This is a genomic window from Laspinema palackyanum D2c (genome assembly GCF_025370875.1).
Taxonomy (GTDB): domain Bacteria; phylum Cyanobacteriota; class Cyanobacteriia; order Cyanobacteriales; family Laspinemataceae; genus Laspinema; species Laspinema palackyanum.
Window position 1 is genome coordinate 1 of the sequence record NZ_JAMXFD010000032.1, and the last position, 57,671, is coordinate 57,671.

The 57,671-nt window shown below is 47.7% G+C and carries 40 protein-coding genes and 1 tRNA gene (1 of these 41 running past the window's edge); 18 read left to right on the top strand and 23 right to left on the bottom strand.

The genetic code is table 11. The features are described 5' to 3' along the window. Positions 1-624 precede the first annotated feature (624 nt). On the top strand, positions 625-2,370 hold the full coding sequence (locus NG795_RS24695) for a DUF262 domain-containing protein (RefSeq protein WP_367291274.1): 1,746 nt from the start codon (positions 625-627) through the stop codon (positions 2,368-2,370). 256 nt (positions 2,371-2,626) lie between these two features. On the opposite strand, the gene NG795_RS24700 is transcribed toward NG795_RS24695, so the two are convergent. The 4 genes from NG795_RS24700 to NG795_RS28470 all read right to left on the bottom strand — a co-directional run bounded on the left by NG795_RS24700 (position 2,627) and on the right by NG795_RS28470 (position 6,536). Continuing rightward, positions 2,627-3,961 (bottom strand): DUF2254 domain-containing protein, encoded by a 1,335-nt coding sequence (locus NG795_RS24700; RefSeq protein ID WP_367291275.1) that lies wholly within the window; start codon positions 3,959-3,961, stop codon positions 2,627-2,629. A 158-nt stretch (positions 3,962-4,119) separates the two neighbouring features. Further along, positions 4,120-5,037 (bottom strand): polyphosphate kinase 2 family protein, encoded by a 918-nt coding sequence (locus NG795_RS24705; RefSeq protein WP_367291276.1) that lies wholly within the window; start codon positions 5,035-5,037, stop codon positions 4,120-4,122. Between the two features lie 48 nt (positions 5,038-5,085). Then, a complete protein-coding gene (locus NG795_RS24710) occupies positions 5,086-6,282 on the bottom strand; it encodes a fatty acid desaturase family protein (protein WP_367291277.1) in 1,197 nt (398 codons plus the stop codon). A gap of 68 nt (positions 6,283-6,350) precedes the next feature. After that, positions 6,351-6,536, bottom strand: coding sequence for a hypothetical protein (locus NG795_RS28470; RefSeq protein ID WP_436836087.1), 186 nt, complete (start codon positions 6,534-6,536; stop codon positions 6,351-6,353). Positions 6,537-7,614: 1,078 nt separating this feature from the next. On the opposite strand from NG795_RS28470, the gene NG795_RS24720 reads away from it, so the two are divergent. The 11 genes from NG795_RS24720 to ilvB all read left to right on the top strand — a co-directional run bounded on the left by NG795_RS24720 (position 7,615) and on the right by ilvB (position 23,832). After that, complete coding sequence (locus NG795_RS24720) at positions 7,615-9,057, top strand: SLC13 family permease (RefSeq protein WP_367291278.1); 1,443 nt, start codon at positions 7,615-7,617, stop codon at positions 9,055-9,057. Position 9,058: 1 nt separating this feature from the next. After that, on the top strand, positions 9,059-9,490 hold the full coding sequence (locus tag NG795_RS24725) for a hypothetical protein (protein ID WP_367291279.1): 432 nt from the start codon (positions 9,059-9,061) through the stop codon (positions 9,488-9,490). Positions 9,491-9,633: 143 nt separating this feature from the next. Next, positions 9,634-10,170, top strand: a complete 537-nt coding sequence (gene cysC / locus NG795_RS24730; RefSeq protein WP_367291280.1) for an adenylyl-sulfate kinase — start codon at positions 9,634-9,636, stop codon at positions 10,168-10,170. A gap of 647 nt (positions 10,171-10,817) precedes the next feature. Next, on the top strand, positions 10,818-11,282 hold the full coding sequence (locus NG795_RS24735; RefSeq protein WP_367291281.1) for a chemotaxis protein CheW: 465 nt from the start codon (positions 10,818-10,820) through the stop codon (positions 11,280-11,282). Positions 11,283-11,284: 2 nt separating this feature from the next. Further along, positions 11,285-12,610: a CheR family methyltransferase gene (locus NG795_RS24740; protein ID WP_367291282.1), complete on the top strand. Its 1,326-nt coding sequence runs from the start codon at positions 11,285-11,287 to the stop codon at positions 12,608-12,610. A gap of 69 nt (positions 12,611-12,679) precedes the next feature. Then, on the top strand, positions 12,680-14,431 hold the full coding sequence (locus NG795_RS24745; RefSeq protein WP_367291283.1) for a methyl-accepting chemotaxis protein: 1,752 nt from the start codon (positions 12,680-12,682) through the stop codon (positions 14,429-14,431). 452 nt (positions 14,432-14,883) lie between these two features. After that, the gene (locus tag NG795_RS24750; protein ID WP_367291284.1) at positions 14,884-15,606 is read left to right on the top strand and encodes a chemotaxis protein CheW; all 723 of its coding nucleotides are present in this window, start codon (positions 14,884-14,886) and stop codon (positions 15,604-15,606) included. Continuing rightward, positions 15,603-17,957: a hybrid sensor histidine kinase/response regulator gene (locus NG795_RS24755; protein ID WP_367291285.1), complete on the top strand. Its 2,355-nt coding sequence runs from the start codon at positions 15,603-15,605 to the stop codon at positions 17,955-17,957. The genes NG795_RS24750 and NG795_RS24755 overlap by 4 nt, the downstream gene beginning before the upstream one ends. Before the next feature lie 330 nt (positions 17,958-18,287). Further along, positions 18,288-19,298, top strand: coding sequence for a chemotaxis response regulator protein-glutamate methylesterase (locus tag NG795_RS24760; protein ID WP_367291286.1), 1,011 nt, complete (start codon positions 18,288-18,290; stop codon positions 19,296-19,298). Between the two features lie 793 nt (positions 19,299-20,091). Next, positions 20,092-21,549 carry a hybrid sensor histidine kinase/response regulator gene (locus tag NG795_RS24765; RefSeq protein WP_367291287.1) on the top strand — a complete coding sequence of 486 codons (1,458 nt, stop codon included), beginning with the start codon at positions 20,092-20,094 and terminating at the stop codon, positions 21,547-21,549. 420 nt (positions 21,550-21,969) lie between these two features. Continuing rightward, entirely contained in the window at positions 21,970-23,832 is a 1,863-nt protein-coding gene (gene ilvB, locus NG795_RS24770; RefSeq protein ID WP_367291288.1) for a biosynthetic-type acetolactate synthase large subunit, read from the top strand. Between the two features lie 295 nt (positions 23,833-24,127). On the opposite strand, the gene NG795_RS24775 is transcribed toward ilvB, so the two are convergent. The 9 genes from NG795_RS24775 to NG795_RS24815 form a co-directional block, all read right to left on the bottom strand. Next, positions 24,128-25,405: a tetratricopeptide repeat protein gene (locus NG795_RS24775; protein WP_367291289.1), complete on the bottom strand. Its 1,278-nt coding sequence runs from the start codon at positions 25,403-25,405 to the stop codon at positions 24,128-24,130. A gap of 56 nt (positions 25,406-25,461) precedes the next feature. Beyond that, positions 25,462-25,689, bottom strand: coding sequence for a ferredoxin family protein (locus tag NG795_RS24780; RefSeq protein ID WP_207089244.1), 228 nt, complete (start codon positions 25,687-25,689; stop codon positions 25,462-25,464). Between the two features lie 105 nt (positions 25,690-25,794). After that, positions 25,795-28,932 carry a PAS domain S-box protein gene (locus NG795_RS24785; protein ID WP_367291290.1) on the bottom strand — a complete coding sequence of 1,046 codons (3,138 nt, stop codon included), beginning with the start codon at positions 28,930-28,932 and terminating at the stop codon, positions 25,795-25,797. An 82-nt stretch (positions 28,933-29,014) separates the two neighbouring features. Continuing rightward, positions 29,015-30,250 carry an ATP phosphoribosyltransferase regulatory subunit gene (locus tag NG795_RS24790; RefSeq protein WP_367291291.1) on the bottom strand — a complete coding sequence of 412 codons (1,236 nt, stop codon included), beginning with the start codon at positions 30,248-30,250 and terminating at the stop codon, positions 29,015-29,017. Then, positions 30,247-31,200: a J domain-containing protein gene (locus tag NG795_RS24795; RefSeq protein ID WP_367291292.1), complete on the bottom strand. Its 954-nt coding sequence runs from the start codon at positions 31,198-31,200 to the stop codon at positions 30,247-30,249. Before NG795_RS24795 ends, NG795_RS24790 begins: the two co-directional genes overlap by 4 nt. Further along, positions 31,163-31,438 (bottom strand): hypothetical protein, encoded by a 276-nt coding sequence (locus NG795_RS24800; RefSeq protein WP_367291293.1) that lies wholly within the window; start codon positions 31,436-31,438, stop codon positions 31,163-31,165. Before NG795_RS24800 ends, NG795_RS24795 begins: the two co-directional genes overlap by 38 nt. Beyond that, on the bottom strand, positions 31,423-32,250 hold the full coding sequence (locus NG795_RS24805) for an inositol monophosphatase family protein (protein WP_367291294.1): 828 nt from the start codon (positions 32,248-32,250) through the stop codon (positions 31,423-31,425). The genes NG795_RS24800 and NG795_RS24805 overlap by 16 nt, the downstream gene beginning before the upstream one ends. 61 nt (positions 32,251-32,311) lie before the next feature. Continuing rightward, a complete protein-coding gene (locus NG795_RS24810; protein WP_367291295.1) occupies positions 32,312-32,830 on the bottom strand; it encodes a thermonuclease family protein in 519 nt (172 codons plus the stop codon). 21 nt (positions 32,831-32,851) lie between these two features. Beyond that, positions 32,852-33,220, bottom strand: a complete 369-nt coding sequence (locus tag NG795_RS24815) for a 2Fe-2S iron-sulfur cluster-binding protein (protein WP_261199638.1) — start codon at positions 33,218-33,220, stop codon at positions 32,852-32,854. Between the two features lie 266 nt (positions 33,221-33,486). Between NG795_RS24815 and NG795_RS24820 the strand changes: the two genes are divergently transcribed. Beyond that, positions 33,487-33,573: transfer RNA gene (locus tag NG795_RS24820), tRNA-Ser, on the top strand. A 104-nt stretch (positions 33,574-33,677) separates the two neighbouring features. Here NG795_RS24820 and NG795_RS24825 read toward each other — a convergent pair. The 6 genes from NG795_RS24825 to tig all read right to left on the bottom strand — a co-directional run bounded on the left by NG795_RS24825 (position 33,678) and on the right by tig (position 42,464). Then, positions 33,678-35,513, bottom strand: coding sequence for an EamA family transporter (locus tag NG795_RS24825; RefSeq protein ID WP_367291296.1), 1,836 nt, complete (start codon positions 35,511-35,513; stop codon positions 33,678-33,680). Between the two features lie 470 nt (positions 35,514-35,983). Continuing rightward, positions 35,984-37,327, bottom strand: a complete 1,344-nt coding sequence (locus NG795_RS24830) for an inorganic phosphate transporter (protein ID WP_367291297.1) — start codon at positions 37,325-37,327, stop codon at positions 35,984-35,986. 412 nt (positions 37,328-37,739) lie between these two features. Then, on the bottom strand, positions 37,740-38,600 hold the full coding sequence (locus NG795_RS24835; RefSeq protein WP_367291298.1) for an alpha/beta fold hydrolase: 861 nt from the start codon (positions 38,598-38,600) through the stop codon (positions 37,740-37,742). Between the two features lie 123 nt (positions 38,601-38,723). Further along, positions 38,724-40,064 (bottom strand): ATP-dependent protease ATP-binding subunit ClpX, encoded by a 1,341-nt coding sequence (clpX, locus tag NG795_RS24840; protein WP_367291299.1) that lies wholly within the window; start codon positions 40,062-40,064, stop codon positions 38,724-38,726. A 10-nt stretch (positions 40,065-40,074) separates the two neighbouring features. Then, on the bottom strand, positions 40,075-40,764 hold the full coding sequence (gene clpP, locus NG795_RS24845; protein ID WP_367291300.1) for an ATP-dependent Clp endopeptidase proteolytic subunit ClpP: 690 nt from the start codon (positions 40,762-40,764) through the stop codon (positions 40,075-40,077). 266 nt (positions 40,765-41,030) lie between these two features. Continuing rightward, on the bottom strand, positions 41,031-42,464 hold the full coding sequence (gene tig, locus NG795_RS24850) for a trigger factor (protein ID WP_367291301.1): 1,434 nt from the start codon (positions 42,462-42,464) through the stop codon (positions 41,031-41,033). An 886-nt stretch (positions 42,465-43,350) separates the two neighbouring features. Here tig and NG795_RS24855 point away from each other — a divergent pair. The 4 genes from NG795_RS24855 to NG795_RS24870 all read left to right on the top strand — a co-directional run bounded on the left by NG795_RS24855 (position 43,351) and on the right by NG795_RS24870 (position 50,162). Then, complete coding sequence (locus NG795_RS24855; protein WP_367291302.1) at positions 43,351-44,391, top strand: aspartate-semialdehyde dehydrogenase; 1,041 nt, start codon at positions 43,351-43,353, stop codon at positions 44,389-44,391. Positions 44,392-44,798: 407 nt separating this feature from the next. Further along, positions 44,799-45,683 (top strand): 4-hydroxy-tetrahydrodipicolinate synthase, encoded by an 885-nt coding sequence (gene dapA / locus NG795_RS24860; RefSeq protein ID WP_367291313.1) that lies wholly within the window; start codon positions 44,799-44,801, stop codon positions 45,681-45,683. Between the two features lie 120 nt (positions 45,684-45,803). Then, positions 45,804-47,639, top strand: a complete 1,836-nt coding sequence (locus NG795_RS24865; protein WP_367291303.1) for a ribonuclease J — start codon at positions 45,804-45,806, stop codon at positions 47,637-47,639. A gap of 390 nt (positions 47,640-48,029) precedes the next feature. Then, positions 48,030-50,162 (top strand): WD40 domain-containing protein, encoded by a 2,133-nt coding sequence (locus NG795_RS24870; protein WP_367291304.1) that lies wholly within the window; start codon positions 48,030-48,032, stop codon positions 50,160-50,162. Positions 50,163-50,440: 278 nt separating this feature from the next. Here NG795_RS24870 and NG795_RS24875 read toward each other — a convergent pair whose 3' ends face one another. From NG795_RS24875 to NG795_RS24890, 4 genes are all read right to left on the bottom strand, one after another. After that, a complete protein-coding gene (locus NG795_RS24875; protein WP_367291305.1) occupies positions 50,441-50,653 on the bottom strand; it encodes a type II toxin-antitoxin system HicB family antitoxin in 213 nt (70 codons plus the stop codon). 189 nt (positions 50,654-50,842) lie between these two features. Beyond that, complete coding sequence (locus NG795_RS24880) at positions 50,843-51,334, bottom strand: PIN domain-containing protein (protein ID WP_367291306.1); 492 nt, start codon at positions 51,332-51,334, stop codon at positions 50,843-50,845. Next, entirely contained in the window at positions 51,331-51,630 is a 300-nt protein-coding gene (locus NG795_RS24885; protein ID WP_367291307.1) for a hypothetical protein, read from the bottom strand. Before NG795_RS24885 ends, NG795_RS24880 begins: the two co-directional genes overlap by 4 nt. 88 nt (positions 51,631-51,718) lie before the next feature. Beyond that, positions 51,719-55,702: a magnesium chelatase subunit H gene (locus NG795_RS24890; RefSeq protein WP_367291308.1), complete on the bottom strand. Its 3,984-nt coding sequence runs from the start codon at positions 55,700-55,702 to the stop codon at positions 51,719-51,721. 606 nt (positions 55,703-56,308) lie between these two features. Here NG795_RS24890 and NG795_RS24895 point away from each other — a divergent pair. Then, positions 56,309-57,671, top strand: the 5' portion of a protein-coding gene (locus NG795_RS24895) for a hypothetical protein (RefSeq protein ID WP_367291309.1). Its footprint extends 239 nt past the window's final position; 1,363 of the gene's 1,602 nt are visible here — the first part of the coding sequence; the start codon lies at positions 56,309-56,311; its stop codon lies beyond the right edge, outside the window.

Genomic DNA, 57,671 nt, shown 5'->3' on the forward strand with positions numbered 1-57,671 from the left:
TTGCCGCTAATCCCCCAATCTATTGCTAGTATTGGTTTCTAGCGAACGAGTCGCACCCGCGTCTTAAGACCGGGGAGTAGTCAATAATGGTTTGCTTCGTTGTTGAGTACCGAGAAGTTATTGGCAATTCCTTTCAGAATGTGTCCCGATGCAAAGACAAATAATCGTTAAGCGATCGCCCCAAAAATCAAGACTCACAATAATAGCGATCGCATACCGCAAACCCTTTAGCAGATAGATAATTGAGGATATTGTGCTTCATCAGAACAAGTAATCGTGGTGACTTGACAATTAGCCAAAAACAGAGTTATAATTTTCCTACCAGATCGGTGATAAAACTTGAGTCGGTACGCAGTAACCCACAGTGAGGTTATCATTTTCTCTCGTTGGGTTGCGTTCCTTAACCCAAGCTAAAAGATCGGCGATCGCACTTTATGGAGATGAATGTTGATGCGATCGCCTAGATATTACGAATTATGGTAATGGTGATCGCCTTTAATAGATGATTTTTGAGGTGATCAGTGCATAACACATCATTGGTGTGGGCAAAAGCGTAGTCTTCTGGTGAAGAGTAAAATTTCTCTGGAACTCAATTAGTCCGTTAGCCGAAAACAGAGGACATAAATGTCGAAACTCAATGTTGATCAAAAGTCCATATTTGACTTATTGTCGCACAAAAAATCTGACTTCCTCATCCCTGATTACCAAAGACCATATGCTTGGGATGATCAACAATGTCAAACTCTTTGGGATGACTTATTTTTATTTTCTTTTCCCAATAATAATTGTGATGAATTCAACCGTGACGAAGAAGAATATTTTCTTGGATCAATAGTTACATTTAAAAATGAAAATGGGAAGTCAGAGGTGATTGACGGGCAACAGCGACTTACTACACTATTATTAATCCTTCGTGCCTTTTATGACAAATTTTCAAATATGCAGGACATAAATTCTAGGCGTACTAGGGAACGAATTGAGAAGTGTATATGGAAAACTGACACCTTTGGTAGCGCAGACAAATCACTATTAAAAATAGACTCCGAAGTAGCTACCGACAACGACAAAGATGAATTTCTTGACCTGCTAAGGACTGGCGATATAAAGGCTGGCGCCAAGAGTCAATACGTTCAAAATTACAAATTCTTTCAAAATAAAATAGAAGATTTTTTACAAGGTTTTGCTAGTTATTTCCCATATTTTCCTACTCGAATTTTAGACAACTGTATTCTTTTACCTATTGAGGCAGAGTCCCAAGATACGGCATTACGAATTTTTTCGACACTAAACGATCGGGGTCTTCCACTTTCAGATGCTGATATTTTTAAAGCCCAGTTTTATAAATACTTTAGCGACTCCAATAAGAAAGATGAATTTATCAAGGACTGGAAAGAACTTGAGGAATTATCAAATACAGTGTTTCATCCAATAAGTGGTACACCAATGGATGATCTATTTTCTCGATATATGTATTTTCTGCGAGCAAAAGAAGGAAATAAAAGTTCAACTACGGAATCACTGCGAAAGTTTTATGAACGGAATAAATATCAATACTTAAAGAAAGAAAATACTATAGGTGATCTAAAAACACTGGCTATTTTTTGGAAAAGTATCATCCTTCAAGACAAAGGACGATTCTCGGATAGCATTCTTAAAAAACTGTTTGTACTACATTTTGCTCCAAATGGAATGTGGCAAAATATTACATCTGTCTATTTTTTGCAAAACAAGAACAGCGAAGGTCTTCTGGAGGAAAGCGCTTTTGGCACTTTCCTTGATCGAATTACGGCTTTTATATTTGCATACGCAATAACTAATCCTGGAGTAAATGCCCTTCGTACTCCTGTGTACGATGAAATGATTACCATTGTTAATGGGTCAATCGCTACTTTTTCAAAGTATAAGTTTAATGAGACTCAATCTCGCGCTCAATTTGAAAATTATACATTTACGAACAAAAGGTCAATTACACGCTCCATGATAACTTGGTATGCCCATTCTTTCCCAGAACAAAAACTCCTTGATTTGAAGCAAGGATTCGATATCGAACATATCTATTCGAGAAAGCGACAAGATATCGAAGGTGGTTTAAAAAACGAGAGCAATCTTGAATCCTTGGGGAATAAAATACTTCTGGAAGAAAGTATAAATATAAGAGCATCTGATTACCGATTTGAAGATAAGAAGAAAATATATAGTGGTATACAGCGTCGTGGGAAATGTAAAGACCCAAGCCAAATTCATGAAATTAACAATATTATTGAGTTGAAGGAGTTTGACGAAAACCAGGTGATTACAAGAAGTAAAAATATTCATGATCGTTTTTTTCAATTTTTAAATGAACAAGACCTGATTGAGGTTCAGCAGTGAATCGGCAATAAATATTCGCCTAACAAAGCGTTCACCTCACGGGGAAGTCGCGCACATGAATGCCGACATTATACCGAAGCAGATACGCTTATTAAAATTGTCTGTTTTTAGCCCAGATTAGGCAATCAAAAATGATTTATTTGCTTCGTTGATGAGTTCCGAGAAGCTATAGGCGACCGCTAAAGATTAATAATCAATAAGCGATCGCCTCCTTCAATCTCATCCCCACAACAAGCGATCGCCTTCTTCTTCTTGATTAAACTTGACCGATCGCTTTCACCGCAGCCAGATACCGCTCCTTCACATTTTCGTAGTCTAACTCCTCCGCAATTCCTTCCTGGCTACCGCGTTCAATCATATCGGCATGACGCTGTAGTGTGGTTCGGTCTGGTATTCGGTGAGTAAAAGGCGCGATCGCCGAGATCGCCTCTAACAAACGCATCGTCACCGCAACACTCGACTTTCCATACTGCCGAATCTGGTTGAAAGCCGCATCCGTCGCATCCGCAAACGAGATCGGTTCAGCGATGATCCGAAGCTGATTGTGGTCATCGTAGCGATAGGGAGAAGGAATTTCTCTTTGGGCTAAATGACAAAGAGCCGCGCTCAGTTGATCGATGCAGCGGATGGCAGTAAACGGATCATTAATACCTGGAGAAAGGGCGCGTACTGCAATCTCAACCAGTTGGTCGATGGGAAACTCCACATCTTGCTGCTCTGTGCGCTGTGAACCGAGAACAAAAGCCTCGTTGATCTGGACTGCAAGCTTTTTGTTTACCTTTTCTTCAGGAAAGACCCGTACAATTTCACTTCCTTTTACCACAAAGCGACCAGGACGCTGCTGAACCCGCAATAACAGATTATTCTCTGTCGCAATCTGCATCAGTTGCTTGTCATTAATCGTTTGAATGTAGCCACTGGCGATAGTCTTAATAGGACAGGCAACTCGATCGAAGTCAGCAGGAATAGCGGCTAGGCTCTCCTCCTCTAGATGCTTTGATGTATTCCGTCCAATTCTGTCAGGAAAGAGCCGATCGATCGCAACATCAAGATCAGACCCCACTTGTTTTATGATCTGATCGACCTGAATTGATGAGGCTGAATGATGAATAAAGTAAATCAATACGCCAACACTGGCGATCGCCAAGCCAAGGCCGATGGTCACTGCCAGGTGAGGGACAAACTCATCTTTTTCCACCCCATTGATCGTTCGCAGCACCATCAAGCTATACACAAACGTGGAAATGAAAGTTCCCAGTACAATTTGGTTGCCCGTGTCTTGCATAAAGGTCCGCAGCAAGCGCGGCCCAAACTGGGAAGAGGCAAGCTGAAGTGCCACGATTGTAATAGAAAAGGCAGTGGTAGCAACAGTCACCATTGAACCCGCGATCGCAGAAAGAATGGCCCGTGAACCATTAGGCCCTAGAGAATAAGCCCAGTCTATGTTTTCGATGATAGTGGCTTCTTGCCTGTGGTCAATCCAGATGGTAATAAAGGAAAGGGCGATCGCCAGCAACACCATCAGGGTTGGCACAAACCAGAAACTGGAATTTAATGAGTCCCACAGTTTAGCTAACTTAGCGTATTTCATCGATAGTATAGCAACCGCTTTCAGCGGTTAGGGGCTAGGGGCTAGGGCGTCGGGAAAGAAGGGGAAGAAGGGAATAGAATAAACTGGGTGTCAATGATGCCAGCTACTACAAGGCGAGTAAACCATTGGCGATCGCTAAAATCAACCAATTCTCATCCTTATTTCTGGCTCTCCAGAATTTTCTTCGCATTCAAAAGCTCTTGATGTTGCTCTTTACTAAGCGTAGGATATTTGAGATTCAGTTCCTTCAACTGGGTGTAAATGATCCCCGCCACAACCAGACGAGTAAACCATTTATGATCGGCGGGGATAATGTACCAAGGGGCATATTTTGTACTGGTGTGATTGAACATATCCTCATAGACAGCCATATAGTCATCCCAAAAGCTACGCTCATTTGCATCATTTTCAGAGAATTTCCAATTCTTTTCAGGGCGATTAATCCGTTCTAAAAAACGGTCTTTCTGCTCCTCTTTAGATACATTTAGAAAAAACTTGAGGATGATCGTTCCATTATTGACCAGATGCTTCTCAAAGTTGTTGATTTCCTGAAAGCGGCGCTTCCAAATATCATTATCAGTTATGCTAACCGGGAGAGATCGCTGCTCTAGGATTTCTGGATGTACTCTTGTTACTAAAATTTCTTCGTAATAAGAACGATTAAAAATGCCAATTCGTCCTCTTTCGGGTAAAGCCTTAGAACATCGCCACAAATAGTCATGGTTTAACTCTTGCGTAGATGGAGCTTTAAAGCTATGCACTTGACATCCTTGAGGATTAATCCCAGACATAACGTGCTTGATGGTACTATCTTTTCCCGCCGCATCCATAGCCTGAAAGATGATTAGCACAGCATGGGTGTTTTCGGCATAGAGAACATCCTGATATTCAGCTAACGCATCAATACCTTCCTTTAATTGACCTTTAGCTTTCGACTTTTTGAGGTGATCGGCTTTATAGCCTGGATCGTAGTCTTTGGCAAGAGAAATTTTTCGTTCTGGTGGCACAATAAAAGGACGAATCAAATCGTCAAGTTTTTCGATTGGGAATAAATTATCAGATTGATGATCTGTCATGTTTTTAACTCTCAAATATTAGTAAAAAACAAAAAGTTGCAGACGAAATTATTCACTGCAATCATTTAAGATTGTGCCTGGGGCATCGGAACCATTATCGATCGCTCTTGCCGAAAAAGGCTCAAAAAATCTAAAAGTAGTTCCCATTTTTCGTAGCCAACGATAATGGGATGATAATCCTGACCAAAAAGAAATATGTTGGTTATATCTCACTCCATATTCTCGACAAGTATGCTCCACGATTTTAGATATTTCAGGATAGTTAATATGGCAGATATTGGGAAATAAATGATGCTCAATTTGAAAATTCAATCCACCCATAAACCATGTCATAAAATGGTTATTCCGAGAGAAGTTTATCGTTGTTTCGAGCTGATGCACCGCCCAATCTTTCTCAATGAGACTCAACTCGGCAATTGGTAATGGGAAATCGGCTTCTTCGACCACATGAGCTAATTGAAATACTACGCTCAACACTACTCCCAAGGTGAAAGCTACTAATCCATAGCTCGCTAAAACTTGCCATAGCCCATGAAATTGTAAGGGAATCACAAAGGCAAGCGCGAAAAATACCAGTTTGCCACCAAAAAATATCACTAGATTACTAGACTTAGGACGTGGATAGCGGCGATCGCCAATTTTGCCAGCGATCAGACAATAAAAATCATCATAAAAATGCCACTTAATCGCTAAAAATCCATACAACAACCACAAATAATAATGTTGCCAACGATGGAAGGCTAAGTGCGGATGAGAAGGAGAAAGTCGCCCAAAAATTCCCACATCCAAATCCTTGTCATAACCAGCAATATTGGTATAAGTATGATGGAGAACATCGTGCTTCCAATGCCAAAGATAAGAACTGCCGCCAATCAAATCTAAACTCATCGCCATGAGCTTATTAACCCATAGCGAATCGGAATATGCGTGATGTGCGCCATCATGTTGAATACCAAAACCAATGCCTGCGGTAACGACACCGAGCATAATGCACAAGGGAATTACCTGCCACCATGTCTGAGCTACCAAAACTAATAGAGAATATAATCCGAAAAAGCTAAACAACAAGATAATAGTTTTCGCATACATTTGTGGACAATCACGAGCCTTGCGATCAGGATTTTGAAAAAGTTCGTCAACCCTTCGTTTTAGTTCTGTCTTAAACCCACTATTCTTGCCAAATTTCAATTTTTTTGCGGCCTCTTTTTCAAGAACCACAGACTGATGAGATTTGTTGACTTGCATTTTGTTGTACCGTATTTAACTCTCAAATATTAATATCTTGGGTAAGCGATTCACAATCTCTTCTATACCTAATCATGCAAACGCACGCGCCGTAACAACATGGCATTAATTGAAACAATAACCGTCGAAATGCTCATCAGGACTGCACCCACAGCAGGCGATAAGATAATGCCGAACGGTGCTGCAATTCCTGCCGCCAAGGGAATGCCAATGACGTTTTCTGGATTAAAATGGACCTGGCTTTTTTTAAACAAGTTGAAATCATGGCAATGGCCCGGTCCAAAATTTAGGCAAATAATCTCTTTAGTTTCTTGATTCGATGACCACTTGCATTTTTATGCTGTGGTATTTTTTCTTTCCTGCCTGAGTAGTATTTTTTCTGCATTTTCGGCAATGACTAAACGCTCTATCCCTTGTACAGCAATCGGTCTAGCTGTCTTGTCCCCCTCTCAGATTAACAAGTTGCGAGGCGCGATTGCATCTTCCTAACGGTATAAATAATATTTCTGTCTAATTCTGTCTAATTCGGTTGGTCGATTTCATCCTGATTTCATTTTTTCGGGAAAAGCTTAGAAGTGAGTGCTGCCGGGAAGTTGCGAGAAACTTGCCGGGTAAGTCCAAAAGCCCGCATCCGCACGCCGCAAATTAGGGCTTGACTCTCCAGTTAACTAGAGAATTTAGACTATAAAAAAGAAACTAAATGGAGATAAAGCCTACGCAACTGATTTCTTTAAAAACTGGCTTTTTGGCGTTTAGCCTTGTGGCGATCGCCTCCATAATATGTAGCAGATTTTTAAGTCAAAATATGCTTATGTCTCCGTAAAAATAGCCTTCTTATCCGATAGGTATAGCACTCTAATCTATAACCCGCAAAGCTTACATCTGCCGCTGGATTTGGCTGGCGGCATCGGTCCCACTGGATTTTTCGATTTCGGCACGGAGAATATCAAACGCGCGCTCGCTCAAACGAACCATAAACAGCACCTGGGTAATGGGTTCTGGTCTGCTGGGATGGCCTGGGCGCAGCCTCTGCTCAGGAGTCCGGAAAGCCCTTAATTAAAGACAGTACGGACCTTTTTTTCCATTCTGTAATTATCTCATAACCAGATTGAGGCCAATCTAAATCCATCCTAAAATCCATTGACACCGAATCCGAGCAGGAGTCCCCCGCGAAAAATGTTTAGAACCGGGAAAGCGATCGCCTATAATAGCCGGAATGTGTCGGAAATCCCCCACTCGTTCTCGTCCAGCCTTCTGTATTCTCCTGGCCGATCGCCAGCGACTTCAACCGACTCCCATCAACACCGCGCTTCACCCCTTTGAATACCAAATATGGGCCTAAAACAGTATTTTGGGTTTATCTCCAAGCGCATCAGCGCCTTATTGCAACGCTCGCAACTCTTTCAACATCGCTGGATCGGCTACTTAATCGCCGTGGCGATTTATGTCACCCTCTTACTCATCCCCCTTCCCGGGTTTGAACCCAGTGCCCAACGCGCCTTTGCCGTCTTTGGTTTAGCCGCCTTTTCCTGGGGGACCACCCTGCTGCCTCTGCCGGTTACGGCGATCGTCATCCTGTTCTTGCTGCCCTTTAGTGGAGCAATTTCCGCCCAGGAAACCTACGCCTATTTTGGCAACCGGGCGGTGTTTTTCATTCTCGGGGCTTTCATTCTCGCCAGTCCCATCATGCGATCGGGACTCAGTACCCGGATTGCCTTAGCGGTAGTCACCCGATATGGAAACAGCCAGCGCCAGATTCTCGCGGCCATTTTAGGACTCTCGGCCCTGATGTCTTGTTTTATTAGTGCTCATGCCGTGGCAGCCATGTTATTTCCCATTATTTTAGAGGTGGTGCGGGCGGCTGGAGCCAAACCGGGCAAAGGCTTTGGGGTCGCGGCCTTTTTATCCCTCGCCTGGGGCGTCGTGATTGGCTCAAATACTACCCTCCTTGGGGGGGCTAGGGGACCACTAGCCTTGGGAATTCTCCAAAATACCACAGGTCAAACCATTTCCTTTGCCCAATGGACCCTGTTTGTGGCTCCAGTGGTGCTGGTACTGTTACCGATCGCCTTTTTCGTCCTCCAGGGAGTGGGACAAACCGAACAAGTCTCCCTCTCCACAGCGCGCCGGTTCCTAGAAAAGCGCAATCAGCAACTTGGGGAGATTTCTCGCCGGGAAATTATGACCGCAGGAATCTTAATCGTGACCATTTTGTTATGGATCACCCTAGGCGATCGCTGGGGTTTAGATGTGATTGCCTTGTTGGGAGTCATCTTAACGTTTATTCTGGGAGTGGCACATTGGGGTGAGGTCGAAGAAGATGTCAACTGGGGGATTTTTATCATGTATGGCAGTGCGATCGCCCTGTCGGCGGCCCTCAATGATACCGGGGCCGCTTCCGCACTCACCCAACTCCTCTTGGGTTTTGGAATTGAGTCCCCGTTGCTAATCTTCGCTGCCGTCACCATGATCGCCTTGGCAATGACTGAATTTATGAGCAATTCTGCTGCTGTAGCGGTGATTCTACCCGTGGCCCTGGCCCTGGCCCAAAAATATGGGATTGAACCCCGTGCCATGACCCTGGGGGTCGTGATTCCCGCTGGGTTGGGGTTTATGCTGCCCGTGAGTACCCCGGCCTTGGCGATCGCCGTGAGTAGTGGCTATGTTCGTCCTCTGGCGGTCCTGCGCTGGGGAGTCTGGCTGGATATTATTTCGATTGTGGTATTTCTGGGCATTAGCCAATTCTATTGGCCCTTAGTCGGATTGAGGGGTTGACATGAAGGAAATTTTACTCGTATTGACCAACCCGTATGGTTATGAAAAAGCGCTCCATCTTGCCTTTGAGGAAGCCAAACAAGCCGATTGCTTCTTAAGCATTACCTTTGTCATTGATCCCGAGGCGATCGATGACCTGATGCGGGACTTGGGAGAAAATGGTTGGTTGGGAATTGGGTCCCGTCGGACCTTGCAGATCTCGATGATGGAAGGATATCGCGCCTTAGCCACAGACATTTTAGAGGAAGTCTCTCGTCGTGCCGTTTCTATGGGAATCGCGGCGAAAACTGCCCTCAACGAGCAGGGAATCCGCAGTTATCTGAGTGGGTTGGGGACCCCAGGACCGGAGAAAATTTTCGTCAGTGGTTCCCATGCTCTGGGTCCTCTGATTCAAACCCTGGACTGCCCCTTAGAATGGGTCCCCGAAGATTGAATCCTTAAAAGCGGTGGCAATCAAATCACTGACCCCCGGAATTAGCGATTTAACAGGGGGGACAAATTTCTGTACAATCGAAAAGCCTTGAAGGGTGGTTGAGAAACAATCGTTTATTGCACAATATCTGGAGTTAAGTCAAAATGCAACAGCGTGGTGTCACGGTGTGGTTTACAGGTTTGAGCGGTGCAGGCAAGACTACCATTAGCCAGGGAGTGGAGAAAGAACTGCGATCGCAAGGATATCAACTCGAAATTCTCGATGGAGATATCGTTCGCCAAAACCTGACGAAGGGACTGGGTTTTAGTAAAGAAGACCGCGACGAAAATATTCGCCGCATCGGTTTTGTCTCTCATTTATTAACCCGCAATGGGGTGATTGTTTTGGTGTCAGCGATCGCCCCTTACCGTGAAATCCGCGAAGAAGTCCGCCATCGGATTGGTGACTTCGTTCAGGTTTATGTAAATGCGCCTCTGGAAGTCTGCGAAGAACGCGATGTCAAGGGGCTTTACAAAAAAGCTCGCGCTGGGGAAATTAAAAACTTTACCGGCATTGATGACCCTTATGAGGCTCCCCTCAATCCGGATATTGTATGTTCTACTAAAGACGAAACCGAGGCAGAAAGTATCGCCAAGGTGCTGCAATATCTCAAAGATAAGGGGTATATCACCACCGCTTAAATTCCCGAGGGATTAGAAACCGGGTTTCTTCAGAAACACTGTAGCAACTAGCAGATTTCTGTAGGCAAGAAACCCGTTTTCTGCTGCCTGCTAGGGGGAAGAGAACGGGGTTTTTTCCAGAACTTACGCGGCCTTTGGAGACCCAACCCTAGAATGTAGGGGCATCCTTCCCGAATCGCCCCTACATTGAGCAAAAACCCGCACCCGATCGGGTGGGTTCGAGAAAAAACCGACTATTGACCCTCAGATTGGGGATGATACTCCATTTCGCAATACTGATAAGTCTATAAAAACGAGCCGCGTCAATCTGTATCTGTAGGGGCGCAATGCGCCCCTACAATCCGTTTTTATAAACCTTTAAATACCGTATGGAGGATGAGTATTAAATCCCAGTGTGCGGATTAGACCGCTTTAAGGGCGCTAACACCGCAGAGGTCGTTACACAATTGAGCGCGTAACCAAACTAAACGGTTTATCGGGAAAATAGGAATTTTTGAATTGCCCTTCAGGCACCGAAGTCGGGTTACTCTCTTGTTACTTGAGGAGGGATTCGAGGATTCAGTCTGAAAGGGGGAACGCTACAATTGATGAGATCCGGATCTTCTATCCCCTATTCCTCTGTTGCCGGTTGAGGCTCAAATTCAACAATGTTAATGTTACTGTTTTATGTCGGGCCTGATCGGTATGCCCTAGGCTGTTCCCAGGTCGTAGAAGTCATTCCCCTGGTGGAGTTGAGAAAACTATACCACGCCCCAGAATATATGGCGGGATTGTTTAATTACCGAGGGAGCATTGTTCCAGTTCTCGATTTATGTCATTTGATTCAAGGGAGTTCTTCTCGCTCTTGCTTAAGCACTCGGATTATTCTGGTTAAGTATCAGCAAAACCACCAGAATGAGCAACTGATTGGATTAATGGCCGAGCGAGTGACTGATACGGTGAATGTCCCGGAATCTCAATTTAAGGGAGAGGGGATTCACTTAGAAAATGCAGCCTATTTGGGCAAAATCATCATGGACGAAGAAAAAGGGACAATCCAGCAGTTGCGCCTAGATTATTTACTTTCACAGCAAGCACAAGCATTCCTATCGCCAATTGGGGAGACTGAATAGCAATGGTTTGGGACGAAATTGAGCGAAAACTCAGCAATACGAGCGGATTAGACCCGAAAACCCTAGGCTCTCAGGCGATCGTCAAAGCCGTTCGAGACCGGATGCAGGTTTGTGGGGTTGAGAATGTAACCACCTATCTCGATGTATGGCTCTGTTCTCCCCAGGAATTACAGGCCCTAATTGAGGAGACCGTTGTGCCTGAAACCTGGTTTTTTCGGGAGCCTGAATCTTTTGAGTTTCTCCGGCGTTACGTCCTGTTCGAGTGGTTACCCCACCACCGAGAAGGTATTCTCCGCCTGTTAAGCGTTCCCTGCTCAACGGGAGAAGAACCTTATTCCCTCGCGATGATGCTCCTAGATGCAGGGTTACCTCCGAATAGGTTTGCGATTGACGCCGTTGATATCAGTCAAAAAGCCCAAGCTAAAGCTAAACAAGGTCTCTATCGAGAGCATTCCTTTCGGAGTAAAAATTTAGGCTTTCGCCACCGCTATTTTGAGGAAACCGCGCCGGGATATCAACTTTCAGCGGCAGTTAAGGAGACCGTAAATTTTATCCAGGGCAATCTTTTAGAACCCCTTTTTTTGTATGGAAAACCGCTTTATGATATTATATTTTTTCGGAATTTATTAATTTATCTGGAACCTGCGGCTCGCGATCGCGCCTTGCAAGTGTTAAATCGGTTATTATCTCCCTCTGGACTGCTGTTTGTTGGCTCTGCTGAAGCCGGACCGATGATTGAGCAGCGATTCATCTCCCTGCGCCATTCCATGACTTTTGCCTACCGCAAGCGACAAAAAAGCGATGGAACCGCTCGCTTCTATGTCCCAGGGGATGAGCCTGAATACTCTTCCTTCCAGGTTCCCCCGCCAACTCCCCCGCGCTCTGACTCTCCTGGATTTCCACCCCAATCCTCACTCCCTTCTTCTGCGGAACTCCCCCCAGAAGCCAGAAGAGAACATCCTCCAAGCTCCGAGGCGATCGCCGCGAACACCCCTTCCTCACCCCAGCCAATCCCTGAGTCCCTTCTGATGCAGGCTAGACATCTAGCGGATGTCGGACAATTGTATGAAGCCGCCCAGCTATGCGAAACTTACCTCAGTCAACATCGCACCGATGCCAATGCCTATGTCTTATTAGGTGAAATCCGCCAAGGCGCAGGACAGTCTGAGCGTGCCGAACAATGTTGGGAAAAAGCCGTTTACCTCCAACCCTATCACTATGAAGCCTTGACACATCTGCTCTTGCTCAAAGAATCTCAAGGAGATCTCACCCATGCCAGTACCCTTAGACAGCGGATTCAAAGACTGCTCAACTCTCAGGAGAAATAGCACACTCTCATTCCGGGGTAAAGATTAATAGACCCATCCAAACCCTTTCAACACCAAAGGAAAAACAGAATGTTTCGGAATCTCTCTTTGCAAGCTCGAATGCTGGCGGCTTTTATATTTATGGGCTTAATTGTATTAATTGTAGCCCTAGTCGGTTGGGGGGGAAATCATCGGTTAAGTAATCGCCTCGACACCATTACAGGTAACGCCATGCCGAGCGCGATCGCCTTATGGAAAATCAAAGAAGGTCAGACCCAAATTCAGGCCGCAGAACGATTACTCCTCAATCCCCGCAGTACCAGCGATCGCCGAACTATTGCCAAACAAAGAATCAATCGAGCATGGCAACAAATTAATCAAGGATTTGCTGAATATAGCAATATCCTCAATAAAGACCCAGAAGAAGACCGCCTTTATAACCAGTTTATGCAGGCATGGAATCAGTGGAAAGGACTCCATGAAAACTTCCTTCAACTCAATCAAGAGTTTGAAGCATACGGGATTTTCCAGCCCTGGGAAACTCAAATCCAGTTATGGGAAGCCCGACAAAGTAATAGCCCCCAAATGGCAACGGCTAGAGCCGCCGCTGAGGTTCTTGAAAGCATGAATGCCCAACGCGCTCGCATCAATATTCCGGCCTATCAAGCGGCAGAAGAAACCCTGCAAGAGGTCGTAGCATACAATCAAGAGGTGGCTGCCCAAGTGGTCACACAGGCCGAACAAGATGTGGCTCAAAGTAGTTTTTGGGTCATGCTGGGAATGCTCCTCGGTCCCTTGACTGCCATCATTTTTGGCCTGTATTTTAGCAACACGATCGCCAAACCCCTCGGGGCCAAAATTGTCGGGGTGGTTCGAGTCGCGGAAAAGATTTCCTCCGGAGACTTGACCACCCAGGTGAAGGTGACGGAAACTCAGGATGAAATTGGCCGGTTAACGGTTGCTTTTGCTCAGATGACCCAAAAGTTAAATTCCTTAATTCGTCAGGTCCAACATTCGGGAATTCAAATCACCAGTTCCACTACAGAAATTGCAGCATCGGGCAAACAATTAGAAGCGACGGTGACAGAACAAGTGGCTTCGACGAACCAAGTCGTCGCCACGGCTAAAGAAATTGCGGCCACCTCTGGCGAATTAGTTAAAACAATGGATCAAGTCGGGGAACTCGCCGGACAAACGGCAATTGCTGCCGGAACCGGGCAACAAGAAATTGTTCGCATGGAAACGACGATGCGCCAATTAGCTAATGCTACCGCTTCGATTTCTGCCAAATTGGGGGTGATTAGCGAAAAAGCAAATAACATTAATAGTGTGGTGACTACCATTACCAAAGTGGCGGATCAGACTAATTTGCTCTCTCTCAATGCGGCGATTGAAGCTGAAAAAGCGGGGGAATATGGCACAGGTTTTGCGGTGGTTGCCCGGGAAATTCGGCGACTGGCGGACCAAACGGCGATCGCCACGTTGGATATTGAAAGTATGGTCAAAGATATGCAATCGGCTGTTTCCACTGGGGTGATGGAAATGGATAAATTCACCACAGAAGTCAGCCGAGGGGTTGAGGATGTTCGCACCATCAGCGGCCAAATTGGTAAGATTATTGAGCGGGTTCAAAGTCTGACTCCCCGATTTGATGCGGTGACTAAAGGTATGGAGGATCAATCGGAAGGGGCTCAACAAATTAGTGATGCAATGGTTCAACTGAGTGAAGCCTCCCGACAAACGGCCCAATCTCTGCGGGATACCAATCGGGCGATCGAGCAATTAAATGAAGCCGCTCAAGGATTGCAACGAGAAATCTCGTTTTTCAAGGTGCAAATCTAAGGGGCGATCGGCGCTATTTCTGCTCCCCTCCCTGACCCCAGGAGGTTGTTGAGGCCGAACCCCAACTCTCACTCACACAGAGGGGAGAGCGATGGAAACCCAACACCTGTCAAGTTGACGGAGTAAGGTTGACCGCATTTTTGTAAAAACCCGAAAGTCTGGGTATTGCTGATGATAAAACCCGGGTTTTTGGAGAAAATTATTGCCAATTCTTAACCCAGAAAGGGCAATGAAACCCGGTTTCTCGTCCCGGGGTCATCCGACTCCTTATGATACTCCATACGGTATTTAAAGGTCTATAAAAACGGATTGTAGAGGCGCAATGCGCAGGCCCCTAAAAATACCGCTTGACGCGGCTCGTTTTTATAGACTTATCAGTACCGTATGGAGTATGACCGAGCATCTGACTATTACTCCTGTGCAAAATTATCCCCCTCATGGAGAGTTGCTCTATGACTGAAAAGTGCTGGAACCAAATCGGAATAGAGGGCGATCGCTCTTGTCCCGAACTCAATACAGTCATCCATTGCCGAAACTGCCCTGTTTATACCAGTGCCGGTCGCAGTTTATTGGAACGGGACGCCCCAGAAAACTACCGGGCTGAATGGACGGATTTACTCGCTCAAACCCCCTCAACCCTAACGAGCGATCGCCAGACCCTTCCCCAACTACAACGAGCGACAGCGGAATTCTTTGACCCACTTTCTCTGCTGATCTTTCGCCTCGGGGTAGAATGGTTAGCCCTGGCCGCCTCTACCTTCCAAGAAATCACTCAGCCTTGCACCATTCATACCTTACCCCACCGAACTAACGAAATTCTCCTGGGCTTAGTGAATATTCGAGGGGAACTTTTGCCCTGCATTTCTCTGAGAAATCTCCTAGGGTTGGAACCCCCAGGCACTTATCCGAAACCGTTAAACGGTCCAGGGAATTTGACGCGGACGGTTTATTCCCGTATGGTCGTTGTGAATATTCAAGGAGATATCTGGGTCTTTTCCGTAGATGAAATTGAGGGAATTCACCGATGCGATCGCCATTTGATTGAAGAAGTCCCAGCGGTGGTTTCCAAAGCCCCGATTACTTATACTCAATACATTGTAAACTGGCAAGACAAAAAAGTAAATTACCTGGATGAAGAATTTGTATTTTCTACTCTGAAACGGAGGATTTTGTGAAACACCATGAACAAGATTTAAGTCAATTATCCATGCTCGATTTATTCGGGATGGAGGTTGAAACCCAATCGGCTCTATTAAATGAAAATTTATTAAGCCTAGAAAATCACAGTCAGTCCGGCCAAGAACTCGAAGCGTTAATGCGGGGTGCTCATTCGATTAAAGGGGCGGCCCGGATTGTTCAAATTGAGGAAGCGGTCCAGATTGCTCATCGGATGGAGGACTATTTTGTAGCCGCCAAGGAAGGTCGAATCGTGGTTTCAGAAAACCATATTGATGTGCTACTTTCCGCCGTGGACCTGCTCTTGAGTATGAGCAAGGTGAGGGAACCGGAGTTAAAAGGCTGGATGCAGCACCATCAGCCGGAAATTGACCTGATCGCCAGCCAAATCCAGGAGATTGCCTCCCCAGCTCCCCTAGCTCCCCCAGCTCCCCCAGCTCCCCCAGAATTGGGCGCTCACGAGCCGGAACCCCCATCCCCACCTGAACCGCAGGATAACCCCGTTGACCCCCCCCCTTCCCCGCTCCTGGTTCCTTTTCCAGACACTGCACCGCCTCCAACGGTGAGGGCGCAATCCCCTTCCTCCTCTGGTTCCAGTGGCGATCGCGTCGTCCGCTTAAGTGCAGACAACTTAAATCGATTAATGGGTCTAGCCGGGGAGTCCCTGATTGAAGCCAATTGGTTACAACCCTTTGCCGATTCCCTACTCAAACTCAAAAAACACCAGACCGAATTATCAAAAACCCTAGAAAAATTAGAAAGTTCATTGAGCGACCCTCAAAGGAGTCAATTGGCAAAAACTCACATAGAAAGCGCTCAAATTCATCAAAAAGAATGCTTAGAAATTCTCACGAATCGCATCAACGAACTCGAACTTTTTTCCCGTCGTTTTGCTAACCTTTCCGACCGTCTCTATCGGGAAGTAATTGACAGTCACATGAGACCTTTTGCTGAAGGGATTGCGGGGTTTCCGCGCATGATGCGAGACTTAGCTAAACAACTAGGGAAGTCCGTAAATTTTGAAATCATGGGCAAATCTACCAAGGTTGACCGCGATATTTTAGAGAAGCTAGAAGCTCCCCTGACTCAAATTTTGCGAAATGCGATCGCCCACGGGATCGAATCACCCCGGGAACGGATTGAGAAAGGAAAACCCCCGGAAGGAACTGTGCGCCTCGAAGCGGTTCATCGCGGTGGAATGCTGTTGATTACAATTTCTGATGATGGTCGAGGCATCAATTTAGCCGAGGTCCGGCAACAGGTGATTGCTAATCAATTGGTCAATCCTGAGTTTGCCCATCAGCTCACCGATACGGAACTGATGGAATTTTTATTTTTACCCAGCTTTTCCACGGTTACGGAGGTGACTGAAATTTCTGGACGCGGTGTCGGGTTAGATATTGCCAAGGGCATGATGCAAGAAGTCGGGGGGTTATTGCGTGCTCAGTCTGAACTGGGAAAAGGGACCCGTTTTCATCTGCAATTGCCCTTAACGCTCTCGGTGATTCGCACCCTGTTAGTGGAAATTTCGGCAGAACCCTACGGGGTTCCTCTCGCCCGAATTGATCGGATTGTTCAGATTAAGCGGGGGGAACTCTTTGTTGTGGAAAACCGGCAATATTTTAGCCTTAATGGTCAAAATGTTAGTCTGGTGAGTGCTCATCAAGTTCTGGAATTAGAAAAGAGTGAACTGAATGAGGAGTTGTTATCGGTGATTGTGATGAGCGATCGCAGCAACTATTATGGCTTAGTGGTCGATCGCTTCCTCGGTGAGCGAGATTTGGTGGTCCGCCCCCTAGACTCCCGTCTGGGCAAGGTCCGAGATATTAGTGCGGCAGCATTAATGGAAGATGGGTCTCCCGTTTTAATTATTGATGTGGAAGATTTAGTGCGATCGCTGGATCTGCTTCTCAGTAGTGGCCGGTTAAGTCAAATTACCCAGGATACCCAAGTCAAAGAGTCCAAACATCATAAAAAAATTCTGGTGGTTGATGATTCGATTACGGTCCGAGAAATGGAGCGTAAATTGTTGCAAAATAAAGGCTATAAAGTCGATATCGCGGTCAATGGTATTGATGCTTGGAATGCCGCCAGAACCGGGGAATATGACCTAATTATTACCGATGTTGATATGCCCAGAATGAATGGCATTGAGCTGGTTAACCACCTGAAAAGCCATGCAAAATTGAAGTCTACTCCGGTGATTATTGTGTCCTACAAGGACCGGGAAGAAGACCGGCTTTTAGGGTTAGAAGCGGGGGCAAATTATTACTTGACAAAAAGTAGTTTTCATGATGATACCTTTTTAAATGCGGTCATGGATATGATCGGGACGGCGGATGAGAGTTGATCGCTCCGGGATCGAGGCGATCGCTGGGATCAGCGCACTGGAGGACTGAATCTCGGAGCAGCATTGCCGGAAAACCTCTTTCCTGTCGCCCAGACAGGGGGCTTTGTGGATGACTGTAGTACCACCATGCCAACATCTACCGGAGAAACTATCGGCAATTTAGTCACGCTTGTTGAGTCCGAGGTGAGCGGATTATTTTAAATTGACCCTAAAAATCATGCTTAGCCTGAGTTATTTATTAAAAAAATAATTTAAGGAAAAAGAGGGGAATTTAGATATAATAGGAGAAATTTCAAAATTTGTTCATTACAATACCTTAAACTCTCTTATATGAAAATTGCTATTGTTAATGATATGCTGTTGGCAATAGAAGCCTTACGGCGCGTCTTAACATCAGTGCCGGATTATGAACTGCTTTGGGTGGCCCGGAATGGGGCGGAAGCCCTGGATAAATGTACCTCGGTGCGACCGGATCTCATTTTAATGGATGTCTTCATGCCGGTGATGGATGGGGTAGAGGCAACTCGCCAAATTATGGGTCGTTGTCCCTGTGCCATATTGCTGGTCACCTCTAGTATTAACACTCACTTACCTAAAGTATTTGAAGCCCTCGGATATGGCGCGCTAGATGTAGTGATTACTCCAATTCTGGGACACTACGGCAATGCCGAAGGGGGAGAAACCCTCCTGGAAAAAATTAGGACGGTTCATAAATTGCTGGGTAAACCCCTCAGCAAAAAGCCCAGAACTCCGATTCCTGCCAAGTGGTCTTATCCGACTCAACCCTATCCCTCCCTGGTGGCGATCGGCGCTTCTACGGGAGGTCCCACGGCGATCTCCAAGATTTTGTCTCAGTTACCCCAGGATTTTAGAATAGCCGTGGCGATCGTCCAGCATATCGATGTCCAGTTTTCCGCCAGTTTTGTCCAGTGGTTATCCCAGCAAACCCGCTTGAAAATCGATTTGGCTCAAGAGGGAATGACCCCGCAACCCGGTAAAATCATCGTCGCCGCAACCAACGATCATCTCCTCATGCGCCCCGATCGCACCCTGGGCTATACTAAACATCCCCGGAGTAATCCCTATCGTCCCTCGGTGGATGTTTTTTTTACAAGTTTGGCTGAAAACTGGCCAGGGCAAGGATTAGGGGTGTTGCTCACCGGCATGGGACGAGATGGAGCAATAGGATTAAGTCTCTTGCGATCGGCCGGTTGGCAAACGATCGCCCAAGATGCCAGCAGTTGTATCGTCTATGGAATGCCCAAAGCTGCGGTCGAATTGGGAGCAGTGCAAGAAAGTTTGACTCCCGAGGCGATCGGGCTAAAACTCCTGAGTCTCTAATCAGTCATCCAGTTTCTGAGTTAGGTTTGGGAGTGATTTACCCTCGGGCCTGGATACGGTTTTGCAATCTCCCGGACAAGAATCCGGGTTGCACTGGAAACAGCCACTTATACCAAATTCGGCTATTTCCAGTGGTTTTTTTGTCTTAAACTCCAAGAAGAAAGGCGTCCGGTTGGGAGTCTGAACCCTTGAGGGGTGCTGAGGTTGGGCCAACCGACAAGTACCCCCTGGGCTCGGAGAAAGGGGTAACATTTTGTACAGAACCCCGGTTGGTTTTCCCTGTACTTTACCCCTGGATCAGATTGCTCAACAGGGGAATAGAGGGAATGGACTGGAAACTTTTTCAGCTGTGCCCTGTCCACCGAATAAAAGTTACCTCTGGACTCCATTCTATGATAAGTTTACAAAATTCAGTAGTCATTGTTACTACTGTTCTCTCATCAGCGCAACATCTACAAAAGCTGAACCCCTCTGTTCTTCAGTTCTCCAGATTGAGAGTTCAAAGGGAAACTGGCGTTGATATTTTTAAGCCTAAAGATAGATGACATAGGATAGTGGAGTATAAAAAATGAAAAGAAGGGGAATGACAATAAATGACAATAGAGTGCCTCTACGACTCCCGGGTGATCGTCCATTCCATGAAAATTTAACCTAACCCCATCAATGGGTGAGCCATTTTATTTTAGGAGCCTAAATGCAATCAAGGGTCACGAGTGAAGAATTAATCAAAGTGAATCACGCGATCGCTTTACTTTCCAACCCTAAATTTCCAGTCCGATTCCGGGAAACAGCAATGAGTAGAGAACTTTCAGACCAACCTGTATCTATTTTATTAATAGACGATCAGCCGATTGTCGGTGAAGCCATTAGGCGGATGCTGGCAACGGAAAAAGATATTAAATTTTGTTATTGTACCGACCCGGATCAAGCCATTCAACTCGCCACTCAAATTCAGCCCACGGTAATTTTACAGGATTTAGTGATGGGGGAGATTGATGGGTTGATGCTCCTGCGCTTCTTTAAAGCTAATCCAGGGACTCGCAATATTCCCATCGTGGTCCTCTCCACAAAGGAAGAACCCCAAAAAAAAGCCCAAGCCTTTGCTTCAGGGGCCAATGATTACTTAATTAAAATCCCGGACAAAATTGAGCTAGTTGCTCGACTGCGTTACCACTCTAATGCTTATCATAATTTATGCAAAGGTTATGAATTCGAGCGAACCCAACAGTACAATAAAGAGTTAGAATTGCGGGTCCAAGAGCGCACCCAAGAACTAACCGAAGCTCTAGATAATCTCAAACAAACCCAAGCGCAATTAGTTCAAAGTGAAAAAATGTCCGGTCTAGGGCAACTGGTGGCGGGAATTGCCCATGAAATCAACAACCCTATCAGTTTTATTTCGGGGAATTTGATTCATTTTATTGAATATGCCGAAGGATTATTAACCTTAGTGGAAATGTACGAACAAACCTTTCCCGAGCTACCGATTACGATTCAAGATTTTAGGGAATCCCTAGACTTAGAATTTATTCGAGAAGACTTGCCTCGCTTAATCTCTTCCATCCGAGGAGGATCCGATCGCATTCGGGAAATTGTAGTAAATTTGCGTAATTTTTCACGAATGGATGAATCGGACCGAAAACCGGCAGATATCCATGAAGGGCTTGAAAGCACCCTGGTGATGCTACAACATCGCCTGGAGGAGAATCAGATTGAGCTAAGCAAGGAGTATGGAGAGTTACCCGCGATCGATTGTTATCCGGGACAACTCAATCAGGTGTTTATCAATATGTTGTCCAATGCGATCGATGCCGTGAGCGATCGCCAGCAACGCTCTCCCAGAAAAGCCATTTCCGATAACGGTGAGACGGTTCCCGGGAAAATCAGCATTAAAACTCAACTTCAAGGCGGGGTAGTGACGATTCGGATTACAGATAATGGGATAGGAATTCCCCCCGCACTTCAAACCCAAATTTTTAACCCCTTTTTCACCACCAAGGAAGTGGGACAAGGAACGGGATTGGGATTGGCAATCAGCTATGAAATTATTGTCAAAAAACATCACGGACGCATTCGATGTGAGTCGCACCCCAATCGCGGCACCGAGTTTACCATTGAAATTCCCTTCGAGTCTAACCAACCGAGTAATATTCGCCAACTGCCCCGCAGTCATAAAGAAAGTGCTGTCTCCTCAGTCTCTCAACCGCCTCCAACAGAAATCCCTTCGCTACAGTGGCTTGAAGTCGGTTAATTTGACAAGGTAACGGTTCAGTTCAAACCCTAGGCCCCTAGCTCTATGCCCTCATCCAGTGACCTGCACCTCGGGTCCCCTGCCCTCTGTCTTGGGTGGGGTTCGCCTGGGATGGCGGGAGGGGGCCAGAACGGGCTCCGATATGATGGACTCAGGGGTTGGGTAAAAAATAGAGGGCTTAGATAAGGGCCACAGTGGGTTGAAGTCAACTAAATGAGAAGCTAGAGCTAAAATCTCAATAAAAAAACATCATATTTCATTAACTCTTAAGGCATGATGAAAATAGAAACTTTTATAGTAGCGTCCGTAACCCGTTCTTCAAGAGGCCGGGAAATAGCTACTCCCTTGAGTTATTTTTCTTCCCCGGTCTAAAGAGCGGGGGATTTACAACTATTCCCATAGAGTACATGAGGTTTGCCCATGCTTTCAGAAAGCAGATCAGACAGAAAAACAAAACCCGTCGTGGTTCCCACTCGTAGAACCGGCGCTTATGCGTTGATGGATAGTCTCAAGCGTCACGGAGTCAAACATATTTTTGGCTATCCAGGAGGGGCGATTTTACCGATTTATGATGAACTGTATCGGTTTGAAGCCGCAGGGGATGTCCAGCATATTTTAGTTCGCCATGAACAAGGAGCCTCTCATGCGGCAGATGGCTATGCCCGCGCCACAGGCAAGGTGGGGGTTTGCTTTGGGACATCCGGCCCGGGGGCAACGAATTTAGTCACGGGGATTGCCACGGCCCACATGGATTCGATTCCAATGGTGATTATTACCGGACAGGTACCCCGGGCGGCCATCGGCACGGATGCCTTCCAGGAAACGGATATTTATGGAATTACCTTACCGATTGTCAAGCATTCTTATGTGGTGCGCGACCCTCGGGATATGGCGCGGATTATCGCCGAAGGGTTTCATATTGCCAGTACCGGCAGACCCGGTCCGGTGTTGATTGATATCCCTAAAGATGTGGGTTTAGAAGAGTTTGACTATGTGCCCGTGGAACCGGGGAGTATTAAATTACCGGGATATCGACCGACGGTGAAAGGGAATCCCCGGCAAATTAATCAGGCGATCGAGTTAATTCGCCAAGCCAAAAAACCCTTACTGTATGTCGGTGGAGGCGCGATCGCCGCCAGTGCTCATCACGAAATTAAAGAACTCGCCGAACATTTTCAGATTCCAGTCACCACCACCCTAATGGGCATAGGAGCCTTTGAGGAACATCATCCTTTGTCCTTGGGAATGTTAGGAATGCATGGCACCGCCTACGCAAATTTTGCCGTAAGCGAATGCGATTTGCTGATTGCCGTCGGTGCTCGTTTTGACGATCGCGTTACCGGCAAGCTGGATGAGTTTGCCGCCCGCGCCAAAGTCATTCATATCGATATCGACCCCGCAGAGGTGGGTAAAAACCGGGGACCCGAAGTTCCCATCGTCGGAGACGTGCAGCAAGTGCTCATGGATCTGTTGCGTCGCCTGCGGGAAACCGGGGATATTACCGATGCCAATCAAACGAAAGAATGGTTAGGACGAATTGAGCGCTGGCGGGAGGATTATCCCTTGTTAGTGCCTCATCCAGAAACCGCCCTCTCTCCCCAAGAGGTGATCGTAGAAGTGGGACGGCAAGCACCAGATGCCTACTACACCACCGATGTGGGACAGCATCAAATGTGGGCCGCCCAGTTCCTGAAAAATGGCCCCCGTCGATGGATTTCCAGCGCCGGATTAGGCACAATGGGGTTTGGAGTCCCAGCGGCGATGGGTTCCCAAGTAGCACTACCGGATCACCAAACCATCTGTATCAGTGGCGATGCCAGCTTCCAGATGAACCTGCAAGAACTGGGGACGATCGCCCAGTATGGCATTAAAGTCAAAATTGTCATTATCAATAATGGCTGGCAAGGGATGGTCCGTCAGTGGCAAGAAACCTTCTATGGGGAACGCTACTCCTCGTCCAACATGGAGATTGGGATGCCGGATATTCCGTTACTCTGTCAGGCTTATGGCATGAAAGGGAAGGTGGTATCAACCCGGGACGAACTCCAGGATGCGATCGCTGAAATGCTGGCTCATGATGGACCCTTTGTCCTCGATGTCCATGTTACCCGCAACGAAAACTGCTATCCAATGGTAGCCCCGGGTAAGAGTAATGCTCAAATGATAGGTTTACCCGAACTCAAGAAAAAAGACTTACAGGTTGAGTTAGTTTATTGCAGCAATTGTGGGGCAAAAAATGCCTCCACCAATCACTTCTGCCCTGAATGCGGGACGAAGCTCTAGGGTAAGAGAGATGGGGAGGATGGGGAGAAAGTTTGTAGTAACGACTTCAATCGTTCTCCCCGTTCGTAGTAACGACTTCAGTCGTTCTCCCCGTTCGTAGTAACGACTTCAGTCGTTGCTCTTGTGTCAAGGCGCAAGCCGTGACACCCACCATTGCCGACTGAAGTACCTGCTTGGGGACTGGAGGACATCCAAAGGGGCGTGATGAAAGCTCACGCTTTCTTCACGAGGTAACGACTGAAGTCTTTACTACAAACTTTCTCCCAATCTCCCCAATCTCCCCCATCTTCCCCCTCTAGTGGGACAACAACCCGATCGCCTGATTATTCGCCTCGATCGCCTCGGAATAGCGGCCTAGTTTTTGCAACACCACCCCTTTATTAATCCAAGCATCGCGAAAGTCGGGTTTCATTTCTAGGACTTTATCCCAACTGGTTAATGCCTCTTCTAACTGATTTAAACTAGATAGAGCAATCCCGCGATAAAACCAAAATTGCACATCATTGGAGTTGAGGGCGATCGCCTGCTCTAAACTGGCTAATGCCTCATCCCATTGGCCTAAATTAATCCCCAAGGCCAACCCTTTATTATACCAAACTTCGGGATTATCAGGCTTTAATTCTAAAGATTTATTCCAACTGATTAATGCCTCATCAATGCGTTCTAAATCGTAAAGCGCATCCCCCCGCGCACCCCAGGAAAACCCATCATCTGGGCGAAGTTCAATGGCGCGATCATAAGCGGATAGAGCCTCTTCAGCTTGCTGTAAATTAAACAAGGCATTGCCGCGATTCATCCAAGCGCCTGCATGATTGGGTTCGAGTTCAATGACCCGATTAAAGGCATTTAGGGCAGCGCGATCGTCCCCTGCTTCCAAGCGTTCCACCCCTCGGGTCAACCATCCTTGCACATCCAAAGGTTCATCCAGGGGTTGAATCACCACAGGCATTTCTTGCCCTTGAATCGTCCCCAACTCATCCAGACTCACCGCTAATCCGGGGGCAGTTTCTAATGGAGAGGATTCGGTTACTAACTCCGGTGTCGCATTCTCGGAACTCTCCACCGGATGGGCTATTTCCCCGAGATTTAACTCCGGTGAAGGGGTTTGAGTTCCTGTCAAGGCTGAATTCTGCGCCGGTTCCTCGTTGTGAGGTGGTTTTTCCCGGTGAATGTCAAAGGGAGCTTCCCTTGCCAATAACTGAGTGGCAATTTGACGAGCAGCGGTACTAACGGAGCCATATCCCAGTTCCCCGAGACGCTGCAAGCGGCGTGCCAGCTCCGGATTGGGGGCGGGGGAAGCTAATAAATTGCTGCCAAATTGCTGTAACCAATTACTCCATCGCTCATCGGTGACGCGATCGCCAAAAGCTTCAAAAAATCGCCGCACCTTAACTTGCTGCCAACCTTTATGAATGCCATCGAGCAACTGGAGAAAATAATGCTCTAATTCGGAATTACTTAGGGGGTGAAGGTCTCGTCTCGGTTCCAATTCAGCCCGATGGGATGAGCCTTTCAACCCTCCCAAAACGGCCCGAAAAAACCTCACCAATTGTTGCCAAATCCGCCCAATCATCTGCCACCTCTGTGATCGATTGCGATCGCCATTTCACTCCTTATTTATTGCGGACTTTATTGCGGAGTCTGCTGGAGTTCCGGTCGTTCTTCCGCGATGATCGCCCCTTCTACCGGACAAACTTGTACACAAATCCCGCAGTCAATACAAGTGGCAAAATCAATCCAATACCAATCGGTCCCCTTAACATTTTTCCCCGGACCCTCATGAATGCAGGCAACGGGACAGGCATCGACACAATCGGCGACGCCTTCGCAGGTGTTGGTTACTATGGTATGTGGCACGGCGTTCCCTCTCTTACAGATTAATTTCCAGTCCAGATATAGACTGGTCTATCAATCTTGGATCTTAATCGAAAACGGGACGGCATGAGCAAACAGTCCCTAGGACTAGGGCTCAACCACTTCACAGGGAAGAATCACGGTAAAACGGGACCCCCACAGGGGTTGACTTTCTACGGAGATTTCCCCCCCCATCATTTGACAGAAGTGTTGACTAATGGCGAGTCCCAATCCGGTGCCCCCATACTCCCGCGTGGTTGAGGCATCCCCTTGCATGAAGGGTTTGAACAGATGCTGTCGTTGTTCGGGGGTAATGCCGATGCCGGTATCGGCGATCGCAAACTGAATCCAAGAGGAGGGGGTTCCGTTAGAGGCAGAGCGCATTGCCCCGTTTGTGGGACAAAATAAGACAACCGAAAGGGTAATCTCACCATTTTTAGTAAATTTGGCGGCATTGCTGAGAAGATTCAGCAGAATTTGACGGACTTTCGTCAAGTCAGCATACATCATCCCCAAATTGCGATCGCACTCCACCCCCAGGGTATTCTCATTTCGTTCCACCAAAGGTTGAGCGGTACTCACCACATTTTCAATCAACTCATTGATATTAAAATCCTCCAAATACAAATCCATTTTTCCGGCTTCGATTTTGGAGATATCCAGAATATCGTTAATTAACACGAGCAAATGATTTCCTGACTTGCGAATTTTCTCCAAATCGGGAACCAAATCCGTATAGCCCACATCATCGGCTTCTTCTTGGAGCATTTCGCTATAACCGATAATCGCATTCAGGGGCGTTCGCAATTCATGGCTCATATTAGCCAGGAACATACTTTTAGAGCGATTGGCCGTTTCCGCAGCGTAGGCAGCCTCTTGGAGAGCGAGTTGTGCTTGCTTGCGATCGCTGATATCCATCACAGTGCCAATGCTTCTAACCGCTTGTCCCGTGGCATTGCGAAGCACTTCCCCTTGAGCACTCAACCAGCGCAATTCCCCCGTTTCCAGGCGAATGCGTTGTTCGATTTCAAACCGTTCTGAGGTGGAGGAAAGAATTTCAGCGATCGCCTCCTCAACCCGGTTTCTATCCTCCGGGTCAATGGCTTCCAAATAGGTCTCATACTTCCCATCAAAGGAACCCGGAACGAAACCATAAAGCGCTTCCATCTCAGCAGAACCTGTTAGTTTATGATTGAGAATATCCCAATCCCAGGTTCCCATTCGCGCCGCAATTAAGCATTGCCGAAGTTGGTCTTTGCTGGCTTTTAAGGCAATTTGAACCTGTTCCCGATGGGCCACCTCAACTTGCAGGCGATCGTTTGCTTCTTTTAAAAACGCCGTCCGTTCCTCCACCCGTTGTTCTAATTCATCTTTGGACTGTTGCAGTGCAGTCTCGGCATTCTTGCGTTCCGTAATATCCCGACTAATCCCAATCATCCCCACAATTTCCCCATTCGGGTCAAAAAAGGGAGTTTGAATGGTTTCGAGCCAGGTTTTGCTCCCATCAAACTGCTCCACTTGCTCCTCCATTCGCAAGAGTTGACCTTCGGCTAAAATACGCCGGTCAATTTCAGCACAAATTTTCGCGGCTTCTGGGGGAAACAGTTGCTCATCAGTTTTGCCAATAATCTCGCTTTCCTCTCGGGCGGCAAAACGCTGAAACGCTTTATTTACCCGTTGATATACCCTTTGTTTATCTTTATAAAAAATTAAATCGGGAATTGAATCGATTAGAGACCGCAGTAAAGCCCGTTCTTGTCGGAGTGCTTGTTCGGTTTGCTTGAGTTCGGTGATATCAATTCCCACACAAACCGCTGATTTTCCGTGATTGTATTTTTCGACCCCCACCAAATATTGCCGGAGATTTCCTTCAATGTCTAAGCCAATTTCTGCGGTAGTTTTATGGAGAGAACTTTGAAAGAATTGCTGTAAGAAGTGGGGGAATTCTTTGCGAGTTTGGAGAAATCCTACCGGATGATTGACAAACTCGGCCGGCGATCGCCCGAACAAATTCGCCAGATAGCGGTTGACCCCGAGGTAGCGTAAATCTGACGCAATCCAAGAGACACATCCGGGGACGGTATCTAACACCGCTTGTAGGCGATCGAGCGCTTTTTCTAAGTTGAGTCTAGCTTGAGCGCGATCGCTGGCTTCTAACCCCAAGGCGACACAATCAGCTAGGGATGCGGCAAAGTTTTCCTCTTCTACCCGCCATTGGCGAGGGGAGCCAATATGTTCCAGACAGATCACCCCCACCATTTGTCCCCCCACCCGAATCGGTGCATCTAACATGGAGGTAATCCCCAAGGGAATCAGATAACCCTCGGTAAATTCCCGGGTTGTGGGGTCTTCTTGAGCCTGATCTGCGGCCAAGATCCGTTCCTGTTCGATGGTTTGAAAATACACCGGATAGTCAATGGCGGTGAGTTCAAGTCCGGCAGAATGTTTCTGGGGGGAGCGTTCGTAAAGTTCCATACAGTGAATCGCCCTGCGGTCTTCCGTATATAACCAGATACTAGCCCGTTCCACTGGCAGGGTCTGGCTCACCGCTTCAGTGATTTGTTCCAGGGAGGCTTGTAAATCTCCCTGGTTGAGGCTGGGACTTTTCGCCAACTCTCCGAGGACCCGACTATATTGACGCAGGCGATTCTCCCGTCGCCGCAAGGAGGCTTCAGCGCGTTTTTGTTCGGTGATATTGCTAAAGGTACAGAGGACCTGTTCGACTCCGCCATTCGAGGCGATTTGCGGATTGGCATTAACCAGCAACCATTTATCGCAATCGAGTTCGCCATTACAGGAGAGGAAGGAGTCCGGAATGCCAGGGGGATTGGGGGTGAGAGGAGACTGAACCCCGATGCCGATGATCACTTGAGTGGGGGATTGGGTGGCGATCGCCTCCATGATGGGACATTTTCCTGGCGCAAAGGGGGTGCAGTCTTCTTGCAACAGATGAGGATTGTCACAGAACAAGGGCCTGCCCATGACTGCCGCTTCATCCAGACTCAGCAGGGTCAAGGCAACAGGATTGGTGACGAGGACCTCGCCTTCAGGTCCCGTCAACACGACCCCAACATCCATCTGGGCGATCAGATTCAGGAACTGGGGTTCAAAGGACCCCGGACTGTCCTGGCTTGGGTTGGGGGGCTGGAATTGGCGAGCGATCGCCAGGGAGAGTCCGGGAATCACTCGGCTAATTCCGATGCCAATGCCGATGCCTATGGTGAGCGAAATCGCAACCCAAATCATGAATTAACTCCTACAGATTGATTCCATTTTTGGGAGGTCCTCCCCCTAGGAACACCCCCTGGATTCGTTAGATGCTTACGGGTTATCCGAGGATTTCGATTTCGGCGTTCCCATCCCCTTCAATCCAAGCAATTTGGGCAATCCGGCGATCTCGTGCATATTGGCGAACCGCTGACTGACTGGAGTAGGGAGACAGATCCAGTTCTACAGGGATGTCCTCCCCATTCTGACGCAGGGTTTGCGCGTGAGCAAAGGCAGGCGCATAGGCGCGAGGGCTGGTTGGCACCACTAAGGTATGAGGGGCTGGGGTTGTCGTCGGCAATTGACCCGTTTGCAGCAGGATTTGATGCAAGTTTTCTAGCTTGAGAGCAAAGCCAATCCCTGGAATCATTTCTCCTTGGGGATGATAGAGACTTAAGAGGCGATCGTAACGCCCTCCCTGTCCGAGGGATTGCGGTCCGAACTCGGTTTCGCTGACCACTTCAAAGACAATGCCGGTGTAGTAATCCATCGGTTGAATCAGACTCAAATCCAGGATGGGACCCTCTTGGGTGGCCCCGTTGCTGAGAGAAGATTCCGCTAACAAGTCAATTAAGGATTTGAGATTTTCCAGAGTTTCCCGTTCCCCGGGTTCCAATTCCAATTGACCCACCCGCTGCAAGACATCCTCGGGACGACCCCGGAGATCTAACAAAAATAAGGCCCGTTCCTGTTGTTCGGGGGTTAAGGGGAGGGCTTCGAGGGTGAGGCGATCGAGTTGGGCGATCGCCTGGCGGACTTTAGGTTTCAGTGGGTCCGGGAAGATCCGGAGTAAGGAGCGAGTTAACCCAGCTTCCCCTAAAACCAGCCGCCATTGGTTCAGTCCCAGACTCTGCAAACAGTCTTGCAAGAGCAATAAGATTTCTGCATCCGCCAGCAATCCACCCACTCCCAGCAGTTCTACCCCCGCTTGATAAAATTCCTGCTGGCTACCGTGGGAGTTGTTTTTGCTACGGCGAAATACATTGGCATTGTAATAAAGCCGTTGAGGAAAGGTGGTGTCCGCCATTCGGGTGACAGCAGTGCGGGCGATCGAAGCCGTCAGTTCGGGACGGAGGGCCAAGGGGCTATCCTCCTCCCGTTCCTGAAGTTGGATCACCGTTGACTGGGCGATCGCGCCTCCAGCCATTAGGGTATCCAACCGTTCTACCGTTGAGGTGATAATCCTGTGATACCCCCACCCTTCAAATACCGGGCGCAGTCGCTTTTCTATCCAGCGTTTTTGGGTCACGTCAAGGGGTAGTAAATCCCTAGCCCCGGCTGGAGGTTGATGAATCATTTTTTCTTTTTCCCACCCAACAAACTACCGAAGAATGCCGCTAAGGGAGATTTTTTATCTTTCTCTTTCGCGGCTTTTTGAATCTGCTTTTGCAGTCCTTTTTGCGCCTCTAAAGCTGATTCTTCTTGCGGATTCAACTTCAGAGCTTGATTGATATGAACTTTAGCCAAGGTACTTTGATTCTTCTTCAGATATGCTTGGCCAAGCAATCCATGAGCCCGACTATTTTTAGGTTGAATTTTCAACCCTTCTTTTAGCTCATTCACGGCCCCATCGAAATCTCCCCCGGCGATGAAATTTTCCGCCCGACGGCAATAATTATCGATTTTTGAGGGAGCGGATTTTTCAGGATCTGCCTTCGTTTCCGCCGCCACAGGTTGTTGAGTTGGACTCTCTTCGGCTTTCTTTTTGCCAGAGGCGGCAGATTTGGCCGTTTTTTTATCAGAAGTAGGCTTGCCCACCGTTTCCCCTTGGCTTTCTTTGCGTTGCAGGTAGACCAAATTTAGCTCGCTAAGTTGTCCAATTGTCTCCAGGGTTTGACTCAGGGTTTCATAAGCCTGTTTCCCCAGTTTGGCGACCGATTCTTTATAGTCTGTTTCCAGATTTGGGGACTTTAATAACTGTTGAGCCGCTTCACTTTTGAGCTTAACTTTATCTTTTTCCTGCACCAATCGTTTGCCCATCATCCCCAGCAAAACACCATATTCGGCACGAGTGCTTTCGTTGGTGAGTTTGCTGTAAGCCGGATTGGCCAATTTTGACAAAATCTGGGTCGCGAGTTTTTTATCCGCTGGACTTTCTGCCTTAGAACTGTCTGGATGCAGTCTTCTGGCAATGAGCATATAGCGTTTGCGGATTGTATTAAAATCCGCATCTAGTGGCACCCCCAAGATGGCATGGTGGTCCTCGAAATCAAATTGAAATAAGCCTTGCTTGATGTTTAAAGACATAGTAATATGCCCATCCCCTGGCTGTAACCTTATCTTTAGTGTACTTCGCCCTTGTCATTGCAGGGCGATCGCTATCACCTTTGCCCCCATAATCGGGACAAAGGCAGTCTTCTATGGCGATCGCCTCCCAAACCTGAACCATTAACCGAGTCAGCAACAGAGCACTTTTATCAAAAACCCGAGACGGGTCAGACCCCGAAAATGCCGGAATTTCACCTAAAATCAGGAATTGGCCCACCGTTCTAAGGGTTTAACCTGGAGGAGTTCCTGACTCAGACTCTCATGCAGTTTCCCGTTGGTGGCTAAAATTCGTCCCGATTCAATTTTCCAGGGACTGCCATCATAGGCGGTGATTTTTCCTCCCGCTTCCGATAAAATCACCACCCCAGCAGCCAAATCCCAGGGAGAGAGTCCCCGTTCCCAGTATCCATCCAAACGCCCGCAACTGACGTAACAGAGGTCGATGGAAGCCGATCCGCTGCGCCGGACTCCTTGGGTGAGATGAGTCAGATGACAAAATTCGGCATAGTTATTATCTGGGGTTTCCCGGCGATCGTAGGCAAACCCTGTCACTAATAAGCTGTTTCGCAATTCTACGGTTTCGGAGACGCGAATCGGTTGCCGATTCCGGGTGGCTCCCAGTCCCTTAGCGGCCCTAAATAATTCGTTATGGAAAGGGTCAAATACGACCCCCACTTGAGGAATGCCATCAATCAACAAGCCGATAGAGACGCCAAAGGGGGGATATTGATGGGCAAAATTCGTGGTCCCATCCAAGGGGTCGATCGCCCACAGATACTGGCTGGTGCTGTCTCCCAGTTTGCCACTTTCTTCGGCGAGGATGCCATGTTCAGGAACGTGCCGTCTGAGGACCTCTAAAATCGCTTTCTCCGAGGCTTTATCGGCGGCGGTGACTAAATCCCCGGGTCGTCCTTTTTCTTCGATCGCATTTAAGTTCCCCCAGTAGGATTGAACGATCGCCCCGGCATCGAGGGCCGCTTCGGTGGCAATATCGAGAAAGATTTGGAGTTGTTCGGGGGTATGACTCATGAAACTTTTAAGATTGACAGTTGAGCGTTGAGCGTTGAGCAGGGGAATTTGAACTCAGGATTTAGGGCCGGTTCTGACGAAAGTCGCTAGGATGCACGCGCAATGGGGTTTGGGAATCCCAAATTCCCTGTCCCATAATTCTGGCCTTTTCTTGGGCGTGAGTAAACCGGCGATCGTATTTGATGTTGGGCGATCGCACGGTAGCCAAAGCATATCCCCCGGCAATGAGTTCTTCATTGACCAGTTTCCCATCCCGCCAGAGATACGCCAAATGGCGATCGTATCCGTCTTCCCTCTCTATATCCCATTCTAATAACAGGGTCTGCCCCTCAATCAGCCGTTCGAGTTCCTGTTTGGCCGCATTTCCCCAGGGATTTTGCTGCAAATCCGGTGCCTCAATGCCAATTAACCGGACTCGTTTGGCTCCACCTGATTCGCCCAAGTCCCGCACTTCTAAGCTGTTGCCACTGAGCACCCGCTCGACCCTGACTTCTACCTGTTCGGAACCCACCGGGCCCGAACAGCTCACCAGGAACAGAAGTCCGATCCAGGATACCGGACAACGGAAAATTTTTATCATAGCTCCTGCTCCCCATCGAGTTTAATCCTCGTCTAAGGGCAGTCCAAACCGGACCTTACCTTTGCCAAAATAACGCCCAAATTGGAGGTAGTACACTTCATCTTCATCTTGGGTTTCTACTTCTAAGTCGGAACGGGGATAGCTGACACACAAAAGCGCATATCCGCGATCGCGGAGGGCGGGGGAGAGTCCCATCGCCTCCGGTTGATGGAGTTCTCCCGAGAGAACCCGCACGGCACAGGTGGTACAAGCCCCATTCCGACAGGAAAAGGGCAAATCAACCCCTTTGTTTTCACAATGTTGCAGGATATAGCGGTCTTCGGGGACTTCAACGGTTTGGCGGCTGCCATTCTGACGATTGTGGATGGTGATGCGATAAGAACGGGTCATGGTGTGGCTCAGTAATCAATGAAGGATTCGACCAAAGGATCTAATGCTTAGGTTACGCTATCTTTGATATCCGGATCTACCCACTCCCGGGGATGCCACGGGATTCATAAGTCCCCAAACCCTTACCCACGGGTCATTGTCCCCCCTCGAACTCGGACTCAATTGCTGGATAAAAAATTTTTTTTGGAAAAGGGTTTGCAAAACCGAATGGGTTCTGCTAGGATATGATTCTTGTGGGTATAAATTTGCATAAACCCCATTTCTCTGGAGAGGTGGCCGAGCGGTTGAAGGCGCAGCACTGGAAATGCTGTTTAGGGGTAACTTTAACGAGGGTTCGAATCCCTCCCTCTCCGTTCTCACGGAACGGACATTCAAAAGACAAAGAAAACCAGCGATCAGGCGATCGCTGGTTTTCTTTTTTCCCCGTTTGAGAGTCTGTGAACTCCGTTGAACCGCTTTAGGCTCCTTGTTTTGCTGGAGCTGCGGGGACAGGGGCCGGTTTCTTTTGCTTGTTCATGTTATCAACACTAATTCCGAGCACCCACAGGGTCACAATTAGCACCCCGAGCCACTCATTCAGCCCGAGTCCTTCCCCAATAAATAGCAACGCCATTAAACTGGTCAATCCAGGACCCGTTGCCGCTACCACCGAGGCTAAAGGTGCACCAATCATGGGAATGGCAAAGTTATTCAAGGCGTAACCAATCAGGGTGGTTGTCGCTAGAGCAATACTGCCAATCCATAACTGGGTCCAATTTTCGGGTAAGACATTCCAAGTAAAGAAGTTTCCTGGTGTCGAACCCAAGATCACGAAGGGAATCGCCAAGATTAAAATCACGGAAAAGTTAATGACACTAAACGGTGCCGGATGCAATTTCAGCTTTCTGGCACTGAGTTGGGTCAAAATTACATAACCGGCAAAGGTCAACCCCGAGGCGATCGCCGTCCCAATTCCCAGGCCCAAATTTCCATCCGGTGCGCCTCCAGTCAGCCGCCCAGATACAGTCAAAAAGCATCCTAGATAAATCGTTACGGTGGCTAAAACAAAGATAAAGGTGGGTCTTGCCCCAAACAGGATCCATGCCAAGACTGCTGTAACGGGGGGGAAAATAAAGAATAAGGTAATGGCAACCCCTGTCGGAATATTTCCCAGAGCGATATAGATAAAGAACTGGGACATAAACAGGAATAAGCCACTGCCAATGACGATCCACAGGGACCCCCGCTTTTCAGGATTGCCCAGTTGTTTGATATCCCGCCAGGTATTGGGATACAGCAGTGGGGCCAGAATAAAGCCCATGAGCGGAACCACAAATAGCATCCGCATCCCTAGAATTAGTAGGGAATTTCCCGCTCCTGGAGCGAGGACTTGTCCCTGCCACAATCCAAAGAGAGACTGAGGACTGAGAATCGCCCGGGTGATGATGTTTTGGAAGGAAATGGTAATCGAGGATAGCAAGGCTAGGATTAACCCGGTTAAAAAGACATTACTTTCAACGGGGGGACTGGGGACTGGGGTAGCTGGGGGAGCGGTCCGGACTTCTGCCATCGCCGCTTTTTCTGCCGCCATCCGATCGCTTTGAGTTCCGGTCCCTTCCGGGCGATCGCCTCGGTTGGTAGGAGTCCCCACAGGCAGTCCTTGTCTGCGGTTCGTGACAATCTCTGCGGTGGTTTGAACGTTAGTTGCTTCTTCCTGCAATTGGTCAATCAGGCGATCGACCAAGGTTTCTAAAATCACTTCCCCTTGCTGCTGCAACGAGTGCATTCGCCCGAGTTGCTGGGACAATGAGCTTTGATAGGTGCTCAGTTCCTGTTGCAGATTTTTAAAGGTGGTGTTCAGGGTCGTATCTAACGATGCCAACAACCGATAGGCATTTTCATTTAAGTTTCCCGTCTGCGGCGACGACATTCCACTATTGGGGTCTAGGGTCGTTAAGGATTGCGATGGGGCCGGTGGAGCCACCATGATTTCCTTCAACCGCTCGCTCAATTCTTGTTGGAGTTGGGACGCCATCACTTGCGCGAGTTGCTTTGTCCACTGCTGCTGGGTATGCCGTCCCGGTCCCCCCTGCATTTGCCGCGATTGGATTTGCTGCTGTTGATTTTGCAGTTTTTGAATATCAGCAGTGAGGCGCGATTGTTCCGCTTGCAGTCGGGCCATGTCCCGAGCCAACTGAACGACTATATTTTGCTGAATATCTCGAAGCTCCTGGGTCATGGAACTCAGAAGGGTTTCGATTTCTTTAGTGTTACTGTTTGTCGAGTTTTCCGGTTGATTGTCCAGTTGCCCCATTATTCTATTACCTCTAGCTTATCGATCGTAAACCAAACTAATCGCCGCTCGCTTGGCACTCCTGTGTTTTTGCTGATGGGTTGGGTTGAAATTTAATTGATTCGCTTAAGCGAATCCTGCATCCTAGCCGTTGTTTGAATCCGATGTCAAACTGAAAAATTCCCTTCAGCTTGACATTCTAATCTAAATGAGTAAGCAGACGCACAGGTTTTGGTTGATTCTATCGAAGGTGGGTTAAATTTTCCATCAAACGCTCCAATTGTGTTAAAAAACGCAACAATTAATTTGTTATAAAAAGAAAATTATTTGACCCAGCTCGGGCTATTGCTTCTTGGGGGCGATCGCCCTAGAGTCTATCCAGAGCTTGAAACTCCCACCTTCAAGGGGCGAGTCTCAGGGAGGGGGGCTGGATTTTCCCCCTACTGCTGAACTCAGGGATTCTTGACGTTTGTCCCCCGAGGGCGATCGCCTTATTCCCCAATCAACCGCACGATACTAAATAGACCAGCTCCTAAAAGAGCTGCGATCGGAACCGTAATAATCCAGGCCAAAAATACTCCTCGCAGGGTTTCCATGCGAATGGATTTAGGGTTTTGCACCAATCCAATGCCGATGACACCCCCGACTAAGGAATGGGAGGTGGAAACGGGTAAACCAAAGCGGGACGCTATTAATACCGTAGTCGCCGTGGCAAGTTCTGCACAGAATCCACCACTCGGTTTTAGGGCAATAATCTTTTCGCCTACGGTGGCTATTACTTTTTTACCCCATATTGCTAAGCCTGTCACGATGCCTGCACCCCCCAATATCAAAATCCACAGGGGAACGTTGAAATCATCTAGGGGAACGGATCCGGTGCGGCGAATATAGGCGATCGCCGCTAAGGGGGCCACGGCATTCCCCACATCGTTGGATCCGTGGGCAAAGGCCACAAAACAAGCACTCAGCACTTGAAACCGCGCCAGTTGCTTTTCAACAGGGGAGGAGTACACGGTCGAGTTGATTTCTGAGTCCGTCTTCTCTAAATCGGTCTCTTCTTCCAACTCTTGCTCCAACTCTTCTTCCAACTCTTGCTCCAACTCTTGCCAATTTTGCCCGTCCCCCTGTTCGAGGTTACGCCACTGAACCAGAGTCAGTCCAATTGCCGCCATACCCCCCACCAGCAGAGGTAAATCTTGTGGGGGAAGGACAATCCCAAACTCAGTCCCAATCCAAACATTGAGCGGATGCAGGACCTTGGGAAGCACGATAATCCCAAAGACGCCCAACAGCAGACTACTCAACCAAGGAATCCATTGGTCTAACTGTTGTAAGGGTTCTGGATGTTCTAAAATCCACCGCTTGATGAAACTATAAACTGTAGCGGCAATCAGGGCGCTAATAGCTGGGGTGAGTAGCCAACTGATGGAAATCAGCCCGATGGTGGACCAATCCACGGCATCGAATCCCACAGCAACCACACTAAATCCGGCGATCGCCCCAATAATCGCATGGGAAGAAGCAACGGGCCACCCCTGAGAGGTGGCAACCTGCAACCAAATTCCACAGGTGACCATGACACAAATCATGCCCGTCAGCAGCAGGTGTGGGGCATGAGCAAACACACTCGGTTCCAGAACGCTGGTAGCTAGGGTTTGGGACACTTCTTGACCAAACAGGACGGCCCCGGTAAATTCCAATATCCCGGCGATAATCAGTGCCTGTCGCAGGGTCACTGCTTTGGACCCGACGGAGGTCCCCATCGAGTTCGCCACGTCGTTTGCCCCTAGGTTCGCCGCTACATAAAAGGCTAAAAGGGCTAGTAATATAGTCATATCATCAGTTTGAAGTTTACCATTACGATTGTTAAAAGGGTTATAATGCCCAAATTTTAACAATTAAGTTTCATTCTAGTTCAAGATAGAATTAATCGACAATTTATTGCTTTTTTGAAATTATAAAATTGTTTTTTGTTTATAGTTTGATGTTGATAAAATTGGATATTATGAAGTTAATTTCGGTCTCATCGTACCTCGATGGGTAAAAACTTAAAAACCCGGTTTCTTCGCTCAAGGTGGCAGAAACCGGGTTTCTCAGATAACTTTTGCCTCGTCCCATAAATTGATAAAAGAAACCCGGTTTCTCTCCCTCAAGGTGGCAGAAACCGGGTTTTTCAGATAACTTTTTCCTCATCCCCTAAGTTGATAAAAGAAACCCGGTTTCTCTCCCTAGGGAAACTAGAAACCGCTAAACTTTGGCTAAGGCAGGGCCGGTTTCCAAAAACTCTCTGACCAGTTCCAAATAGGTTGGCGCATCTTCTAACATGGGAAAATGGGCCGTATTTGCCATTTGGATAAACTGGACGAACTGCTGATTTAATGAGGCAGCGTACTGTCCCATGTGAGCGGGAATAATTTTATCGTATTCTCCAGCAATCAACAGCACCGGGACCTGCAATTTGGCAAATTCAACCGGCATTACTTCGGTTGCTTTCTTGCTGACGGAGGTAAAAATCGTATTGAGGGCGGCCCCATAGTCGGCCATTAGATAATCTTCTAAAAATGCCCGTCTAGCAGCAGGGGGAATGGAACGATATAAAAATCTCGCCATGAATACTTGATCCATCAAGGGAATTTTTGCCAGCCAAGCGGGCCGATATTTGACCACTTGACCTCCCCAGGTATGGAAAGCGGTGAAGGCTTTTTCGTCATATTCAAAGACGCCGCTACAGGTGAGGATTGCTTTGATGACGCGATCGCCATAGCGGTTGAGAAACAGCGTCGCCACGGAAGCGCCCATCGAATGAGCATTCAGATAGACCCGTTGCAAGCCTAAAGCATCTAAAAATAACGCCAAATCATCGGCGTAGGTTTCTAACTCGTAGTCTAAGGCTGGGGGTTCTTGGGGTAAACGAGATCGCCCGAAGCCGCGCATATCGTACAGCAGACAATCGAAGCGATCGGCCAGGGCCAATGCGGTACTTTCCCAGTAGCGAGCCGAACCCGCCCAGCCATGAAGAAACACCAAAACCGGCTTTTCTCCACTGGGAACTGGGGTGCCGACCCACTCATAGTAGTGTTCGACCCCGCGAACTTGAATGTAGGGCATCCTGCTAAAGGTGTTGATGATTAAATGAGCAGATCTGAAGGGTCAAGGGTAAAGTCTGAATGGCCCAATCAGAAAATTCACCATTGTTCATTCTTCACCCCCGCTCTTCAATTTAGCCTAGGGTTAGGCGGATTCTGGCTTCGGTAAGGAAGAAGGATGGACAATCAGTTCCGCTGTTGAGCGCTTCTCGACCATCTCGCGGGTAATGGTGCAGCGAGTCACATCCTTACGGGAAGGCAACTCGTACATCACATCGAGCATTAATTCCTCGACAATCCCCCGCAATGCTCTGGCTCCAGTTTTACGGCGGTACGCTTCCTGGGCGATCGCCCGAATGGCATCGGGTTTGAACTCCAGATTCACGTTATCCATCCGCAGTAATTTCTGATACTGCTTCACCAGGGCGTTCTTGGGTTCAGTCAAGATTTCCGTGAGGGCATCTTCATCGAGGGGGTCCACCACAGCCAGCACCGGAATCCGACCGATGAATTCAGGAATCATCCCAAATTTCACCAAATCATCCGGCTGTAAATTCTTGAGAATATCTGCTGTGCGTTTTTCCTTCGACTGAGCATCTCCGGGTTGAATAAAGCCCATTGACTTTTTACCCGTGCGCTGTTCCACCACCTTTTCCAGACCGACAAAGGCTCCACCACAGATAAACAGAATATTACTCGTGTCAATCTGGATGCAATCTTGATAGGGGTGTTTGCGTCCTCCTTGCGGGGGGACATTGGCGACGGTTCCTTCTAGCATCTTCAGCAGAGCTTGTTGGACCCCTTCACCGGAGACATCTCGGGTAATCGATGGGTTTTCACTCTTGCGGGCGATTTTGTCGATTTCATCGATATAGATGATGCCGCGTTGGGCTTCTTCTACGTCGAGATCTGCGACTTGGAGCAATCGCAACAAGATATTTTCCACATCTTCGCCGACATACCCCGCTTCGGTTAAGGTGGTCGCATCTGCAACGGCAAAGGGAACCTCTAGAACATCCGCTAAAGTCTGAGCCAAGAGGGTTTTTCCACAACCCGTCGGCCCAATCAACAAAATGTTAGATTTTTGGAGTTCAACTGGATCCTCAGCCCCAATTTTCCCGCTGGCCTTGGCTTGGGTGTAGCTCAGGCGCTTGTAATGGTTATAAACCGCGACGGAAAGCACTTTTTTGGCTTCATCTTGACCAATGACGTGCTCATCGAGATGTTTTTTGATCTCGCGCGGTTTAGGCATTTGATTCAGCGAGATATTCGCGGCTTTAGTGCGCCGCTTTTGGGGTTGTTCCGTCCGGGGTACGGGTTGAGGTGCTGCGGCATTGGAGTCAAATAGCTCCTCATCTAAAATTTCATTGCACAGGTCTACGCATTCATCGCAAATATAGACTCCCGGACCTGCGATTAATTTGCGTACTTGCTCCTGAGATTTGCCACAAAAGGAACATTTTAGATGGGAGTCGTACTTAGACATAGACGGCCTCTTACTTTTGTGCGGTAACAGCCTCTCCCGATTTCGGAAGACCCTGCTTGGTAATAACCTGGTCAATTAGACCATAAGCTCTGGACTCTTCTGCCGACATAAAGAAATCGCGATCGGTGTCGGCTTCAATTCGCTCTAGGGGTTGGCCGGTATGAAAAGCCAGCATTTCATTTAACTGACGTTTATGATAAAGAATTTCCTTGGCTTGGATCTCAATATCAACCGCTTGTCCCTGAGCACCTCCGAGAGGTTGGTGAATCATAATCCGGGAAGAAGGCAGTGACATCCGTTTGCCTTTTGCGCCTGCGGTGAGCAAAAATGCTCCCATGCTGGCAGCCAAACCATAACAGATGGTCGCCACATCGGGGCGAATCTGTTGCATGGTATCGTAAATCGCCATACCGGCGGTGACTGAGCCACCGGGGGAGTTGATATAGAGCTGAATATCCTTTTCAGGGTCTTCTGCATCTAAAAAGAGCATCTGGGCCACGATTAGGTCGGCAACGTTGTCATCAACGGGTGTCCCCAGAAACACAATTCTTTCCCGGAGTAGGCGCGAATAAAGGTCAAACCCGCGTTCCCCCATCCCGGATTGTTCTACCACCATTGGGATAACGTTCTGGCTGGTGGAGGCAATCTCTAGGCTTTTGGAGCCGGAGATTGGATAATAATGAGTTTGAGATATAAGCATCCGATCTGAGTTCATGCCAGGGTCAGCTTTTCGAGGGAGTAGATATCAAGCAAAATTTTTTTTGGTTTTTACGCCATTATAGTCTTTGCTCTGTCTATATTATGCCGCAGCTCACCGAGGACGGGCAGAAATTTCCAGAAAAATGCACAAATTGGATTTTTCTTTAGAATCACATTGGAATTGATCTGGAGATTTCTGGGTTCCCGGTACTGGAAAGAGGGCGATCGCCCTTGGGGTCTCGTCCCCGACCCTTTCTTCAGATGCGTTTATTCCTGCGAGTCGGTTGCCTCGACTTCGACTACTTCACTGGCACTTTCTTCCCCCTCTGGGAGTTCGGCTTCTGCGGCTGCTGCGGCTGCTGCGGCTGCTGCGGCTTCTGCCTCTAGGGTTCCGGCTGGTAATAGCTCAATTTGCGCGCGTTCTGCCAGCCAATCTAGGGCTTTTTCCTTGAGCATTTCCGATTCAAGGGCCGAGTTCAATCGGTCGAGATCGACATCGGGTGGCAAACGGTCCTTGAGTTCCTCAATCCGAGCCTGGATTTCCTCTGGTGTTACAGACAAAGACTCGCGAGCCGCCACTTCTTTCAAAGCAAAGGATTTCCGCAAGTTTTCGATTGCCTCGGGTTGGGACTGTTTCCGCAGTGCGGCTACAGTTTCCTTGGTGTAAAGCTTTTTCACATCAATCCCATAATTGGCAAGCTGCATCATCGATTGCTGCAAGATATTATCCAGCTCGCGATCAATTAAGGTTTCCGGGATTTCTACTTCCACAATTTTTTCGATCGCATTCCCTAAAGCCTCGTGCTTATTCGCTTTGGTTTCGCGATCGGCTTTCTCCTGATACTGCTTCTCCAACGACTCGCGCAGTTCCGCCAGGGTTTGATACTCGCTCACCGCTTGGGCGAAATCATCATCTAATTCCGGTAACTCTTTTTCTTTGAGTTCTTTTACGGTAATCGTAAAAATTGCTTCCTTACCCGCTAAATCTTCGTTGGGATAATCTTCAGGAAATGGAACATTTAGCTCTTTGGTTTCCCCAACTTTCAAACCAATAATTCCCTCAACGAAGCCCTTGATAAATCGGCCTTCACTGAGTTCAATTTGAAAGTTTTCCGCCTCTCCTCCGGGCAGCGGCTGCGGTTCTCCACCTTCTTCGTTGATGATTTTTCCCACATAATCAACAATGGCAATATCCTCAGCCTGGGCGGCTCTTTCCTCTACGGGAATCAAGGTCGCTTGTTCTTTTCGACGTTCCTCTAAAAACTGATCCACTTCTGCGGGATCATATTTGATTTCTTCGGCTCTAATGGCCAGTCCGGTGTAATCATTCAGGGTGACTTCCGGGGGGACATCCACGGAAACCGAAAACACTAGCGTTTCTCCCGGTTGGTACTGGGACACTAATTCCTCAAAGGAGGAGATTAGCTGAAAATTCCCCAAGGCTGGAATCTCTTCATCCTTGACGACTTTTTCTAGGCAATTTTGAATTAAATCCTCGACTGCTGCGGCTTTTATCCTGGAAGTTCCCATGCGCTGTACCAAAACTGAGCGCGGTACTTTTCCTTTCCGAAACCCAGGAATGCTAGCCTGTCGGCTAAATTGCTGAATCACCTGTTCATAGGCTTTCTGAGACATATCGGGGGTCACTTCAATTTCCAGACCAAGTTTGCTGGCGGGAAGCTTTTCCTGGGTAACTTTCATCGGCGTTCTCTTCGACAAATTCTGTTAATTCTCGGTTGGTCTTTTGGGCGGTTTACCGTCCTGATTCCGTTGAGCAGAAGGGAATTCCTCCTGGTCTGATGACTGGACCTCGGCCCCAGGCAGGCCCACTGACTGGGGCTAGGTCTTAGGACCATCTGGCTCAGGATCGGGCAACTCGGTCAAGCCCAAGGCTATCTTTGCTGCAACTATAGATCCTAGCTGATCCAGGGCGTCAAGGGCGATCGCCTTTCCATAAAAAACCACGGCTCTGCGGGTGATTATCCCTTGAACAATGGGCTATGCAGCTATTTTTTAGGGAGAATCTAAAATTTTACCAAAAAAAGTGCTGGAGTAATTTTTTTGGGGCGATCGCGCCCTGAAAATGTTACTCTGGCCTCAGACTGAGGAACCGGAAGTTAGAAGTCCCTGACACCCCCTGAATCTGGCCTGGGGCCGATCGCCTTTTCCGGGGATCGTCCCGTCCAGGTTATAAACCGGGTTTGGGGTCCTCATCTATCCAATACTGTACCGGCCTTCTAGGAATCTCAAAAATTTTCAGCCAATCAGGGGTATAATAAAATAACCGTTATTTCACTCAAGGCTATTTTTTATTGACTTTTTGTTTCCAATCTGTAATAAATACATTGTTATCCGTAAATAAACTATCCAATCTGTTCCGGATCAAGTAAGGGTTTACTCCTAGTCATCAATCCCAAACCAGACTCTTTAAGATCTAGAGGTGGAAGTTAATTCCCCGGCACGGCTCACTGCCTCGGCCCTTTTAAAACTGATGTAAGGAAAACACCCGATATCCATTTAAGACCTATTTGAATCGCATCTATTATTACTCAAGACTCATATCTGAACATAGTTGGAGGACTGTCATTTGTCGAAATCTTATAAAGTAGCCATTCTCGGCGCAACGGGTGCCGTGGGCACTGAATTGTTAGAGTTGCTGGACTCTCGCGCCTTTCCGATGTCGGATTTAAAGCTGTTGGCTTCCCCGCGATCGGCAGGCAAAACCTTGACTTTCCGAGGGGAAGAAATTCCCGTGGAAGTGGTCGAAGAAAGTTCGTTTAAGAACGTGGATGTGGTCCTGGCTTCAGCCGGTGGGTCCACGTCTAAGGCTTGGGCCTCCAAAGCAGTGGCTGCTGGTGCTGTGGTGGTGGATAACTCCAGTGCCTTTCGCATGGATCCGAATGTCCCCCTGGTGGTTCCAGAAGTGAACCCAGAAGCAGCAGCGCACCATCAAGGCATTATTGCTAATCCCAATTGCACAACCATTTTGATGGCGGTGGCGGTATGGCCCCTGCATCAAGTCCAGCCGGTACAGCGGATTGTGGCAGCAACTTACCAATCTGCCAGTGGTGCCGGTGCCCGGGCGATGGAAGAAATGAAGGAGCAGGCGACGGCTATTCTGCAAGGTCAGACGCCAAAAACGGATATTTTCCCTTACCCGTTAGCGTTTAATTTGTTCCCGCATAATTCCCCCCTGAATGACCAAGGGTATTGCGAGGAAGAAATGAAAATGGTCAATGAGACTCGCAAAATATTTGGGGATCCTGACATTAGAATTAGTCCAACTTGTGTGCGAGTTCCTGTGCTGCGAGCGCATTCGGAGGCGTTGAACTTAGAATTTGCCCAGCCTTTTAGTGTGGCAAAGGCTCGGGAAATTTTAGCTGCTGCTCCTGGAGTTAAGTTGGTGGAAGACTGGCAGGCGAATTATTTCCCGATGCCGATGGAGGCGACGGGTCGTGATGAAGTGTTGGTGGGTCGGATCCGCCAGGATATTTCTGGGCCGAATGGGTTAGAACTTTGGCTAAGTGGCGATCAAATTCGCAAGGGGGCCGCGTTAAATGCGGTGCAAATTGCTGAATTGTTGGTGGCTCGAAATTGGATTCGACCGGCAGCGGCTGTCTCTGCTTAGAATGCCGGAGGCAGTGTCATCGGCAATCTGACTGGGAGTCAAGGTTCGAGGTTAGCACGGATGTTGTAGTCCGGGATTGGGGCGATCGCCCTTTGGAGTTCCTTTCTGTAGGGTCGGAAATGATGCTCAGTCTATACCCCTTGGTGAGTCTGGGTGTTGAACGGTTCCTCTGAAACGGCGATCGCCTCGCCGGACTTGCTCGATCCAGTCTGCACCGATGGCTAGATGCTATGCAGGGGGAACAGCATCAACCATGACAGATGTGGGATTGCGTTCCATCGGTTAGAGTTTACAGTTTGACCTAGGGTCGAAGTTTCATGCCTTGGGGAAAGACTCCTCCAAACAGCGCGATCGCGACCCGATTGATCAATAACCTGAATACACAATTGATAAACAATAAGGAGAGCGTGGTGAATTTCGGACGAGTTGTCACCGCAATGATTACACCGTTTAATGCAGACGGTAGCGTGAACTATGGGGTTACAGAAAAGCTGGCCGCTCATTTAGTCGAACATGGGACTGATGCAGTGCTCGTTTGTGGCACAACAGGAGAATCACCGACCCTAACCTGGGATGAAGAGTATGAATTATTCCAGGTGGTGAAAAAGGCTGTAGGTAGCCGAGGGAAAGTGATTGCTGGAACCGGATCGAATTCTACCCGGGAGGCGATCGCAGCAACTCAAAAAGCTGCTAATATAGGATTAGATGGCTCGCTGCAAGTTGTTCCCTATTACAACAAACCCCCCCAAGAAGGGTTATATCGGCACTTTAAGGCGATCGCGCAAAGCTGCCCGGATTTCCCCATCATGCTCTATAACATTCCCGGACGCACCGGCCAAAACCTGCTTCCGGAAACCGTTGCCCGTCTTGCCGAAATTCCTAACATTGTGGCAATTAAAGAAGCCAGTGGCAGCTTAGACCAAGCCAGCTTGGTGAGAAGCCTGACCCCACCCGAATTTCAAATTTATTCTGGGGATGATTCTTTAACTTTACCCTTGTTATCCATCGGGGCTGCCGGAGTGGTCAGCGTTGCCTCGCATCTCGTCGGAGAGACCCTCCAATCCATGATTCAAGCTTATGAAACCGGGAAAACCCAAGAAGCAACCCAGCTTCACCTCAAGCTTTTACCCTTATTCAAAGCCCTATTTACCACCACCAATCCCATTCCCCTTAAGTGTGCCTTAACCCTTCAAGGGTGGGACGTGGGTTCGACTCGTCCCCCGCTGTGCGAAGCATCGGATGAAGTCAAAAAATCATTAGAGATCGTGATGCAGCAGATGAATTTGCTGTAACTCTAACCCAAAGAAACACCGATGCACTTTTTGGTCATCGGTTATAAATTCTCCTCTTTGTTTCATCACAAACCAACCAACCCTCGATAACCAATCAACCATAAAAGAGAACACAGAAAAATGACTAACAGCCCTATTACACTAGCCAAAGAAAAGAAAACCGTGAGTAAAAATGGCTCCGCGAAGGGGTCCGCACCCACCCTGAAAATTATTCCCTTGGGTGGATTGCATGAAATCGGCAAGAATACTTGCGTCTTTGAGTTTGAGGACGAAATCATCCTCGTTGATGCCGGTTTAGCCTTCCCCACCGATGGGATGCATGGGGTGAATATCGTCCTCCCGGATATGACCTACCTCCGGGACAATCGCGATAAAATCAAAGGCATGGTCGTTACTCATGGTCATGAGGACCACATTGGCGGGATTGCCTTTCATTTAAAACAGTTTGATATTCCGGTGATTTATGGTCCCCGCTTGGCAATGAGCTTGCTGGAAGGCAAGTTAGAAGAAGCCGGAGTCAGCGATCGCACCGAACTCAGAACCGTTTCCCCTCGGGATGTGGTCCGCTTTGGTAAACATTTTGTTGTCGAATATATTCGCAATACCCACTCGATGGCGGATAGCTTTACCGTGGCGATTCATACTCCCGTCGGCATCGTGATCCACACTGGCGACTTCAAAATCGACCATACCCCCGTTGATGGCGAACAGTTCGACTTGCAACGACTGGCGGAATATGGGGAGAAAGGGGTCCTCTGCCTGATTAGTGATTCCACCAACGCTGAAGTCCCTGGTTATACTCCATCGGAGCGATCGGTATATCCCAATCTCGATCGCGTCTTTTCTCAAGCCGAAGGTCGCATCCTAGTCACCACCTTTGCCTCCTCGGTGCATCGCCTGAATATTATTCTGGACTTGGCGAAAAAACAAGGACGCACCGTCTGCGTGGTCGGCAGGTCCATGCTCAATGTCATCGCACACGCCCGCAACCTAGGATATATTAAGTGCGAAGATAGTTTGTTTCTCCCCTTGCACGCTATTCGCTCCTTACCGGACGATAAAGTGCTAATCTTGACCACTGGCTCTCAAGGTGAACCCATGTCTGCCCTGACCCGAATTGCCAATGGGGAACATCGCAAAATCAAAATTCGCAAGGGAGATACAGTGGTATTTTCAGCGAATCCGATTCCCGGTAATACGATTGCCGTGGTGAATACTATCGATAAGCTGATGATCCAAGGAGCAAATGTGATATACGGACGGAATCAAGGGATTCACGTTTCCGGTCACGGTTGCCAAGAAGAGCATAAGTTGATGATTGCCTTAACACGTCCAAAATTCTTCCTCCCGGTTCATGGCGAGCATCGGATGCTAGTGCAACACTCAAAAATCGCACAAAGCATGGGAATTCCGGCAGAAAATATGGTGATTATCAATAATGGTGATGTCGTTGGTTTAACGACAGAAAGTATCGGCATTATTGATAAAGTTCCCTCGGGAATTGAACTGGTGGATGCCTCCCGTTCTGGGGTGGTCAAGGATGAAGTGCTCAAAGAACGTCAACAGTTGGCAGCGGATGGAGTGGTTACCATTGCAGCGGCGATCGGTTGGGATGGTAAACTAGCGGCGGACACAGCAACTCACTTGCGCGGGGTGGTGTCATCCATTGAGCCGAATCTGCTGAAAAAATGGATTAGTCAAACGATTGAAGGGGTTTTGAGCGATCGCTGGTCTGAGTTCTCTCGCACCCTGGAAGATGGTACTCCCGAAGTGGACTGGATGGGGCTACAAAATCACATTGAGCGAGATATTCAACGGATGTTACGCCGGGAACTGCAAAGTAATCCGTTGTTAGTGTTCTTGATGCAAAATCCCCAAGAACCGCCGACGGTACAGGAACAACCTGCTACCACTGGACGCCGACGCACGCGATCGACTGCGAAGGTGGCGTCTTAGTCTTAGAAAAAGCCCCCAGGCTCAAGCCTGGGGCTATACAAACAAAGCCCGCCTGCGCGGGCTAATTTTTTGGAGTTATATCAAATCCGATTGTAACAAGCTAGTGCTGTGGATTGGAAAAAGCTCAAGTTCGTTCCTCTCGCTCCCAGCGTAACCATATTGGTCTAGCAATTCGTGCTTTCCTGCGTTTATTCATGTATTGGTTCAATACTGGCATTAGTTGGTATGAGTCTAAGCTGCAAGTTATTCGATCGGCTGTGCGCTCTTATTTGGAGGCCCCCTGGGTTACTTTTTCTCCAACTGCGTCACTCCTGGATCTGAAAGAGTGAATTAAGGTAAAGTAATGGAAAGCGCTGTTTTTAAACTCTACTGGATCCGGAGTAGCTTGCTATGACCGAGGGAAATCTGCTCGAAAAAGCCAAACAGGGAGATGCCCAGGCGATCGCTGTTCTGATGAACCGCCAACTCCAACCCAAGGGCATCACGGTGAAAACTGCTCTCAAGGATGGCTGCCTACAGGTAATGTTGGAATCGCCCAAAGTGCCGAGCCAAAACGCTTTAGTTGGATGGGTGCGTAAATCGATGACAAGCTTGGGGGCTGCACCTATCAAGAAAATAAAGGTTTACGGGCGGCAGATAGGGAATGAGTTTCCGGCGTGGAGCGAAGAGTTTAACATCCCTCCACAACCCTTGTCTGTATCCGATCCAACAGACTCTCAATCCGTGAGTTCCAAAGTATCCACAACCCGAAAGCAGCTAACTCTTGAAGAACGGGCCCGTGAAGGAGATAGTGAGGCAATCACCTTACTTTTAAACCGTGCCTTAGCAGACAACAGCATGAGGGCAAAAGCCAGCTTAACAAATAAAAAATTACAAGTGATGGTTGAGTCGGCTGAAATACCCGAGGAAACTATTGCTGTAGAATTGATAGGCAAAGAGCTTGAAAACCTAAATTTAAAAGATATAGAAATAGTTAATATTTATGGGCGAGAATTAGGAGATGATTTTCCCGCTTGGAGTCAAAATCTCAAAATCAACCAGGAAGAAGTTTCCACTTCAACTTCAAATAGCGAGAGCAAAATTTCATCGAATCAAGAGCGAGATAGTTCCGAAGCCAGTTTAGGGATCGATGATAAAAAAAGTGTTGCGGATAAAGAAGTTAACGATAGGAACCGTTCTCATTATGAAATAGCAGGAGTGGGAGAGAGTTTACGATTAACCCGAACTAGAGTAATTATAACTCCTAAAGGTTTAATGGGTTTTGCCAGTAAAGGGCTAAAGGGTAGTAAAGAAATCCCAATCAGTAGAATAACGGCAATTCAATTTAAGCCTGCTGGCGGTTTATTCAATGGATACATACAATTTTCTTTGATGGGAAGCAATGAAGCAAAAGGAGGGCTGTTGGAGGCTAGTAAAGATGAAAATACAGTTATGTTTACCTCTGATCAACAGCCTAACTTTTATGAGGCAAAGCAATATATAGACAGTGTTATAGATGGTGAATCCATAGATTTTTACAGATTAAACATATTAGAAGAGCCAAATATAAATACAACAAGAAGCAACAATTTAAGTAATTCAAATCAAGAAAAAAACGCTTCTTTAAGTAATTCTATTACACCGTCTTGGAACTGTGTATATACATTTAAAAATCCTAATTCATTGGCATGGGTGACTTCCTTAGATATTAATTATGATGGAGAGATTGTTGTAATTGGCTATCAAGACTGCACCATAAAGCTGTGGCACTTGAAAAGAAGGGAAGAAATTTGTACTTTGACAGGACACAGTAAATCTATTCGTGCAGTCACTTTCAGTCCTGACGGGAGAATGGTGGTCAGTGGTAGTGATGATAAGCAAATCAAGATTTGGGATGTTGAAACAGGTAAAATAATTTATACTCTGACTGGGCATTCTAAAGCCGTTACAGCAGTGGCATTTAGCCCGAATGGAGAAACGTTAGTTACTGGAAGTGATGATTGCACTATCAAACTATGGAGTTTAAAAACAAAGAAAGAACAGCAGACGCTTTCCGGGCATTCTGGCTATGTACAATCAGTAGATGTTAGCCCAGATGGTGAAACGGTAGTTAGTGGCGGTTGTGACTTTAATGTAAAAATATGGAAAATAAAAGAAGGAAGAGTTTTAAATTTATCATCTCATAAAGGTTTTATTCAATCTGTAAAAGTAAGTCCTGATGGTCAAACTATTGCGAGTGGAGGTTTTGACGATGCTATCAAACTTTGGAACTTGACCAATGGAGAACCAATACGCACACTTTCTGGGCAACCGGGGCGGAGCGAGGGTGTTCAGTGTGTTGCTTTTAGTCCTGATGGTGCGCTTCTAGCTACTGCCAGTGGAAGCCATAAAACTATTAAATTATGGGATTGGCTGAATGGAGAACTGTTCTGCACACTTTCTGATCATATAAAAGGTGTTTATGCAGTGAGTTTTACTCCTGATAGTAAAACGTTGATTAGTGGAAGTAGGGACCAAACTATTAAGGTTTGGCAGGCTGAGTAGCTCTACCCCTTTTAAATTAACTGAACACAATCACTGAGGGGGCTAAAGTCCAAGCAATCGGGAAAGAGTTCGTCCCATGATGGAACTTCCTCCAGAAAATGTCCTCGGAAATTACCGTCTCGATCGCCTCGACTGGTTGAATTGGCAGGGACGATAAATCAATCGGGGATTAATGACTCTAACTCTATTCTATCCCTTCAATCCGCTCCTCCACTTCTTGATACAACTAGCGCAGGCGGAAAGAATGGGGACTCAGATTCAACAAAGGTTGCTGAATTTTAAGCAAACAGCAACCTTCCTTTCGGTTGCGGAATCGGACGCCCTAATGCTTGCGCCGTCTCCATCCACTCCTGCATAATGACTTCTACATGGGTCAACGCTTCCTGATAGGTTGCACCATCAGCAGCACAACCGGCTAATTCCGGCACTTCCGCAATAAATGCCTCGTCCTCTTGACTCCAATACATGATAATTTCATACCGTAACATCATGATTGACCTCCGCTTTGGTCCTGAATCACAACCCCATAGACAAAAAGAGTTCTACAATTCAGTCGAGATAATAGTTTTCCTTCCGGGACAGAAAAGGGATAACTCCTCATAGTGAATCAATTGCCCTTTATGAAGTGAATAAAAAATTTCCTTCGTTAAAACCATAGCAAAATCGCTTTTTGTTTCCTCCTATAAGGATCGAAGATGATTAAAGTTAATTGTATCAATTCCCATGTTGTGCAGAGAATTCGATAATTTAAAATCGTCCGTGAGTACCAGATATTTATTTCGGGCAACTTCGATAATTCCGCAATCAGTCAACCCAAACTCCTTAAAATTATCTGCCCTTCCTACCGTTGCACTTTCAATATAAAATTCATCTAGCTTGGTGAGTCCTTGCCCCAGGATTTGCAAACATTGAGAGCGTTCTGGTTCGCGAATTTGATTGACAAGGCTATTGACTTCTGTTAGAATGTTAGGAGTAGTGACTGTCTTATTGAAATACTCTAAGACTTCTAAAATTACATCATAATCTTCGGGTAAAAAATTTTCGGTTCTGTTAAATTTTGAAATGCGACTTCTGTTGACAGTGCCTACGCACCATAGCAAAAGGATATTAGTATCTATCAATATACCTTTGCGTTTATAGTGTTTAAACAGTTGGCTAACATAATCGTTCATACTTCTCTAATTTTCATGGATTCTACGTTTCCCGTGTCAGCATTAATTTTAAAAATTTTATAATTCCTTTCCCATTCTTTCGTCTTTACTAAAACTTCTGGAATTAACGGATTTCTCATCGCCGATTTTGGCAAATCATATCCAATTGTAACAAACCAGTATTTTTTATCTTCTGAAAGTTCAACTTCTTCCAACCTTAAATCCTGGATGTCCAATGGGCCATTTTGACTCATCAAATCTTGCACGGAATTAAAATAATCTTGGGCAGCAATGACTGCTTTTCGCACGTCAATCATGGTAAACTCTCCAGGTTAGTGTTTTTCACTCTTACAGTTCTAGAAGGGGCAGATGCTTCCATCTGCCCCACCCTAAATCAAACTAACTCTATTCTATCCCTTCAATCCGGTCCTCCACTTCTTGATACAACTCGCGCAGGCGGTCTAAATTCTCCTCACTGGTTTCCCAGTACCCGCGTCCATTGGCTTCTAGCAAGGTGGTCACCATCTTGCGGAACGAGTTCGGATTCAGGTTCAGCAGGCGTTTCTGCATCTCCTCATCCTTCATAAAGGTCTCGTTCGCTTCCTCATACACCCAGTTATCCACGGCACCGGCTGTGGCACTCCATCCCATCGTATTCACGAGGCGTTTTGAGAGTTCCCGCACTCCTTCGTATCCGTGGGAGAGCATTCCCTCATACCACTTGGGATTGAGCATCTTGGTGCGCGTATCTAAGCGGACCGTTTCCGATAGGGTTCGCACTTGGGCGTTGGCGGTGGTGGTGTCGGCGATGTATGCCGCAGGTTTCTTGCCGTCGCCGCGTAAGGTGCCGATGACTTTGGTGGGGTCGGAATCGAAGTAGTGAGAAACGTCGGTGAGACTGATTTCCGAAGAATCCAAGTTTTGGAATGTGACATCGGCAGTTTTCAAGGAGGACTCGAAAATCTGACGGTCCTGTTCCATTGTTCCCGGATTATCCGAGGAGAAGGCAAAGGATTTACGAGTGAGATACATTTCCTGTAACTCGTTCTCGCTTTCCCAGGTGCTATTCTCAACGGCTAAGTTGACGTTAGAGGCGTAGGAACCGGAAGCGTTAGAAAAGACGCGGGTGGCGGCTTGACGCAGGTTGATTCCCATCTCTTCCGCTTGTTTCATCGCGTGTTTACGGATGAAGTTCATTTCTAACGGTTCGTCAGCTTCGGCGGCCATTTTCACCGCTTTGTCTAACAGGTTCATTTGGTTGATGAACAAGTCGCGGAAGACGCCGGAACAGTTAATTACTACGTCGATGCGGGGACGTCCTAATTCTTCTAAGGATAGAAGTTCCAGTTTGTTGACTCGTCCCAAGGCATCGGGAACGGGTTTGACTCCCACCATCCACATGATTTGGGCGAGGGATTCCCCATAGGTTTTGATGTTATCGGTTCCCCAGAGGACGCAGGCGATGGTTTCGGGCCATTGTCCGTTGTTTTCCCGTCGTTGTCGGTCTAACAGGCGGTCTACGACGATTTTGGCCGAGGTGACGGCTGCGGCGGTGGGGATGGATTGGGGGTCGAGGGCGTGGATGTTTTTGCCGGTGGGGAGGACATCGGGGTTCCGGATGGGGTCGCCACCGGGTCCGGGGAGGACATATTCTCCTTCTAAGGCGCGTAATAAGGCCCCGAGTTCGTTGTCGGCGCAGATTTGCTGGAGGCAGAATTCCAGGTACTCAAACAGGGGTTTGAGGTCTTCTGTGCTGACGTTGGGATAGCCCGATTGATGGAGGGATTCCACCCAGGGGGCTTTTTTGCCCATGTTGAAAAAGTTGAGTTTGGAGACTTTGGAAACTCGTCCTTCAGCATCGGTTTGTTCTTGGACGAGGGCGGCGACGGCGGCGCGAGTGGCTTGGATAATGGCTTGTAAGAGTTCGACGTCTTCTAGGATGCCTTTATCGTTGTTGGCATAGAGTTCGTCGATGTCTCGTCCGATGCTGTTGGCGATAATCCGCAGCAGACTCTTGACGCCTTCTTCGTCGCGATCGAGGGAGGCGATGTTGACTAGGGTGGCGATCGCCTCTTCCGCAGAAGGCGGTTTCCCAATCACGTGCAACCCACAGGGTAACAACCGCGATTCGATTTCCATCAGCTTGCGGTAGACTTGACCCACCACATTATCCCGTTCCTCGGGAGTCAGTTCGATCGCATCTTTCTCCGGTAAGTTGATATCCTGATCCAAATTCACCAACCGGCATTTATCCATGATGGTGTTAACGATCGCCACTCCCCGTCCACTCTCTTTCAGAGTTTGATAGGACCCAATCAACTCATTCAGTTCTTGCAGTCCCTTGTATAACCCCGCATTCTCTGCCGGTGGCGTCAAATAGCTAATCGTTTCGGCATAAGACCGACGTTTGGCAATGGTCGCCTCAGAAGGATTATTAGCGGCGTAATAGTAGATATTCGGAATCTTGCCAATCAAGCTATCGGGATAACATTCCCCCGACATCCCCATCTGTTTCCCAGGCATAAATTCCAAGGACCCGTGAGTGCCAAAGTGAAGTACCGCATCGGCCCCCCAAATTTGCTCTAAATAGGTGTAATATGCAGCAAATCCATGATGCGGACTGGCCGATCGCGAGAATAGCAACCGCATCGGGTCACCTTCATACCCAAAGGTTGGCTGAATCCCGATAAAGACGTTTCCAAAGGACTTCCCATACACCAGCAAATTTTGTCCATCGGTGTTGAGATGTCCCGGAGGCGGTCCCCAGTTTTCTTGCAGTCGTTCGGAATAGGGGGTGAGTTTTTCATACTCTTCCACCGACATCCGATAAGCGACATTCAATTCCGGGCTATTGTACTGCGCTTGGGCATCGTGGATGACTTCCAGCATCAGCGCCTCAGCAGACTCAGGCAACTCCGGAAGGTCATACCCATTGCATTTGAGGGCTTTCATCACTTCATAGATGCTGCCGAACACATCCAAATAGGCAGCAGTTCCCACGTTGCCTTTATCCGGGGGGAAGCTAAAGATGGTGATCGCCAGTTTTTTATCCAGTTTCGGCTTCCGGCGCAGGGTTGCCCATTTAATTGCCCGTTGGGTAACGGTTTCGATGCGGTCCTGGAGGGCGATCGCCTTCCCGGTAGCCCCATCCCGTCCGGATAAAATAATCGGTTCGATCGCCCCATCCAATTCTGGAATCGCAATCTGTAGGGCCACTTGAATCGGGTGTAACCCCAAATCACTATCTTGCCATTCTTCCGTCGTTTGGAACACCAACGGCAATGCCACCATATAGGGCCGATTTAACCGTTTCAGAGACTCGATCGCCTTGGGATGGTCTTGACGGGCAGGACCTCCCACCAAAGCAAATCCGGTCAACGAAATCACGGTATCCACCAACGGCAGGGGTTCGACGCCTTTCGCGCCAACATCCCAGAAATAGGCATCCACAGGTTTAGAAAAGTCTAACCCGCCAGCAAATACTGGAATCGGGCGTGCCCCCAAGGCTTCAATTTCTTGAACCATTGCTACATAATGGGCATCATCCCCGGTCACCAGGTGGGTGCGTTGCAGCACTAACCCAATACAGGGGGCCAGAGGGTCTTTGAGGTCATCGGAGATGTCGTCGCGGCTGTTATACCAGTTCAGATAATCTTTAACGTCATCAAACATTTTCGGGGCTAAGGGATGCCAAACCCCCATATCCAGATAAACCACTGGATCCTGGAATTTCACCGTTTGCTGACCTTTGAAGACATATTTATCCGCCAACATCAGCAGGAAATTTTCCAGGTTTTCCGAGGACCCCCCCAACCAATATTGGAAACTCAGCATGAAGTTGCGGGCATCCTGGGCCTTGTCCATCGGTAGATATTTCAGGACTTTGGGCAAGGTTTGCAGCAACTTGAGCATTCCATCTTGGAAGGAACTCCCAGATTTTTCCTTGCGCTTTTTCATAAATTGCCCGATCGCACTCTTGGATTGACCCAATTGCGCCATCGAGAAACTGCCCATTTTATTCAGACGCATCACCTCCGGCATGGAGGGAAACACCACCGCGACATCCAGGCGATCGCGGTGGGGCTCGACTGCGGCAGTCACTTTTTGGGCTAAATCTTCAATGAAAATTAGGGAAGCAATAAAAACATTTGCCGTGGCTAGATCCTGCTTAAAAGCCTCGTAGTTATTCGAGTCACGCAGTTCTTCTATCAAGTAACCACTGATTTCAATGGCTAAATTTTGGTTATTTTCGTTGATTGATCGAACCGCAGACGATAAAGCACTCTGATACTGGGCTTCTAGCACGACATAGACCACCTTCAGTAAAGAACGCCCTCTGAGTTCATCCGGGGCAATGTGTCGAATGGTGGGCTTGACGTGAGTGAACATGAAGTTTGGCTCCTTTTAGATGCGCGTCCAGCAATTTAGCAGATAGGTTTCGAGCGTCGAAGTTAGGGTCTAGCCCGTCCAACGCAACAGTGGCAACTGTAAGAGTTTTTACCAAAAAATGCGTCTCTCTGGGGGCTTTTAGCCCGGATCCGACACAATTCGATAAGAAACGATTGCCAATTGTGTAGTTTTGTTAAGTTTATTAGCAGGTATTTACTTTACCATGTCGGTTACAGAAATTCACAATCTTCCCAAATTTAGTAGGGTGTCGTCATGGGTTTAACAGATTGGTGATTACTTATTACAGTAATGTAACAGGCTGAAGAAAAGTGGAGGGTGGAGTTGCCGGAAGAGACAAGAGTCTGCTGCCATGAGCATCGGGTGAAAGTGAGGTAAAAAAGCCAACGCTACAATGGGCTACAATTATCCGCTCACCCGGATCAAATCAAGGGATGGGTTATCTAGGGGCCCCCGTAATCACGACCCGGTTAATCTTTTTAAAAGAATAAACCGTCCCTAGAGCGGAAACGAAATTATTAAGATAGAATACGGACGATATCCGTCAACAACTGACGGGTAAAATTTTTCTGGTGTGGGGAAATTACCATGAGTTTTGCGGTTTACAACGAAACTTTTTACTTGGCGAATAATCTGGATGTTAAACAAGCGGTTAATGCCGGAATCTTTACATCCGGGCTGAGCCACTTCCAAATATTTGGTTTGGGGGAAGGAAGAGTCCAAGTTTCTCAATTTTATGACGAAGCGACTTATTTGCGGAACAATCCGGATGTCGCAGCGGCGGTGAGTAATCGAACGCTAACTTCTGGCTTGCAACATTTCATTCTATTAGGGGAAGCAGAAGGACGGGTGAATATTTCCCCGCTGTGGAACGAAAGCACTTATTTATCCGTAAACTCTGATGTAGCCGGGGCGGTGAATAGTGGACTTTTGGCCTCGGGATTGCAACACTTTCTGGCCCTGGGACAAGCCGAAGGACGTCCAGGCGGACCCAGCAGCATTTCCTTGACCCCTGCCGGGTTTAATGAATCCGCTTATTTAGCCATAAATGCCGATGTCCGAACCGCCGTGGAGTCGGGGGTACTCAGTTCAGGATTAGCGCACTATCAAAGTTTTGGACAATTTGAACCGAATCGGGCTGGGGTTTTCCTAGGTACCCCTGGCAGTGATACGATTAATTCTTTTGGACAAGCTACTGGCATTATCGGCGTGGGACTTTCTAATATTACCCCCTTGGGGATTGGTGGACTGGATGGAAATCCCACCAGTTTAGGAGGGGGAGAAATCGACAGTTTAATTGGAGGAACGGGAGTCGATATTTTTAATCTGGGATTCGGGATTACTCCGTTAAAACCCACCCCACAGAAATTGTATGTGGGACAGGGAAATTTGGACTACGCCCTGATTAAAAACTTTCAGATAGAGAAAGATTTAATTCTGCTGGCGGGGGAACCGAGGGAGTATCGGTTTGATGCCGCTAATGGAAATTTCCTAATCTCTACCGCAGGGGGTGATGTAGTCGGAATTGTAGAAGGAGTCACCAATCTGCAAATTAGAAATATCTTTAATGATGGCACTTTTATACTATCCGGTGGAGGAGGGTCCTTAATCACCGAAGTTCCGGGTTTCAACGATAGGGTTTATTTAGCCGTAAACCGGGATGTAGCCTCGGCAGTTGCAGCCGGAGTTTTCTCCTCTGGATTAGCCCATTATCAACAATTTGGCCAGAATGAAGGCCGATTTGGGGTGTTTACCGGGTCCAATGCCAACGATGAAATTACCGGATTTGGTCAGAATACAAGTCTGGTGGGAGTCGGATTAACGGTGGTGGCGGATTCGCCCAACCAAGATGTCCTGATTACCAGTCAGGGAACGGGTCAGATTGATGTATTGATCGGCAGTTCTGGGGCTGATACATTTGTTTTGGGGACGGGGATTAGCTTTGCGAATT

Bases quoted from the DNA above. Each gene is read 5' to 3' on its own strand.
- NG795_RS24695 (WP_367291274.1), top strand. From the start codon at position 625: ATGTCGAAACTCAATGTTGATCAAAAGTCCATATTTGACTTATTGTCG.
- NG795_RS24700 (WP_367291275.1), bottom strand. From the start codon at position 3,961: ATGAAATACGCTAAGTTAGCTAAACTGTGGGACTCATTAAATTCCAGT.
- NG795_RS24705 (WP_367291276.1), bottom strand. From the start codon at position 5,037: ATGACAGATCATCAATCTGATAATTTATTCCCAATCGAAAAACTTGAC.
- NG795_RS24710 (WP_367291277.1), bottom strand. From the start codon at position 6,282: ATGCAAGTCAACAAATCTCATCAGTCTGTGGTTCTTGAAAAAGAGGCC.
- NG795_RS24720 (WP_367291278.1), top strand. From the start codon at position 7,615: ATGGGCCTAAAACAGTATTTTGGGTTTATCTCCAAGCGCATCAGCGCC.
- NG795_RS24725 (WP_367291279.1), top strand. From the start codon at position 9,059: ATGAAGGAAATTTTACTCGTATTGACCAACCCGTATGGTTATGAAAAA.
- cysC (WP_367291280.1), top strand. From the start codon at position 9,634: ATGCAACAGCGTGGTGTCACGGTGTGGTTTACAGGTTTGAGCGGTGCA.
- NG795_RS24735 (WP_367291281.1), top strand. From the start codon at position 10,818: ATGTTAATGTTACTGTTTTATGTCGGGCCTGATCGGTATGCCCTAGGC.
- NG795_RS24740 (WP_367291282.1), top strand. From the start codon at position 11,285: ATGGTTTGGGACGAAATTGAGCGAAAACTCAGCAATACGAGCGGATTA.
- NG795_RS24745 (WP_367291283.1), top strand. From the start codon at position 12,680: ATGTTTCGGAATCTCTCTTTGCAAGCTCGAATGCTGGCGGCTTTTATA.
- NG795_RS24750 (WP_367291284.1), top strand. From the start codon at position 14,884: ATGACTGAAAAGTGCTGGAACCAAATCGGAATAGAGGGCGATCGCTCT.
- NG795_RS24760 (WP_367291286.1), top strand. From the start codon at position 18,288: ATGAAAATTGCTATTGTTAATGATATGCTGTTGGCAATAGAAGCCTTA.
- NG795_RS24765 (WP_367291287.1), top strand. From the start codon at position 20,092: ATGAGTAGAGAACTTTCAGACCAACCTGTATCTATTTTATTAATAGAC.
- ilvB (WP_367291288.1), top strand. From the start codon at position 21,970: ATGCTTTCAGAAAGCAGATCAGACAGAAAAACAAAACCCGTCGTGGTT.
- NG795_RS24775 (WP_367291289.1), bottom strand. From the start codon at position 25,405: ATGATTGGGCGGATTTGGCAACAATTGGTGAGGTTTTTTCGGGCCGTT.
- NG795_RS24785 (WP_367291290.1), bottom strand. From the start codon at position 28,932: ATGATTTGGGTTGCGATTTCGCTCACCATAGGCATCGGCATTGGCATC.
- NG795_RS24790 (WP_367291291.1), bottom strand. From the start codon at position 30,250: ATGATTCATCAACCTCCAGCCGGGGCTAGGGATTTACTACCCCTTGAC.
- NG795_RS24795 (WP_367291292.1), bottom strand. From the start codon at position 31,200: ATGTCTTTAAACATCAAGCAAGGCTTATTTCAATTTGATTTCGAGGAC.
- NG795_RS24805 (WP_367291294.1), bottom strand. From the start codon at position 32,250: ATGAGTCATACCCCCGAACAACTCCAAATCTTTCTCGATATTGCCACC.
- NG795_RS24810 (WP_367291295.1), bottom strand. From the start codon at position 32,830: ATGATAAAAATTTTCCGTTGTCCGGTATCCTGGATCGGACTTCTGTTC.
- NG795_RS24815 (WP_261199638.1), bottom strand. From the start codon at position 33,220: ATGACCCGTTCTTATCGCATCACCATCCACAATCGTCAGAATGGCAGC.
- NG795_RS24825 (WP_367291296.1), bottom strand. From the start codon at position 35,513: ATGGGGCAACTGGACAATCAACCGGAAAACTCGACAAACAGTAACACT.
- NG795_RS24830 (WP_367291297.1), bottom strand. From the start codon at position 37,327: ATGACTATATTACTAGCCCTTTTAGCCTTTTATGTAGCGGCGAACCTA.
- NG795_RS24835 (WP_367291298.1), bottom strand. From the start codon at position 38,600: ATGCCCTACATTCAAGTTCGCGGGGTCGAACACTACTATGAGTGGGTC.
- clpX (WP_367291299.1), bottom strand. From the start codon at position 40,064: ATGTCTAAGTACGACTCCCATCTAAAATGTTCCTTTTGTGGCAAATCT.
- clpP (WP_367291300.1), bottom strand. From the start codon at position 40,764: ATGCTTATATCTCAAACTCATTATTATCCAATCTCCGGCTCCAAAAGC.
- tig (WP_367291301.1), bottom strand. From the start codon at position 42,464: ATGAAAGTTACCCAGGAAAAGCTTCCCGCCAGCAAACTTGGTCTGGAA.
- NG795_RS24865 (WP_367291303.1), top strand. From the start codon at position 45,804: ATGACTAACAGCCCTATTACACTAGCCAAAGAAAAGAAAACCGTGAGT.
- NG795_RS24870 (WP_367291304.1), top strand. From the start codon at position 48,030: ATGACCGAGGGAAATCTGCTCGAAAAAGCCAAACAGGGAGATGCCCAG.
- NG795_RS24875 (WP_367291305.1), bottom strand. From the start codon at position 50,653: ATGATGTTACGGTATGAAATTATCATGTATTGGAGTCAAGAGGACGAG.
- NG795_RS24880 (WP_367291306.1), bottom strand. From the start codon at position 51,334: ATGAACGATTATGTTAGCCAACTGTTTAAACACTATAAACGCAAAGGT.
- NG795_RS24885 (WP_367291307.1), bottom strand. From the start codon at position 51,630: ATGATTGACGTGCGAAAAGCAGTCATTGCTGCCCAAGATTATTTTAAT.
- NG795_RS24890 (WP_367291308.1), bottom strand. From the start codon at position 55,702: ATGTTCACTCACGTCAAGCCCACCATTCGACACATTGCCCCGGATGAA.